The organism is Chryseobacterium sp. C39-AII1 (genome assembly GCF_039672645.1).
GTDB lineage: Bacteria > Bacteroidota > Bacteroidia > Flavobacteriales > Weeksellaceae > Chryseobacterium.
Genome location: NZ_JBDFPQ010000014.1, coordinates 1 through 57671, shown reverse-complemented (window position 1 = coordinate 57671; position 57671 = coordinate 1). Strand labels below are relative to the sequence as shown.

Genomic DNA, 57671 nt, shown 5'->3' with positions numbered 1-57671 from the left:
ATAATCTCCTTTTTTAGCATAAATATCAATCTGCGCCGGAAGGTTTGATCCAGAATTTTTCTCATCAAACATCGTTAAAGGAACCACCTGAGAATATCTTAAATTTCTTTTTTGGTAAGTATTAAAAATTCCTTTACTTAAATATTCACCATCATCAACACCAGTGTAAACATTTTCTCCTTTTTTACCCATCACAATAGCTGTTCCTGTATCTTGGCAAGAAGGTAAAGCGCCTTCCGCAGCCACTGCAGCATTTTGCAATAAATTATAAGCAACGAATCTGTCGTTATCTGTCGCTTCAGGATCGTCGATAATTCTTCTCAAACTTTCAAGGTGCGAAGAACGAAGCATGAAAGAAACATCTGCCATCGCCTCTTCTGCAAGAAGTTCAAGACCTTTCGGATCTACGGTTAAAATTTCTCTGTCTCCCAATTTTTCAACTTTCACATACTCTGAAGTCAATTTCTTATACACCGTATCATCTTTCGTGATCGGATACGGATCCTGATATCTAAATTCCATTCTACTTTTAATTTTTTCGATGCAAAAATACGGCTTACGCAAAAAAACATGAGCAAAATCAGTGATTTAGATTGATATTTATAATGATTATAAATTGCGAGAGTTTTCATTATTGAGTAACTTTAACAATTGAGGCTAAGGTTGAGATTAAGGTTAAAATTCCACTTAAACTTAGCCTAAACCTTTAAAATAAATTTCACAATGAATTACAGAATAGAAAAAGACACCATGGGTGAAGTGCAGGTTCCTGCAGATAAGTTTTGGGGAGCACAAACGGAACGTTCAAGAAACAATTTCAAAATCGGTCCGGAAGGTTCTATGCCACACGAAATTATTGAAGCTTTTGCCTATTTAAAAAAAGCGGCAGCATTCACCAACACTGATTTGGGAGTTCTTCCTGCTGAAAAAAGAGATATGATCGCAAAAGTGTGTGATGAAATCTTAGAAGGAAAATTGAACGATCAGTTTCCTTTGGTCATTTGGCAAACAGGTTCGGGAACGCAATCAAACATGAACGTAAATGAAGTTATTGCCAATCGTTCGCACGTAAATTCTGGCGGAAACTTAGGCGACAAAACCGAAGTTCATCCAAATGATGATGTAAATAAATCTCAATCTTCGAATGATACGTATCCAACCGCAATGCACATTGCAGCGTATAAAAAAGTTGTTGAAACAACAATTCCTGCGGTTGAAAAATTAAGAGATACATTAAAAGAAAAATCAGAAGCATTTAAAAATATTGTAAAAATCGGAAGAACGCATTTGATGGATGCAACTCCACTAACTTTAGGGCAGGAGTTTTCAGGATATGTCGCTCAATTGAATTATGGAATTAAAGCGTTGAAAAACACTTTACCTCACCTTTCAGAATTGGCTTTGGGAGGAACTGCGGTTGGAACAGGCTTGAATACTCCGCAAGGTTACGATGTAAAAGTGGCTGAGTATATTTCAAAATTCACGAATCTTCCTTTTGTAACAGCAGAAAATAAATTTGAAGCTTTGGCAGCTCACGACGCGATTGTAGAATCTCACGGCGCTTTAAAGCAATTAGCTGTTTCATTGTACAAAATTGCTCAGGATGTGAGATTATTGGCTTCTGGACCACGTTCAGGAATCGGGGAAATTCATATTCCGGAAAACGAGCCAGGTTCTTCGATTATGCCTGGAAAAGTAAATCCTACCCAAAACGAAGCAATGACGATGGTTTGTGCTCAGGTTTTAGGAAATGACACAACAATTTCTTTTGCGGGAACGCAGGGAAATTATGAACTGAATGTTTTCAAGCCAGTGATGGCGTACAATTTCTTGCAATCTGCTCAATTGATTGCTGATGCATGTATTTCATTTAATGATCATTGTGCGGTTGGAATCGAGCCAAATCATGAAAGAATCAAAGAATTGGTTGACAAATCTTTGATGTTGGTAACGGCTTTGAACACCCATATCGGTTATGAAAATGCAGCAAAAATTGCAAAAACTGCTCACAAAAATGGTACAACATTGAAAGAAGAAGCTATAAATCTTGGACTTTTAACTGCTGAACAATTTGACGAGTGGGTAAAACCTGAAGATATGGTGGGAAGTTTGAAATAATGTAATGGCTGGAAGATGGAGGCTAGAAGTGGTATGAATATAAATATCAAATTCTGCTCCCAATTTTTCAGAGAAAATAAATGAATAAAACCTTAGAGAAATCTGAGGTTTTTGTTTTTTATAATTAATTGAAATACAATTTTTTAAATAAAACTATTTTCGAATTAAATTTTTTCATAAATTAGTGATATAAATACAAATCATTATGAAACAAATTACTATGAAAAATTTAAAGAAAATCAAGAGACAGAATTTAAAAGAAGTTTTAGGAGGACACACTTGCCCCGGAAACCTGATCCATGTACAATGGAATGGCTACCATGCCTGCTGTATTACACCTCCGCCGGGTGGAAATCCCTGTAACGGAACCGCCTGTCTTATTCCTGTAGATATGTGCGACGGCGGATTGAGCTAAAATGTATAAATAGTTGATAAAAGATTTCAAAAAAGAAAGGTCGGAGAAAATTCTCTGACCTTTTATATTTAACTTAATGCTGGTGATGAAACCTGATCTGCAAAATATTGCTCTAAATCTTTCAATGTTTCCGGATTGGTTTGAATATCTTTTACTAATTTTCCTTTATTCACTACAACAATTCGGTTGCAGACTTCCGTTGTATGCGAAAGATCATGACTGGAAATAAGGAAAGTAACACCTTCCTGTTTTGATAATTCTTTAATTAGATTCTTTAATTTAATTTGCGTTGAAGGATCGAGATTGGCAAAAGGTTCATCAAGAATTATAATTTCAGGATTTCCGATTATCGCGCCAACAATACCAACTTTTTTCTGATTTCCTTTTGAAAGATCACGGATATATTTTCCTGAATTTAAAATTTCACCACTGAAAAGATCATGAAATTGTTTTAGAAATTCGTCTACCGAAGCTTTGTTCTGACCTCTCAGCTCACCAATAAAGTAAAAATATTCCTCAGGCGTAAGATAACCGATCAAGAAAGTATCGTCTACAAAAGCTGAAACTTTACTTTTCCAGGCTTCAGATTCATTGACTTTAATTCCGTCAACACTTACGAAACCCGTTGTTGGTTGGATAAGATCGAGCATCAGACTGAAAAGCGTTGTTTTTCCGGCTCCGTTGTTTCCTACCAATCCGAAAGTTTCTCCTTTAGGAATTTCAAGGTTTTCTATATTTAAAACGGTAGCATTTCCGTATGTTTTAGATAAATTTTGTATTGTGATCATGATATTAAGCTTTATTTTTAAATGCGTCTATAGTACTATATTTTTCCACTTTATAGTGTTTTACAATAATGTCGAAAATTTTCTCTCTCAATAAAAACCCTATCAAACCAATAATTGCAATACTTACAACGCCGGCTGTGATTCCGAAGAAATATTTAGCACCGGCAAAAACTGCCATCGGTAAAAGCATTTTAGGAATGAGTAGAAGTAAAGATTTTAAATTGAAACTATTTTTTTGTCCGAATCTTTTTTCTTTAGAATTAAGATCGATCTGCATTTTATTGTAAGCCCCCGACCATAAGGTAAATTGTGAATTAACTCCGATATTATAAATTCCGGCAGCAAGAAATGTTAAATAAATTTCCCATCCGAAATAAGCATAGCACAGCGCCAACACAATGGAAACCGCAGTTACAATATTCATCAGCCACCATTTTGCCTTGATGTATTCTTTATAAGGAACATTCAAAGTCATCATTAAAGGATAATATGAACTGTCAAACGCAGGAACTCTTTGCCCAAATAAAAACTGAAAGCCTCCCGTTACAAAAAGCCCCATAAACATCATCATCGCCGGCGTTTTATAAACCGAGGAAGAAAACATCAGCATTCCGTAGAACAAGAAAAAGAAACTTCCGATTAAAATACCTTTGGTTACTTTATTTCGTCTCAGCATTTTAATATCGTTGTTGATAAACGTCCCGATAACGCCGTACTTATTAAGAAAAGCGATATTTTCCGTTTTACCGACTTCTTTTTTGACTTCTAAACCTTGATCAAGATAAAAATCTTTAAAAATAGAATTAAATGAAATTTTCCATAAACCAGAAAATAAGCTGATTGCGATCACTACAAAATACGGTCTTTCATAGAAATTATAAAAGAAAGTTTCGGCATACGAAAGTACCGGAACGATATTGTAATATCCTAACGCAACAATTCCCGCGATCAGAATTCCAATTCCGATGGCAATATTTTCTTTCTCATTCAGAAGAATATTGATAAAATTATTCAGGTAAAAGAGTAAAGAAACACCTAAAAACCAAGTCAAGATTCCTAAAAAGCTGAAACCATTCCACAAAGCAATGACTGAAAAAGTGATAAAGAAAAGTGAATTCAGCCAGCTGAAAGGAGATAGAAAAGTTTTGATCAACATATAATTAACCAACGTTTTCTTAGAAATATTCATCGTCAGAAAAGGCTTGATATTCTGCGTCGGCAATTGCTGCATCATGTATTTAAAAATAAGATCCGCCAGCCAGACAACAATTAAAAATCGGGAAACGATCTTCAAAGGATCTAAGTTCAGTTCTTTGTGAATATAATAGTAAGCACCAAATGCTCCGCCCACAAGACAAGCCATAAAATAAAGAATTCCCAATAATCTGAAAATCTTCATGGCAAGATTCATCCCCAACGATGAACCACGAAAAAAACTTTTGATCTCTAAACGTAAGAATTTTACAAACATAGCTCAGTTTTAATCATTAGTTATGATTTTGTGAAATATGTTACAGTTTTCTAATGAAAATCTAGTATTTAAACGAAAAAAAGACCTCTAATCCGAAGTCTTTCTATATTTTAATATGAATTTTTATTTTACCCGATAAGCTCTTTCGCTTGTGCCAAAGCAGCTTCGGTAATTTTGCTTCCTGAAAGCAATTGTGCAATTTCGTTCAGCTTTTCAGCATCGCTTAAAGGAACAATATTAGACTGCGTTTTTCCGGCAATATCCTGTTTTACAACCTTATAGTTATTATTCCCTTTTGCAGCAACTTGGGCCAAGTGAGAAATAACAATCAGCTGCATATCTTTAGACATTTCGCGCATCAGATTTCCGATTTCTTCGGCAACTTTCCCTGAAACACCGGTATCAATTTCATCCAAAATTAAAGTTGGAAGATCGTCACTTTCAGCAATAATTTTCTTCACTGCCAACATGACTCTGGATCTTTCACCTCCTGAAATTGCTGTCTGAATCGGTCTTAAAGGAAAACCTGAATTTGCCTGAAATAACAATTGAATATTTTCTTTTCCGAATGAATTGAATTCTTCAGAATGCTGTAATTCAATATCTACTTTTGCTTTTTCAAGACCTAACTGCTTCAATAATTTTTCGGCTTTCGAAATGAAAACAGGGACACTTTTTTTTCTGTTTTGCGCCAGTTTATCAGCTAAAATCTGTAATGACTTTTCTTTTTTAGCAATATTTTCCTGAATTTCAACAATATATTCTTCCAGCTCAGAAGCTCCTTTTTGTTCACCTGATAATTGATCTCTGAGATCTTTCAATTCATTAATATCAGCAACATTATGTTTAATAAACAAACTGTTGAGCTTATTATTAAGTTCCGTTAAAATCAAAAGATTCGCCGGATTGATCTCTATTTTTTCAGACTCGTTTTCAAGCTCCGAAATAATATCTTTCAATTCAACAAAAGACTGTTCCAGCCTTTCATCAAGCTCCACAAAACCATTGGAAACTTCAGCAATTTTTGAAAGCTTATTTTTTGCTTCATGGAAAAAGGATAAAATCCCGATTTCTTCCTGATGAAACCGCGACAAAACCTGACCGATATTTTCTGAGATCATCTCCGCATTTTCCTGAATAGAAAGCTGATTTTGAAGATCTTCATAATCTACATCATCAAGATTCAGTTCAGTTAATTCGTTCAGTAAAAACTGCTTATAATCACTTTCCTTATTGCTTTCAGCAAGTTGAGTCTGCAATTTTTTAAGCTGAGTTTTTAAACTTTGAAATTCTGAAAATTCAAACTGATAATCTTCAATCAACTTTTTATTTTCTGAAAGTCCATCGATTATTTTAAACTGATATTCAGAAGTAAAAAGATTAGACGTTTCAAATTGAGAATGAATATCAATCAGTTGCGAAGAAAGCTCTTTTAAAATATCAAGCGTTACCGGAACATCATTTATAAATGCCCTCGACTTTCCTGAAGGTAAAATTTCTCTACGGATGATGGTTTGGTGTTCATAATCTAAATCATTCTCAATAAAGAATTTTTTGAACTGATTATTTAAAGCAAATTCCGTTTCTACCACGCTTTTCTCTTCCGATTTTGAGATAGATTTTACGTCTGCCCTTTCGCCCAAAATTAGTCTCAGTGCTCCAAGAATAATAGATTTCCCAGCTCCTGTTTCACCGGTAATAACCTGTAAACCATTGTTTAGTGACACTTCAAGAGTATCAATTAATGCAAAATTTTTAATGTAAATTCTCGATAGCATTGATAAGCAAATTACTTTAGGTATTGCAAATATAAAACTTTAGAATCGTAAAAAATTATTTCCATTTACTCCATCTGGAGTCTGTATTTTTTGGAGAGAACAGCATCATCAACTGTTTCAAACTGGCAATATCGATTCCACCGTTGTTGGTAGAATTAAAGATATTAAAAATCTCATCAGCCTTCGTTACGAGAAAAAGATCGAGGAAATAATTCTGTGCAAAAGAGTTTTCATACATTTTCAACTGCATTAAAGCATCGAAAATAACTTTTTTACCTGGTGCTTGATCCTGATTAAATAAATTATCTAAACCTGCTCTATGATATGAATAATATGAAGAACGCAATTGCGCCATATTGGGATTCATAATCTCTCGAATTAATTGAGATCTGTTTCTGGGTTCGTTTACCTGCTTCCAGCCTTCGTAATTGTTTTGAGACTCTCCGTTTTGCGCGATCTGCTGCGCTTTTTGGAACCATTGAGTTCCTCCCATTGATTGGAAACTGTCTGCATCATATCCTAAAATCACATACACATAAAAACTTATTACATCAATAAGGTTTTTACCGGAAAACTGTCTTTCATTAAATATAAGATTCTCATTTTCAATATATTCAAAAGAAAATCTTTGATCCTGAAGATTAAGTAAAGGAGATTCATAATTGGTATTAAAAACCGGACGAACCGCCTGAATAATAATACTTCCCTTAAACCTATTGGCATCTCTTTCTGCAATTACAATTGCGAAATTACACTTTACTTTTTCGAAATTCTGAAGTCTTTTCCCCGTCCAGCTTGTATTATTGATAAAATCTTTGAGACTTTTCTCCAGCGCTTTAAAAGCCTGTGTATTACTACCCTGCACCTGTTGAGAATTCACCTGAACGGTTGCCAGCAATTCCTGAGAAAAACTTGTAGTATATATAAAAAGTAGTAAAAATAAACTTATAATTTTTTTCATTGTCTTATTAAAAATTGAGAACGGAAATTTATTAAAATTATTTTAAAAGTTGAGTTTCAACGAAATCCAAAATATCTTTCGCCACATCACCCTTCGATTTTAAGTCAAACTCTGTTTTCTCTGTTTTGGTGAATATTTTAATTTTATTAGTATCATTCTTGAAACCCGCCCCGCTATCACGAAGAGAATTCAGAACAATCATATCCAAATTTTTCTTTATCAGTTTACCCTTTGCATTTTCCTCTTCATTTTGAGTTTCTAATGCAAAACCTACTAAAAACTGATGCTTTTTATTTTCGCCCATTGTCTTCAGAATGTCCGGATTTTTCACCAATTCAATCGTCAGATTTTCATCATTTTTTTTGATTTTTTCCTTCGCCACTTCTTTCGGAGCATAATCTGCAACGGCAGCACTCGCAATCGCAATATCTACATTTTCATAAAATTCAAATACTTTGTCGAGCATTTCTTTTGCTGAAGTAACCTTATGTAAATCAACGTTTTTACTATGAATTGTTTGAGAACTCGGTCCCGAAACTAAAATTACCTTCGCTCCTCTTTTAGATGCTTCTTCGGCTAGTGAAAAGCCCATTTTTCCGGATGAATGATTTCCTATAAATCTCACAGGATCAATTGCTTCATACGTTGGTCCAGCAGTAATCAAAACCGTTTTTCCTTCAAGGCTTTTATTTTCATTTGAATTAAAAAAATTTTCTATCGCTTTCGCAATCGTTTCCGGCTCAGCCATTCTTCCTTGCCCAACCAACCCACTCGCCAGTTCGCCACTTTCAGCAGGAATAATAAAATGTCCGAAATCTTCAGCCATTTCTAAGTTTTGCTTTGTTGAAGGATGTTGATACATATCCAAATCCATTGCAGGAGCGATGAAAACAGGGCATTTTGCAGACATATACGTAGCAATGACCAAATTATCACACATTCCGTGCGTCATTTTAGCCAATGTATTTGCGGTGCATGGAGCAATAACAATTACATCTGCCCAAAGCGCCAATTCCACATGACTATTCCAGGTTCCGTTATCACTGTAAAAATCTGAGTACACAGGTTTTTTAGATAATGTTGATAAGCTAAGCTTGGTAACGAAGTTTTCAGCATCGGGCGTCATGATCACCTGAACTTCAGCCCCTCTTTTTATAAAATCTCTTATCAGAAAATGAATTTTATAGGCTGCAATACCTCCGGAAACAGCTATGAGAATCTTTTTCCCTGAAACGCTCATGTAGTTTTAATTTTAGAATACTAAATTACTTATTTTTTCTCAGAACGCGGCTTTATAGAACGATAAAGGTCATAAAAGAAACAACTCCTTTATGACCCTCATCTATAAAAAACATATTGTATTTTATTTTCTGTCTTCAGTTTTTCTGAAGTAAACGTCTTCATTCAACCACTCTTCAATTGCGATAGAAGTTGGTTTTGGAAGTTTTTCGTAGTGCTTAGAGATCTCAATTTGCTCTCTGTTTTCGAAAACTTCTTCTAATGTAGAATTGTGAACAGCAAACTCGTCTAGCTTATTGTGAAGCTCAGTACGAATTTCAGCATTAATTTGCTCTGCTCTTTTTCCCATGATAACAATAGCTTCATAGATTGAACCTACTTTATCTTCAATCTTATCCTTATCGTAAGTGATAGTATTTACTTCTGCTTTTGTATCTTTTACACTCATTTTGAGAAATTTAATTTATTTTAAGTTAGCAAATTTACGAATTATCTTTGAATTTTGAAAGTCGCTGCCGGCGGAGGTGTCTGAAGCGCTGCACTATCCCTCTGGATCTGCATTGCCTTCTTCTCAGCATCGATTTGATTTTTCACCTGCTCATCAGATTTTTGCTTTGATGCTAGTAAATCTGCTTCTTTTTTCTGCTTTGCCGTTAATGTTGCAATCCTTTCTTCTGTTTGTTTTTTAACAATAACGAAATTCGCTTTTTCTTTTTCTAATTTTTTTCTTAGATCTAAAGCAGTTTTAGAATATTCTGTATTCGGAAGATCTTTTTCAACCTGTCTTGTGAATGCCAAAGCACTTTCAATACGCTCGTCTTTCAAATCATAAATAGATTTTGCGGCAAGCTGATAACGAGAATCCATAATATATCCATAGATTTTCGGGCGAAGCTTTGTACTTGGGAAATCATTCAATACATTTTCCAACGCTGTGTTTGCAGCTTTATATTCACCCATGTTGAAATATTGCCTTGCATTTTCAAAAGCTTTAAATTCAAGCTTGTAAGACAACTCATCAATCATCGTGTTGATATTCTTAGATCTTTCAGACGCCGGATATTCGTTCAGGAAATTCTGCAATTCATTAATTGCCAATTCTGTACTCGACTGATCCAAATTATAATCCATTGAACCTTCATAGTAGCATAACGCTGATAAATAGGCAGCTTCTTCAGCTCTTGGATCTTTCGGAAAGTTGATCGAAAAGTTTTTAAACTGATGCCCCGCCAATTTATAACTCTTGTCATAATAGTTAGCAGAAGCCGTATTATAGGCAACATTTGGGAAATCATCTGTTCCGGCAACAAGATTCGCAAGTCTGTCGTACAATGCCAAAGCATTTTTCCATTTCTTTTTAGCGAAGTTTTCATTGGCTACTTTCAGGATGTACGCTTTGTCAGCACTTTTCATTGCTTTATCTTGCTGACTAATACATGATGACACTACAGCTACAGCAAAAAGACCTAAAATATATTTTTTCATATAAAAAATTCAACAGTTTTCGGATTATATAACCGATCTATTAATTTGCAAAAATATAACTTTTTTGTCAATAGATTTTTTTTTATGAATATTTAACGTAATTTTAGTCCGCAGCGTATCCCAAAATTGCAAAAACGCTCATTAAAAGATTCATTCTTACTTTTTTTTCGGCTTCTTTGGCATAAGATTCTTCATTTTTGCTCGGAACATACAATTCATAAAAATTCTTATTCCTTATCACAAATAAAGTAGAGCCAATAATGGTTGTTAAAATATCTTCCGGTCTTGGAGTATAAGTAAAAACACCCGATGCCACTCCTTTTTTAATAACATCATCCAGCTTTTTTACAAATAATTGATAGAAATCCAGCAGTTCATCTTTCAGATTTTCGGTATGACGAAGCTCCTGAGTGACAAAACCGTGGAAATAATTATATTTAAATAACTGAGAAACAATATATTTAATAATTTCCTTCATTTGCATTTCCGGTTTCCCGTCTTTTATGGTATCTGCAAATTCAGAAAAATTCTCTCTCGTTTTCAGCACACGGTACTGATAGAGATAAGACATCATTTTTTCCTTCGACCCAAAATAATAAGAGATCATAGCAACATTAATATTTGCTTTCGAACAAATATCCCTCACCGACGTTCCTTCATATCCTTTTTTCGCAATCAGCTCTTCGGCGATGTCTAATATGTGGATTTGTTTTTCTGTAAATTTTTTTCTCATGAAATGTGGCTTTCAGGTAAAGTTAAGAAATTTTTAACACATTTATAAACGTTCGTTTAAGAAATTTACATTAAATCTAAATAAATAGTATTTTTGACCATGGATTTTTTTGATTTTCACCATCATAAGAAAAACATCAGCAACGGAATTTATAATATTAATATTGAAACAGTTCCGCCGGATTTCCCTTATTCCATTGGTATTCATCCGAAAGAAATAGACATTCATCATATTGAAAATCAATTCAATTGGCTTGAATCAAATATCACTAAAAACTGTTTTGCCATTGGAGAATGCGGCTTGGATTCTTTTGCTGAAACAGATCAAAAAACACAGGAAGAAGTATTTTTAAGACAAATAAAATTCGCCAACGAGATCAAAAAACCAATCATTATTCATTGCGTGCGAAAATTTTATGAAGTAATTTCTTTAAAAAAACAGGCAAAACAGCCGATGATTATTCATGGTTTTAATAAAAAACAAAGCATTGCCGACGATTTACTTAAAAATAATTTTTATCTGAGTTTTGGAAAAGCCGTTTTGTATAATTTATCTTTGCAAAATACTTTGAAAATTACTCCTTTAAATAAAATCTTTTTAGAAACCGATAATGACGATTTCAATATCGAAGAATTATATATGAAAGTTTCAGAAATTAAAGAGATTTCCCTGGAAAATTTAAACAAACAAATTGTAGAAAATTTAGAGACGATAAAAAATGGATAAATATTGGTTGGAAAGAACAGAACTTCTCGTAAAAGAAGAAGGTTTGGAAAAGTTGAACAAAGCAACAGTTCTGGTTGTAGGATTGGGCGGAGTTGGCTCTTTTGCTGCTGAATTTTTAGCAAGAGCAGGCATTGGAAACATGACAATCGTAGATGGTGATACCGTAGATATCACCAACATTAACAGACAATTACCCGCTTTACGATCTACTGTTGGAAAGCACAAAGTAGAAGTGGTTGCGGAAAGACTTTTAGATATTAATCCGGATCTTAATTTAACGAAAATCAATGAGTTCCTAAATCCTGAAAGAATGGATGAAGTCTTAGATTCCGCAAAATTCGATTATATTTTGGATTGTATCGACAGCGTGACTCCGAAACTTACTTTAATTATTGCAGCTAAAAGAAGAAAAATAAAAATCGTGAGCTCTATGGGCGCAGGCGGAAAAACTGATCCGAGTAAAGTAATGGTGCGAGACATCAGCAAAACGGAACATTGCCACCTTGCAAGACAGGTAAGAAAAAGGCTGAAAAAAGAGAAAATAGACAGAGGCGTTCGTTGTGTTTTTGCGAATGATATTCAGGATGAAGAAAGCCTAAAAATGACCGACGGAACCAATTATAAAAGATCTTTCTACGGAACGATAAGCTATATGCCAGCGATTTTCGGGTTGTACACTGCTTCGGAAGTGATTAATTATTTATTGAAAAAAGATTAATTTTTTTCTATTACTCTTAAATATGCTTCGTCTTCGCTCTGCATGACATCGCTACAAATTAACTGTTAATAAAAAACACTTAGTATTAGGAATGTCATGGTGAGCGAAGTCGAAGCATCCCTATTAAAATCAAAAAACAAGAAAATTTCCCCTATATTTACAGTCCGTAAATGACAAATTTCAAATATCCCAGAGCCGAAAAACTCAAAAAAAATACCGAGATCTCTTTGCTTTTCGAAAAAGGCAAATGGAAAACGAATGGGAATTTGAGAATTATTGTGCTAAAAGACAAGCCTTCTGCGCCCGTTGAAAGTACTAAGTTTGCGGTTTCTGTTTCTAAAAAATATTTCAAAAAGGCTGTTCACCGAAATCGTATCAAAAGACTTTTGCGTGAATGTTACCGTTTAAACAAAGATCTTTTCAAAGAAGCTTTTGGCGAAAAAACAGCAGCCATGTTATTTTGGGTTTCTCCGGAATTACCTCAGAAATTTCAGGATGTTGAAGCACAATTTATCAAGCTTTGTCAGGCTCAGCATCAGAAAAAACCTTAGTTTCTTTATCTAAAATTAATCTTTTTAATTATTCGTTTTTTGAACCATTAAGAACATTTAAGTGGTTAAACTTAGTTAAGGAAAAATCAAATTGATTTTTCTCTAAATTTGATCTTATCTTAATTTCCTAAACTTCTTAACAGAAATCTTAATGGCTTAATTATAATCCGACCAATTTTGATAATAATTCGAAGAAAGTAAAGTTGGAAAATTTCACCATTAATTGTCCCCAACTTTATTGCTTAGATTTTGTAACTTTAGGGAAAACAATTAATCTGAAAATTAAAATGTTAGACCAAGTTCCCTATTTACCTTATGTCATAAGTGCCTTTATTGGAATCGGATTGGCTGCAGCGACAGGATTTCGAGTATTTCTTCCGATGTTCGCCGTAAGTTTAGCTTCCTTTATGGGCTGGATTCCGATGAATGAACACTTTGAATGGCTTTCCGGACTTCCTACGCTAATCACCACAGGAATTGCAACCATCGTGGAAATTTTAGCCTATTATATTCCTTTTGTGGATCATTTATTAGACACATTATCCGTTCCATTGGCGACTATTGCGGGATCTGTACTTTTTGCCAGCCAGTTTGGTAATCTGGGAACATTTCCTCAATGGGCACTGGCGCTTATCGCCGGAGGAGGAACAGCAGCTACGATCAGTTCGGGGTTTGCGGGAATTCGGGCAGCCTCCACAGCTACAACGGGAGGATTGGGAAATTCAGTCGTCGGAACCACAGAAACTGCAGGCGCAGGAATTATGGCGGTTTTAGCGATGGCTTTGCCCATTTTTGCAGGTATTTGTGCTATTGTTTTGGTAATCTTTATTTTAGTCGCCGGAAGAAAACTCTGGAGAAAATTCAAAAATAGAAAAACGGCAGCGAGCACTCCATAAAAAAATCCCGATTTTAAAAACCGGGACTTCTATTAATTTTTTGTTCTTATATCTTTTACTTCCTGAATTTTAGCTTCAAAATGCTCTTTTTTCTCAGGATGCTTTTTGATTAATATTTCAAACGCTTTAATGGCTTTGGTATACAATTTTTGTTCTGTATATAAATTGGCTAGCGTTTCCGTCATTAGGTGTGAAATATCTCCGGTTTTTTCTTTCACCACATACGAGCTTTCATCTTTTAACTGACTGATTCTCGGGTTATTTTCAATGAAAGTCTCAATCGCTTTAGTCTTAATCTGCGTTTTTTGTTTATCTTCTTCCTCCGGTCTGTCGATTTTCAACCAACTTTGCCAAGTGTTGATAAATCCGGGAACATTGCTATCCAGAATATTAGGCAGTTTCTTTTCTTCAACAACCTTTTTAATCTCTTCCGGTTTTTCTTCCTTAACTTCTTCTTTTATAGGTTCAGTAGGTTTCCAACTTGAAATATCAGAACCAAAGAACGACACATTCATTACAGGAGTTTCTTCTTTAGAATCAGACGATTTCTCTTCTTGTACAGGTTCTTCAGGAGTTTTAAATTCTTCAGCTTTATCCTCAATTAATTCAGGAATATCTTCGACGATGGGTAAAACTTCTTCAGCTTTTACTTCATCTTTAGCCTCATCCACTTTCGGATTTTCAACAATTACAGGGTCTACTTCAGGTACTTCAACCTGTTGATTTTTAGACAATAAAGAATCTGGAACGTGAGATTCAAAACTCATTGGTTTCCATGCAGATTTTACTTCTTCTACTTCTGAAACCGCTTCATTTTCATTAACTGTTTCTTCAATTTGTTCTAAAGGCTGCTCCTTTTCCTCAATAGGTTCAACTATTTCAGCAACTGGTTTTTCTTCTTTTGCCTCTTCAGGTTTAACCTCAAAACTTTGAGTTTCAGCAAAACTTATATCGTGATTTCCAACAGGTTCAGTCTCATTTTCCGTTTCAACAGCGACTGATTTTGTTTCCTTCATTTTCTTTTCAACCTCTTCAATCAAACGACGCATTTCGTCTTCATGTTTATTGATATTTGGTTGAACAATATCTTCCTCTTTTATCGGAGCTTCTGTTCGTTCAGATTCAATCTTAACTTCGGGAAGGAAAGAATCCGTCCCGTGGAAACTTAGTTCAGAATCATCCTCAACAATCGTTTCTTCAGCATGATCTGAAGCAATTTCCTCTTCATGAATAATCGTTTCCGAAGTAAATTGTGTATCTTTTTCTTCTGTTGAATGATCCTCTTCTTCAATAACAGATTCTTCTTCAGTATTTAATTCAGAATCAATTTCAACATTTTCTTTTTCAATTTCTTCCTGAATTTCAATTGTTTCCTGATTTTCAACTTCGGCAATTTCTACAACCTCATTTTCAGGATTTAATGATTCTGTTTCGTAGAAACTTATATTTTCTTCATCATTTACAGTTTCGTTAATTTTCTCTGAAGAAATATGATCTTCATTAATGATGACTTCAGGCTTAAATTCGGCATTTTCGTCAGCAAGTGTTTCATTCATGAAATCTTCTTCGCCTTCAAAAAGAATTCTGTTTCTTTCGCCGTTTACGTACATATAATTTGCATCAACTTCAGATGTCTGAATTTCACAAGATTCCTGATCTTCAACAATTTCAAGATTTTCAGGTTCTGCGATGACAGCTTCCGGCTCAACAGGAATTGATAAATTTTGATTTAAATCTTCCTGATTTAGTTCTATTTGCTGAACTTTATCTTCTCTTTTTAGAGGAAAATTGCTGCTTTTATAAACATATTGGAAGTTATTTTTTACAACTTCCTCCTTTTGTTCTTCAACTTTTTCAACCTTCACAACGACCTCAGGTTTCGGCTTTTCTTTTTGTTGAATTTTACCGTTAATTAACTGATACAGAATCTTTTTATCGGTAGTATAAGCGGCTGTCGTTGAAAGCTCTTTCTGGTAATTTTCTTTATCGAAAAGGTGAACTCCATACAAATGCAGTGCCCTGATATTCTGGATATAGGGAAAAGAATTGATCTCTTCTTTCAAAAGACCTAGATCTTCTGACTGAATGTGCTTCGGGTTCTTTAATAATTCTAAAACTCTGGGATTCATCTTACCAATTGGCTACAATATCGTTAAATATTTTATTAATAATTCTGTCCGTCACAATTTTCACCTGAGATGCCTCAATATCAGATTGCGACAAGCTACTGTTGAAAACGGCTTCGTCTGAATACGTTCTGTCAAAGCTGGAATCTGGGTGTATTTTATTTTCATAATGTACTTTTACCGTGATCGTCAACTTATTCTGAGATTCCTGAACTACCCCACCAACGTTGTTACTCGTTGTTGTAGAGCTGATGGTTGTAGGAGAAATAGAATAATCTGTAATTTCACCTTCAATCAGAATATCAGGATTTTCTTTGGTTCCTTTTAAGGTTGTTCTCTGTAAAAAACGGTTCTGAATATCTGTTGAGAACTGTTGCGCCAACGCCGGATTTACCAACGCTGCATTATTCGGAAATTCATTGATCTGCACAGTTTTTTCATCCGTTAAAGACGAACCTGTAAAACTGTAGCAAGACTGTAAAAATCCTAAACAGATAAACAAAAGCCATGTAAATTTAGGCTGATTTGTTTTAATTTGACTTAATTTAATATTCATTTTTTACTCCGATTTCTTTTATTTCGTCATGCTCAATCTGCTGCATTGCATCCTCAAAAGCAAAATAATTGGCTGTATAATTCAACGGTAAAGTAAATAAAATACCTATTCCGCAGGCTAAAATCCCCAATTGAGAAAGTATTCCTACCACAATTGCAAAACCTAGAATAGACCAAAAGTTGCCTTTCGTCATTACTTTAGACATATTCCAAGCTTTTTTAATGTCTTTTACTCCTCCTAATGAAATAAGAGCCGGAATATAAAATCCTCTGAAAATGACATAAAATAAAGCTATATAAAAAACGATCATACAAACAACGACCATCACCGGACCTACCGCAGAATCATCACCACCAATTCGTGTAAGAAGCGTGATAAAAAATAGTGGAATGAAAAGTAAAAGCATACCACCAAAAATAATCAGCTGCAACATCAAATAAGGCATGAAATCATCAAAATTAAAAATTTCTCCGGGCCCTGTAGTCTGTCCTTTTCTTAGCTTTCGGCAATATTTATATAAATTTCCCATTCCCAGCATTCCGCAAAGCGGAATAAATGCCATAATAAAGCAAAAAATAACAGCCAGCAAAAGATTTCCAAAGTTATTCTTCAGAAATTCAAATCCGTTGCTCAGGTATTCTCCAAATTTAAAATTAATCGGTTTCGCGTTCAGTTCCGTCATTTATGTATTCTTTTAATTATTAGTCTTCTAAGTTATATTGTTTTATTTTTCTGTATAATGTTCTTTGTGAAATTCCTAATTCGTCTGCCGCTTTGTTTCTCCTTCCTTTATGCTTTTCTAAAGCTTTTACAATCAGGTCTTTTTCGTTGTTTTGAAGAGATAAAGATTCAGGCTTATTTTCCTCAATTTCAATATCTTCGATGTCTTCATAGCTTTCTTCCGGCGAAGCCATAATCGTTGAATTTTGAACGACAGGCGTATTATTTCCGTTTTCAAAATACAATAAAGAATTCTGGCTTATAGGCTGTTGCGTTTCAGGAGTATAAATTCTGTTGATCAGATTTTTTTCCTGATTGCTCAAATCTCCCGCTCCGCGATTTTTTATTAATTCCGAAGTTAAGGATTTTAAATCATTTATATCGTTTCGCATGTCGAAGAGAATCTTATACATAATTTCTCTTTCGCTGCCAAAATCGTTTTGTTTTTGTGTGTTTGGCGTATTCACAACCATCGGAAGATGTGTTTCCATGGGAATGTACTCTGCCAGTTTTTCCACCGTTACGTGTCTGTCTCTTTCTACAACCGTCATCTGCTCCACCAGATTTCTCAACTGACGAACATTTCCGGGGAAAGAATAATTTTCAACATAATGAACAGCGCTTGGCTCCAGTTCCAACTCAGGCATTCTGTATTTTTCAGCAAAATCTATCGCAAACTTTCTGAATAACAAATGGATATCTCCTTTTCTCTCTCTCAAAGCCGGCATATCGATTTGAACCGTATTTAAACGATAATACAAATCTTCACGGAATCTTCCGTCATGAATTGCCTTCATCATATTCACATTGGTAGCCGCCACAATTCTCACATTGGTTTTCTGAACCTGAGAAGAACCCACTTTCATAAACTCACCGCTTTCCAAAACCCTTAACAAACGAACCTGCGTCTGCAAAGGAAGTTCACCAACCTCATCAAGGAAAATCGTTCCGCCGTCAGCTACTTCAAAATAACCTTTTCTAGTTGTTGTAGCACCAGTAAAGGCTCCTTTTTCGTGCCCGAATAATTCGGAATCTATCGTTCCCTCAGGAATTGCTCCACAGTTAACGACAATATATGGCTGATGTTTTCTTTTCGATTCTGAATGAATGATTTTTGGAATAAATTCTTTCCCCACACCACTTTCTCCAATGACTAAAACGGAAATATCGGTGGGTGCTACCTGAATAGATTTTTCCAAAGCTCTGTTTAAAGCCGGAAAGTTCCCAATGATACCAAAACGGTTTTTTATATTTTGTAGCTCGTTGCTCATAAGTAAATTTTTAGATTATTGATTTAAATTTAATCTACAATTAATCAATGAATTGCAGATTCGTTTTAGTGATACGATGAACGATATTTCATCCTATTTTTTAAGAATTAAATCTTAAAATCTAAATAATCCTTGTTTCTTATCTTCGAAACTTTATCTTTTAAATATGTGCTTTCAGTAAAATTATAACCTTTGTTTTGTTTTTCAAAATTTAATAATGACAAATCATGTTTTTGCCTTTCGGAATAAGCCAAGCCAATATCTGAATTATTAAATCCTAAATTATGTTGAATTGCAGGAAGAATTTTCCCGACAACTTCAATTGCTTTATCCTTTTGATTTAAAGCCTGATAAGCTGTTTTCTTTTTAGTAAAATAAATTTGAGAATCACTATGCTGAGATTCAAAAAACTGGCTATAAATCTCGCAAATCTTCCTACAGTCTTCATTTTCAATGACTCCGTTGGTTACTTGCGCCGAGATATTGTTATAAATTATTACCAATAAAACACTAAGGCAATATTTTTGAAATTTTTCCATTGTCTTTTTTATAGGTTAATATTGATAATAATTTACTTAATTTTTTATTTTTCGGTTCGATTGTTATTCCGCAATTCTCCCTAAAAGCGTGCCTTGCGTGTTATCATACACAAAAACGTTCACAATGTCACCAATTTTTTGACCTTCTGCCATATCGAAAACACAAACGGCATTCTGAGAGTTTCTACCTTTCCACTGATTTTTATTCTTCTTGGAAATTCCTTCAATTAAAATCTGGTGAACTCTTCCTACATAACCAGCCATTCTTTTTCTTGACAATTCGCCTTGCAAAGCAATAACCTCAGCCAAACGTCTTTGTTTTACGTCTGCCGGAATATTGTCTTCCATTTTCTTGTGAGCAGGCGTTCCCGGTCTTTCTGAATACGCGAACATATAACCGTAGTCATATTCCACTTCTTTCATCAGACTTAAAGTATCCTGATGATCTTCTTCAGATTCGCTGCAGAAACCAACGATCATATCCTGAGAAAATGCAACTTCCGGAACAATTTCTTTAGCTTTTTTAATTAAATCTAAATATTCTTCACGCGTATGTTGTCTGTTCATGGCTTCAAGCATATTATTGCTTCCGCTCTGAACCGGTAAATGAACGTATTTACAAATATTCTCGTGCTTTGCCATCATCTTGAAAACATCAAGACTCATATCCTGAGGGTTTGAAGTTGAGAATCTGATTCTCATTTCCGGAACAGCTTTAGCCACCAAATCAAGCAAGTGAGCAAAATTAACAGCAGTAGCCTTTTGCATTTCAGAAGCTTTGGCGAAATCTTTTTTCGGTCCGCCTCCATACCAAAGGTAAGAATCTACGTTTTGACCCAACAATGTAATTTCTTTATAACCGCTGTTCCAAAGATCTTTACATTCATCCAAAATAGAATGCGGATCGCGGCTTCTTTCTCTACCTCTTGTAAACGGAACCACACAGAACGTACACATATTATCGCAACCTCTAGTGATTGTAACATAAGCAGTTACCCCATTTCCGCCCAAACGAACGGGGTTAATGTCTGCATAAGTCTCTTCTTTGGAAAGAATTACGTTGATAGCATCTCTACCATCTTCAGTTTCTTTCAAAAGATTTGGTAAATCTCTATAAGCATCAGGACCAACTACAAGGTCGACCAATTGTTCTTCCTCTAAAAATTTAGTTTTCAGCCTTTCTGCCATACATCCAAGAACACCCACCGTCATATTCGGTTTTTCTTTCTTTAGATTTTTAAACTGAGAAAGACGCATTCTTACGGTTTGTTCCGCTTTTTCACGGATTGAACAGGTATTTAAAAGGATAAGATCTGCTTCCTCAACCTTCATTGTTGTGTTGTATCCCTGTTCATTAAGGATAGAAGCAACGATTTCGGAATCCGAGAAATTCATTTGACAACCATAGCTTTCTAAAAATAATTTTTTAGAGTTTTCAGGTCTTTCTGCAATTGCAAAAGCCTCTCCTTGCTTGGTTTCGTCTATATATTTTTCTTGCACGATAGTCTTTTTTAAGGTTTAAAGCCTAAAATTTAGGGTTCATTGCATATCACTTTGAACTCAAAATCGTAAACTTTGAACTTATTGAATTTGCAAAGATACAAAATATTGAGACAGAATGGCAGGGCTATCTTTCATAATATGTTACGGAAAAATTCATTGGAAATGAAATTCTCTGTTTGATCGGAATATTCTTATATAATGCGGGCTGCCAAGTTTTTTTTAATCTCGATAGAGTTCTCATAAACGAAATATTAAAACTTCTATCATCAATTTCTGGAAAAATCCTAGCATCTGCAATTTTTCCTTCTTTATTTATATAAAACTCAAGATTAATTTTACCTTGAATTCCAAAATCAGCAAATAAGCTCATAAAATTATCATGAAAATCTTTTTCAAAGACAGATTTCCCTTTCGGATATTTTGCAGAAATCACAAAGTTATACGCGTTATAATTTGCCTTGTAATTACTCATTAAATCTTTAGGACAAATAATAAATTCGGTAATAGAAGCTATTTTATTTTCTTTAACAACAGCTGGTTGCCAATTTTTAAGATTTTTAAGAATATTTAATGATAAATTATATGCACATTTGTTAGCAGTTATATTTGCAGTATCATTATCTTTTATAATCTTTATTCCTGCATCTTTTGTTACAATAATCCGTGGTTGATAGATCTCATTTTCATCACACTCAGTAAAATTATTACTCACAAGATAATCATGAACTTCTTTATAAAAAGTAGCATTACCTCCTTTATAAAAGCTTTGTCCTGATGGATATTCATCTAAAATTTGAGATCTAAACTGTAAACTGGCTATAAAAAAAAATAACAATAATATTTTCTTAATCTCCATGGTCAAAATGATCTGATGTAAAATTGATTTTAATAACTTTTTTAGAAACCACAGCTTTACCATCTTTAAAAGCTGGCTTCCATTTCTTTTTCACTTTTTTGATGGCAAATTTCATATCATCAATGAACATTTCGCTATCTTTTACTTTAGGCAAAACATCAAGATTACTGACTTTTCCGTCTGGATTTACATCAAAAACGAAAACAAATCGCCCATTCACTGCATATTTTTGCAGATCGATATAGGCATGAACCATTTTGAGAAATTCATTCGCGAAAGCAGAATCCCCACCAGGAAATTCTGCCGTTTGCGAATTTATATTTTCTTTTTGAATTTGATTTTTAGATTGAGTTTCCTGAGAATATCCTTTAAAACCGATAAAGAATAAAAGTAAGGTTATTATAGTTTTTTTCATAAATTTTTACATATCAGCTGACATGGAAGAGAAATTCATCCTCAGCTTCATTTCAGATTTTATCGGTTGGCCGTTACACGTTGCCGGAGACCAGTTTTTCTTGATTCTTCTCACAACATATTGCATATCATCAAAGAAAACTTCACTGTTCAATACTTTTGGATCGCCCGTTACATCAATCACTTTTCCTGTTGCATCAATCGTTAGTGTAAAAGTAAAATCACCCGTTAATGTATAAAAATCTGAGTTGAGATAAGTATACATATATTTTCTTAGAACCTCTTTATAAGCAGCCGCTCCGCCTTCATAAGCAGCCGGTTTAAAATCTGTACAGTTTTTTGCTGCAATCTGCAAAAAAGGCTCTTTAATATCTATTTTTAAAAGGTTCTTGTTGTTTTCTACGATAAAAGATTCATCCCTGTCTTCCAAATCTGTCTGCGCAAATGCAAAATTTGCTACAAAAAGTCCTATAAATAATGCTATTGCTTTCATAGTATAATTTTTTCAATCGATAGTTTATCAGGAGCCAAAATTACGCCAAAAAAAAGAAAGAAACTCCACTTAAAAGCGAAGTTTCCTGTAAAATATTTTTATGATAAATTGACTCTATTAAGCTGCCTGAGCCTTACTTCCCGTTTCTTTCAACATCAATGAAACAATGATTGCTAAAACAATTCCACAAATCCAAAATAAAATGGAATGCTGAAAATGTAAATCTCCTGCAGAATCTCCTAAACTTTTCCCAAACCATCGGCTAAAAACCGGGCTCAGTAAAGTCGTAACGCCAAATGTGATGAAATTGATCGCTCCCGTTGCACTTCCTTTTACAAAATCAGGATTCGCTTCTTTAATAACAGAATAAGGAATCATCGCCGCTCCGGATCCAAGACCAAGAATAAACATACTGATCTTCGCAGGATATAATTCCGGAAGATAGATTAACTGTAATAAGCTTAAGATCATCACCACAGCTCCAGCAACCAAAACTGGTTTTCTGCGACCTATTTTATCAGTAATAAAACCTAATAACGGACAACCAAACACCCAACCAAACGCGACCATCGCACTTGTAATCGCGGCATCATGAAAGACGAACTGCTTATCTTTTTCAAAAAAAGCAACCGCCCAGGTCATTGCAAATATCGTTGTTGGCGCAAACAAAAGCCCGGAGATAATTCCGCAAAGCCATGATTGAGGATTCTTAAAAACAATTTTATAAGGCTCCAGATAACCCATAGGTTTTGCTCCTGTTTCTGTAGACTCTTCCGCTTTTTTCTCTTTGGGAATGACGAAAAACAATCCGAAAGCAGTGATAATGGTGGCAATTCCTGACCAAAGCCAGAAAGTATCAATATTTACCCCTTCTTCTACCCAAGGTCCAACCACAAATTGTCCGGCCGTTCCGCCCAGCATTCCGATACATTGTGTAAAACCAATTGCTGTAGCCAATGACTTTGAAGAAAAACCTTTACTTGCAAGATACACACATCCCGGAAAAGCAAAAGCACAACCCGCGCCCTGTAATAATCTTCCGGAAACTCCGGCAACCTGACTTGAAATTAAAAATAACAAACACCCAATTCCTAAAATCAGCGTTCCTACAAAAAGTGATCTTTTGCCACCAAATTTGTCTAACGCAATTCCCGCAATCAAACTGCAGGTAGAATAGGTGTAATAATAGGTTCCGACCATGCTGATCAGTTTCAGTTCGGTCGTATTAAAATTATTGACCAGTTCAGGAATCATTACCGCCGGTGCCGATCGGATCACATAATCTAAAAAATAGAAAACAAGCCCGAAAACCCAAGCGATAACGTAGAATTTCTTCAAAGATGCATTCATTATAGCAAATCTTTAATATGTTTATAGTTTGTTTTTACTGTATCTAATGCTTCTTCCATTTTTCCGCCAAGCATTAATTGCGCCATAGATTTCGTCATTCCCAATACCTGATCGAATTCAATTTTCGGAGGTAAAGCCAAAGCGTTTGGATTCGTGAAAATATTTAACAAATAAGGTCCGTTATGCTCCAAACATTCTTTAATTGAACTTTCAACATCATCAGGATGGTGAACATTTTTTCCGGTATACCCCATTGCCTGTGCGATCATGGCAAAATCAGGATTAATCATGTCGGTTTCATTATCGGGCATTCCGCCTACTTCCATTTCTAATTTTACCATTCCCAATGCTCTGTTGTTGAAAACAATCAGCTTTACAGGTAATTTATACTGAAAAATGGTTGCCATATCGCCTAACAACATCGACAATCCACCGTCGCCGCACATCGCAATCACCTGTCGGTCGGGATGTGCCAACGAAGCTCCAATTGCCATCGGCATTGCATTCGCCATCGATCCGTGATTGAATGATCCCAGCATTTTACGATCTCCGGTTCCGGTAATATATCTCGCGCCCCAAACACAACACATCCCCGTATCCACCGTGAAAATGGCATTATTTTTAGCCAACTGATCTAAAGTATGCGCTACAAATTCCGGCTGAATGGCATTTTCCGTTCCTCGGTCTTTCACATAAATCAATTGGTTTTCTTTTACTTTTTCATAAAATTCCAATTGCTGGTTTAGGAAATTAATATCAGTTTTTTCTTTTAGCAAAGGTAATAATGCCTTAATCGTTTCTTTCACATCACCCGCAAGACCCAATTCCAACTTAGCCCTTCTGCCTAAACGTTCCGGACTCTCATCGATCTGGACAATTTTGTTTTTAACAGGCATGAATTTCTCGTACGGGAAATCGGTTCCTAACAATAAAAGCAAATCTGCTTCGTGCATCGCATGATACGCTGAAGGAAGCCCAAGAAGCCCTGTTAAACCTACTTCATTTGGATTATTTGGCTGAATCGCCATTTTTCCTCTGAAAGAATATCCTACCGGCGCTTTTAAATATTTTGAAAGTTCCACAACTTCAGCATTAGAATGTTCAGCTCCAATTCCGCAGTAGATGGTTACTTTTTTACTTTCATTAATTAAATCGGCCAATTGATTCAATTCATCATCAGAAGGACGAATAACCGGATTGGTTTTAAAGATTTTATTGGAAGTCGAAGCTTCTTCAGCGTTCAGTTCCGAAACATCGCCCGGAAGCCCGATTACCGCAACCCCTTTTTTAGAAATCGCATGCTGAATGGCTGTCTGAACGGTTCTCTGAACCTGCTCAGGTCTTGTAATCATTTGGTTATAATGACTGCAATCGTCGAATAATTTAATGGTATTTGTTTCCTGAAAATAATCCATTCCCATTTCTTCACTCGGAATTGTGGAAGCAATCACCAACATCGGAACATGCGAACGATGCGCTTCATACACCCCGTTGATCAAATGCACGTGCCCCGGCCCGCAACTTCCTGCACAAACCGCAAAACCATCGAGTTCCGCTTCTGCCGCCGCTGCATACGCTCCTACTTCTTCATGTCTTACATGAATCCATTCAATACTGCTTTTTTTAACGGCAATATTCAGATGATTCAAACTATCTCCTGTAACTGCATAAATTCTTTTCACATTTGCGTTCTCGAGCATCTCAACTATTTGCTCAGCTATGTTTTTAGCCATAATTAATATTTTTGGTGGTTAATGTATTCGAAAAAAAACGGATGTGAATATGGATTGAAAAGCATTCTATTCTTGTTTTAAAATAAATGCCTATCAAATGTAAGGAATAATAAATATTTTAAAGATTCTTAGTCATTAAAATTTAATTAAGAACACAAAAAACTCCGCAATTTCTTGCAGAGTTTTTGTTATTTATTTTACAACTTCGATCTGATTTCTCAATAAATCTTCGAATTCGTCTCTTTTTCTGATCAGGTGCGCTTTTCCGTCTAAGAAAAGAACCTCAGCAGGCTTTAATCTTGAATTGAAGTTTGAACTCATCTCAAAACCATAAGCTCCCGCATTACGGAATACCAAGATATCGCCTTCTCTTACTTCATTCAGCTTTCTATCCCAGGCGAAAGTATCTGTTTCACAAATATTTCCGACTACGGTATAAATTCTCTCTGCTCCTTTTGGATTAGATAAATTTTCTATTTGGTGATAAGAATCGTAGAACATCGGACGAATCAGGTGATTGAATCCTGAATTTACGCCAACGAAAACTGTCGCTGTAGTTTGCTTGATTACATTAGCTTTAACTAAAAGATAGCCGCTTTTACCCACTAAGAATTTCCCCGGTTCAAACCAAAGTTCGAATTTTTTACCTGTAGATTTTGAAAATTCAGCGATTACTTTTTCTACTTTTTTACCCAATGTTTTCACATCTGTTTCTTCTTCGCTGTCTTGATAAGGAATTTTGAAACCGCTTCCCATATCCAGATATTTCAGGTTTGGGAAATGTTCAGACAATTCAAGCATAATATCCAAAGCCTGCAGGAACACTTCAGGGTCTTTAATCTCGCTACCGGTGTGCATATGAAGACCTTCCACATTCAAGTTAGTAGATTTCATCACTCTTTCGATATGACGAACTTGGTGAATAGAAATCCCGAATTTGCTATCGATGTGCCCCGTTGAGATTTTGTAATTTCCTCCTGCAAAAATATGCGGGTTGATTCTTACTAAAATCGGGTATGTATTTCCATATTTATTTCCGAATTGCTCAAGAATAGAGATATTATCAATATTAATGTGTACTCCGAAAGTCATTGCTTCTTCAATCTCAGCAAGATCCACACAATTCGGGGTGAATAATATTTTTTCTTTTGAGAAACCTGCCTTAAGCCCAAGTTTCACTTCGTTTATCGATACACAATCCAAAGAAGCACCTAAGTTCTTGACATACTTAAGGATATTAATGTTTGTCAATGCCTTCGCTGCATAGAAGAACTTTGTGTGTTTTAAAAAAGAAGATGTAAGTTTTTCGTATTGCTCTTTTATAGATTCAGCATCATAAACATACACCGGTGTGCCAAATTCGTTGGCAATCTTTAATAATTCATTTGAATTCATAATTTCATATTAGCATAAAAAAAGGCAGATTCTTCGAAAAGAGTCCGCCACAATATTATTATTTTTATGCAAGGCAACTCTTTTAAATATTCCAAACCTTAGAGAACCTTACAGCTCCCTTTTTTCCGGTTTTATTTTGTTTAAAATCTTGCATTGCTTTTTCTATTTTCTCTGCAAAAATACTAATTCTTTTTCATTTTCAGAAAACTGATTTACAAAGTGTTTGTTTTTCAGCAAGATCAGGAATTCTGTTTTGGAAGCAACCAAGAAATGATCCCAATCGCGATTAATATCAACAAAAATACAGAAATAGATAGCGGATTGGCAAAATTTACCGTCCAGCCCCATCCGAATCTTTTGGGCGGAAATAGTCTTTTATCTTCTTTATTGTAATAAAAAAGTCCGAATTTCCAGTGTTCTGAATCTTTATCAAAGGGATTCATGCTGTATTTATATTAAATTATTTTGGCAAAGGCAATGTTTCAAAATCGCCGCGAAGCAAAGCCAATTGTAATTCGTTATTTAGGTCTGCAGATGATAAAGGCAAATCTATTTTCAGCTTCGCCAATTTGCTTAATGTTTGAATCTGAGTAAACAGCTCATAAAATCCGTAAGAAATCACTTTACCGTTTTCGATGATCATAAATAGCTTCTCGCCTAATTTTCGACCTTGCCCTAGCCAAAGTTCGTTTCTTTTTTTGAAATCGATCTTCTTTTTGAACACCTCAACATCGTGATATTCTTCAATCCCATTAATAAACTGAACCGCTTTTGAACCTTGTGTGAAAGACCTGAACTTCAGAAGAGGCTTTTCCGTTTTATTCAGTGTATTTTTCTCAACAACATATTTATTGTTTCGGCAAAATAATCCGAATGGTAGCGTGTCCCTTTTTTTAAGTCCTTTTGAATTTAAAATAAGTTTCGCAATAATATCCGTTCCGGTAAGTTCAAAATTAATTTGCTCAACACCCTGCTGAATATCTTCCCATTTTTTTGATTTGGAATTAAAAACTTTCTTCGAAAATTTATTAATATCCTGAACATGATCTGAAAAAATGATTCTCCCAGCCTCGTCCTGAAAATAAACAAAACCTTTTTCGTTTGGTAAATCCTGAGTTAGCTGCTTGATCTTATTGATATACGTTTTGGCATTGGATTCCTCATGCTGTTTCTGAATGATCTCATTTTCCGTATCTTTTGATATGAGAAGTTTAAACAATTCTAATGTCGCACGCGCATCTCCGTCTGCACGGTGATGATTGGTTAAAGGGATTCCCAGCGATTTCACCAACTTTCCTAGAGAATAACTTACCTCATCAGGAATCAGTTTTTTGGCTAAAGGAATGGTATCTAATGTATTGATTTTAAATTCGTACCCCAACCTGGTAAAAGACTGACGGAGCATCCTGTAATCGAAATCGATATTATGACCGACCAACGTAGTATTAGCCGTAATTTCTACAACTCTTTTAGCTATTTCGTGAAATTTCGGAGCCGTTTTCACCATTTTCGGAGTAATATTGGTTAATTTCTGCACAAAAGGTGTGATATCGCTTTCCGGATTAACAAGCGAAATAAACTGATCAACAATTTTTTGCCCATCATATCTGTAGATAGCAATATCAATAATACTTTCTTTTCTGTAACCCGCGCCGTTACTCTCTATATCAATTATGGAATACAACTTTACTTAATTAAAATCTAATGATAAATGTAGGCATAAATTCATAAAATTCCTCGTTTCTTCAAAATTTTGCCCGTTACTTTTCAGTCTATACTGAGTTTAAAATAATATAAAACCCTTCAAAAACAGGAAAATGCTGTATAACCATCTCCAACAAATGATTTTGTTTTCAAACAGTTACACAGCACCCCTCATTATTTGAAATCGAAAATGATAAGTCAAAAACCTTACCATTCCGACTCTAACGAATATATAAAAATTATTTAAAATTTCTATCGCTTTCTTCCACCCAGCCCAAGCATTCCTAAAATTGCTTTTGCCCCTTCGCGCATCAGCGTGCTGGTAAACGTTCTTCCTGCTTTACTCTGTAAAACCTGCTCCAACATTCCCGGCTCTTCTTTTACGGGTTTTGTTTTTTGAGTCGGAGCTGCATTCTGAGCGGCCTGCTCCATTCTGTTGACCAAGATTTCGTAAGCCGATTCGTTATCCACTACTTTTTCATATTTGGCAACCAAGGCAGATTTACTGGTTAATTCAGAGATTTCAGCATCATTCAACACATCCATTCTGGATTCCGGTGAAATTAAATACGTATGAACCAGCGGAGTAGGAATTCCCTTTTCATCCAAAGCTGTGACAAAAGCCTCCCCAATTCCTAAATTTTGAATTAAAGTAGAAGCATCATAAAACTCCGTTGTCGGATAATTTTCGACTGCTTTGGTAATCTCTTTTTTATCTTTCGCGGTAAAACCTCTCAGCGCATGCTGAATCTTCAAACCTAATTGAGAAAGCACTCCTTCCGGCACATCTCCCGGAACCTGCGTGATAAAATAAATACCGATTCCTTTGGAACGAATCAGTTTTACCATGGTTTCAATTTGGGAAAGTAGAGCTTTGGAAGATTCATCAAAGATCAAATGCGCTTCATCAATGAAAAGAACCAGTTTGGGTCTTCCGCTGTCACCTTCTTCAGGGAAAGTCATATAAATTTCAGCAAAAAGAGACAACATAAATGTAGAGAACAATTGAGGTTTACTTTGAATATCCGCCACCCGCAAAATATTCACCACACCTTTTCCGTCTCTGGTTTTCAAGAGATCGTGAACATCAAAACTTAATTCTCCAAAGAAACTTGCCGCGCCCTGTTGTTCCAACGCAACGATAGATCTCAGAATAGCTCCCAAGGAAGCCGAAGAAATGGAACCATAATTTCCTGCCAAGTCTGCTTTTCCTTGGGCATTTTCAGTAACATATTGAAGAACTTTCTTCAGATCATTCAGATCAATTAAAGGCAGCCCTTTATCATCACAATATTTAAAAACAATAGACATGATACTTTGCTGGGTATCATTCAATTCTAAAATTTTACTCAATAAAACAGGTCCGAATTCGGTAACAGTTGCTCTCAGTTTCACACCTCTTTCGCCGGAAATTGTCATCAATTCTACCGGGAAAGCCTGTGGTTCGTAAGGAAGCTGTGTTTTAGAATATCTTTCTTCAATTAAAGCATTTTTCTGTCCGGCTTCCGCAATTCCAGAGAAATCTCCTTTGATATCCAACACCAAAGACGGAATTCCCTGATGAGAAAGCTGTTCGGCAAAAACCTGCAACGTTTTGGTCTTCCCAGTTCCTGTGGCTCCGGCAATCAATCCGTGGCGGTTGATGGTTTTTAAAGGAATGGTAACATTCACCTCAGGGACAACTTCCCCATCCAGCATTGCCTTTCCTAATATAATATGATCTCCTTTCGGAGTGTATTTAGCATTTAATTCTTCAATAAATTTTGCTTTATCTGCCATTTGATTTTTTTTAGACATCTAAAGATAAAAGTTTTTGTAAGATATTTTATTCTGAGAAATAATATTCTTTTGTGAATATCTACACTATTATTTTTATCTTTCAAACATGATAAAAAACAGTCTACTAATTTAGTATGCTTTTCGACTGTTCTTTTTATTTGAATTAAAGCAATTTAAACCCGATCAACAAAGTAAAATTGATATAAACTATTAGGCAGATTTAACATTTGATACACAATTCATCTAATACTTCGTATCTTTAACTAAATTTTTAAAATAAAGCCAATGAAAGTTGAACAAATATATACGGGCTGTCTGGCTCAGGGCGCCTATTATATTGTATCAGAAAATGAAGCTGCAATTATAGATCCTTTGAGAGAGGTAAAACCTTATCTGGATCGTCTGGAAAAAGACAATGTAACTTTAAAATATATCTTCGAAACACATTTTCATGCAGATTTTGTTTCGGGGCATTTGGATTTAAGCAAAAAAACGGGAGCTCCTGTGGTTTACGGACCAACGGCACAACCGGAATTCGAAGCAACAATTGCTGAAGATGAGCAAATTTTTGAAATCGGAAAAGTAAAAATAAAAGCACTTCACACGCCTGGTCATACGATGGAAAGTACAACTTACCTTCTTATTGACGAAAACGGTGTTGAAACCGCTATTTTCACAGGTGACACTTTATTTTTGGGAGATGTGGGAAGACCCGATCTTGCCCAAAAAGCAGGAAGTGTAACGCAGGAAGACCTTGCAGGAATTTTATACGAAAGCTTACACAGCAAAATCATGCCGTTGGACGACAGCATTACGGTGTATCCGGCTCATGGCGCGGGTTCTGCTTGTGGAAAAAATATGCAGAAAGAGACGGTTGATCTATTAGGCAATCAAAAAAGAACGAATTATGCTCTTAATCAACCAGATAAAGAATCGTTTGTGAGAGAAGTTCTTGACGGACTTACCGCTCCGCCAAAATATTTCGGAATGAATGTAGCCATGAATAAAGGCGGCTACGAAAGTCTTGATATTGTGATGGACAAAGGTTTGACACCTGTGGATGTTAATGATTTTGAAGCGTATGCAGAAGAAACCGGTGCTTTGATTCTTGACACGAGAAGTCCGGTGGAATTTCACAAAGGATTTGTTCCTAATTCAGTAAACATCGGCTTGAAAGGTGATTTCGCACCATGGGTCGGAACGTTGATCGTAGATGTAAAACACCCTTTATTATTAATCGTAGACGAAGGAACTGAAGAAGAAGCGATTACTAGACTGAGCAGAGTTGGTTTTGATAATGTAGTTGGCTATTTAAACGGAGGTTTTGAAGCTTGGAAAAATGCAGGAAAGGAAACCGATGAAGTAAAAAGAATTTCTCCGGCTGAATTTGCAGAGCAATTTAACGAAACTTCAAAAGTAGTTGATGTTCGTAAAATTTCAGAATATTCGGCGGAACATATTGATAACGCTTACAATAAGCCTTTAGATTTAATCAGCGATTGGGTAAAAACGATTGATGATTCTGAACATTTCTTCTTGCATTGTGCAGGCGGTTACCGAAGTATGATTGCGGCAAGTATTCTTAACTCACACGGAATCAGAAATTTTACTGAAATTGAAGGTGGTTTCAACGGAATCAAAAAAACAGAAAAATTCCCAACAACGGATTTTGTTTGTCAGTCTAAAGTGATCTAAAATGAAGATGAAGAAAGGTATATTTTTTGGAATTATCCTTACAACATTTACAATAACAGCTTGTAAAACAGCCAGTCATTCTGAAGCTTCAAAAGCGAACATAAGAGAAGTTATGAACAGCTCAGATGTAACGTTGGTAGATGTAAGAATTCCGGAACAATATGCAGAAGGAACCGCAAAAAATGCCATCAACATCCCTTTGGCTGAAATTCAGAATAATGCTGAACAATTGAAAGGCAAAAAAGTAGTTGTTTTTTGCAACAAAGGAATTCAGGCAGATCAAGCGGTAGAAATATTAAAGAAAAACGGCGTTGACGTATATGACGGCACAAGCTGGAAAAACGTAAAAGCCATTCAGGATGAGCAATCATCAAAATAAATAAAAAACCAAACTATGTCACAAAAATTTCAGGAAATTATAGATTCGGAAAGACCTGTATTAATCGACTTTTTTGCAACTTGGTGTCAGCCTTGCAAAGTTCAGTCTTCGGTTTTAACGACGGTAAAAGAGAAAGTAGGCGAAACAGCCAGAATTATAAAAGTAGATATCGATCAGTATCCTGCCATTGCCTCACAATATGGCGTGCGCAGTGTTCCGACATTAGCAGTTTTCAAAAAAGGAGAATTACTTTACAAAGAAAGCGGCGTGCACGATGTGAACAGATTGACACAACTTTTAGAACAATATGCTTAAAAAGGTTGAGGTTAAGATTTAGGCTGATATTTTTACAACCTTAATCTTAACCTCAATTTTTTTTATAATTGAATTGAAAAAGCATCCCTATCATTCAAAAACTGAAAATGTTTTCTGAAATCTTTCAATTGCTCTACATCCAGATCTGCAATAATGAGATTTCCTTTCTTTTCAGAAATCTCAGATCCGTCAGCAGAAAAACAATGCGAACTTTCCTGATAAAAAAGATTATTTCCATCAGTCCCAATTCTGTTCAAACCAAAAACAAAAGACAAATTCTCGATTGCCCTTGCTTTCAGCAAATGTTCCCAAGCTCCAACCCTTTTCTCTGGCCAGTTGGCTACATATAAAATAGCATCATAATCATCATTATTTCTGGCAAAAACAGGAAAACGAAGATCATAGCAAACCTGTAATAAGATTCTGAATCCCTCATAATTCACAATCACCCTTTCTCTTCCCGGCGTATACACTTTATCTTCTCCGGAAAAGGAAAACAAATGCCTTTTATCATAGAAATCAACCTGAGAATCGGGTTGTACAAAATACATTCTGTTATAAAAATTGCCTTCTTCTTCCACGGGCGCACTTCCGCAAAAAGCTGCATTTTTTCCTTTTGCCATTTTCTTTAAAAACTCCAGAGATTCCTGATTTCTGTCTGAAACCTCCGCGGCATCCATACAAAAACCTGTTGAAAACATTTCCGGAAGCAGAAAAAGGTCAGCTTCCTCATTTTGCAACTCCTTTTCAATCTCTTCAAAATTTGCCGATTTATTTTTCCAGATAATATCTAAATTCAGTCCTGTGATTTTCATAAACTTTATTAAAAAACTTCTATAAAAATACGATTTTCAAATAATTTCGGTTCTATTTTTGATACGAATCTTTTTTATTAATAACACTAAAAAGGTAAAATTTATGAAGAAATTGTTTTTTATGCTGATGATGGTCTTTCTGGGAACAGCCGCCAATGCACAAGCCTGGACGGGTAAAGGAGATCAGAAGATTAATCTGGGGCTTAGTGCGTGGGGTTACGGAACTGGAATTGCCGCAACCTATGATTATGGTTTGAACAAGCTGATATCTGTGGGAGCTGGTGCGAATGCTTATTTTGATAATTATAAAGATAATGATAAAGACAACCGAGTTTTCATTTTCGGAAGACTGAATTTTCACCTTCAGGATGCTTTAGACCTTCCATCTAAATGGGACATTTATCCCGGAGTTGATGTCGGAATTTTAGGAAGAGACTTCGGAATCGGGGCTCACATTGGCGCCAAATACTTTTTCACGGAGAAATTCGGAGTTTTTGCAGAAGTCGGCAACAATGGCAGTCTTGGCGTTTCGTTCAATTTGTAGAAAAACACCTTATTATATGACAAAGCTTCTCATTTCGAGGAGCTTTTTTATTTGGCATAGTTTTGATAATTGTTACCTTTGCAAATTAAACATAAAAAGCATTAATGGAAATAGCAATTAAACTGTTTCAATTTATATTGAGCATTTCTATCTTAGTCATCTTACACGAGCTCGGGCATTTCTTACCCGCAAAATACTTTAAAACCAAAGTAGAAAAATTTTACCTTTTCTTCGATCCTTGGTTTTCAATCGCTAAAAAGAAAATTGGTGAAACCGAATACGGTATCGGATGGCTTCCTTTCGGAGGTTATGTAAAAATTGCCGGAATGGTAGACGAAAGTATGGATACCGAGCAGTTGAAGCAGCCTGCACAGCCTTGGGAATTCAGAGCGAAACCGGCTTGGCAGAGATTAATCATTATGCTTGGTGGCGTTACGGTAAACTTTTTCCTAGCTTGGTTAATTTATACTTGCCTTTCTTTATTCAACGGAGAAATGTATACCGATCTCACCAAATTCGAAAACGGAATTGGCGTAACAGAAGCGGGTAGAAAAATGGGGTTCCAAAGTGGAGATAAAATCATCAATATCGACGGAAAACCTGCAGAAAGATTAGAAAATGCTTCTATTAATATTCTTTTAGGCGACAATGTAACAGTTCTTAGAAACGGAAAAGAAGTAACTTTCCCGGTAAACAAAGATGGTGTTGCTGATGTTTTAAAGCAAAAAGAAGCTAAAATGTATATCACGCCAAGAATGCCAATGATTATTGATACATTGGTAAGCCCTACAGCGAAAGCTTCAGGATTGGCAAAAGGTGATAAAGTAGTTTCAATTAATGGCAAGCAGACTCCTTTCTTTGATGAAGTGAGCGATGTTTTATTGGAAAATAAAGGTAAAGCAGTAAGCATAGATATTCTGAGAAACGGTAAGCCTGAAACGGTTTCTGCAACAGTAGATAAAAACGGAAAACTAGGAGTTGGTGTAGATCAAAAAGCACTGGCAAACGTTGTTACAGATAAAAAATATTCTTTCGGAGAATCTATTCCTAGAGGGTTTACAAGAACAATTGAAGCTTTAACGATGCAGGTAAAGCAGTTCAAAATTATGTTCAACTCTAAAGTTCAGGGGTATAAAAACGTTGGTGGACCAATTGCTATTGTTAAAAACATGCCGGTTGACAGAGATGCAGACGGTGGTTATGCGATCAATTGGGTTGCTTTCTGGAGTTTCACAGCAATGTTCTCTGTTTGGTTAGCATTTTTGAACTTAATTCCGATTCCTGGCTTGGATGGTGGACACGTAATTTTCACTTTATATGAAATGATCGTTGGAAAACCTGTACCTCAAAAAGTATTGGAAAACGCACAGATGATCGGGGTTATCTTCCTGTTAGGCTTGATGTTACTGATCTTCGGAAGCGACATCTTTAAGGTCTTCACCGGAAAATTATAATTATTTTTAAAATTTTTATTGAAAATATTTGTAGGGTATAAATATTCGTCCTATATTTGCACCACTTAAAACAAAGAACATTCCTCCTTAGCTCAGTTGGTTAGAGCATCTGACTGTTAATCAGAGGGTCGCTGGTTCGAGCCCAGCAGGAGGAGCAAAAAAGACTTACAAAAATGTAGGTCTTTTTTTATGTTTATATTTGTGAATTTTATTAAAATACTTAAAACCCATTAGTATTTTTCATCCATATAAACTAGCTCATGAAAAGACTATACATTTCATTATTTACTGCCTTTGCGATCACACAGCTTTCTGCGCAGGAAAAATCATATTTTTTATCAACACCTTCATTAAGTCCGGACGGAAAAGTTGCCTATTTCGCTTACGATGGAGATACCTGGAAAGCAGATTCTAACGGAGGAAACGCTTCAAGAATCACAGCGATGGAAGGCGAAGAGATCAATCCACGAATTTCTCCTGATGGAAAATGGCTGGCGTTCAGCTCTAATCAATATGGCAACTATGATGTTTATCTGATGCCTGCTGAAGGAGGAACGATCAAGCAGCTGACTTTCCATACCGGAAAAGATGAAATGGAAAATTGGAGCTGGGACAGCAAAACGATTTATTTTACTTCGAGCAGAAATAATAATTTCGGAAGTTTTAAAACTACAATTGAAGGAAAAACTCCGGAAAAGCTTTTTAACAATTACTTTAATAATACGAATGGATTAGCAGAAACGCCTTCTGGAGAATATCTTTTCACAAGTTCTATGGAAAGCGCCAATCAGGTTCATCGTAAGCGTTATAAAGGCGAAAATAATCCTGATATTTTAGGCTTCAATCCAAAGAACAATTCTTTTAAACAATACACCAATTACGAAGGAAAAGACTTTAACCCAAGTGTAGATAAAAATGGCGTTATTTATTTTATTTCGGATGAAAATAATGGCGAATACAATCTTTACAAACTTGAAAATGGTCAAAAAACTGCATTAACAAAGTTTGACACTTCAATAAAGAAACCTTTTGTTGCAGCCAATGGCTCTAAAGTTATTTTTGAAAAAGATTATCAGCTATATGTTTATGATGTCGCTTCAAAAAGCACAAAAGCTCTTGCTATTAATTTAAACACGAATAAGACATTAGAAAAAGAGCAAAGTTTCAATGTAGAAAATAATATTTCGTATTACGATGTTTCTGCCGATGGCAAAAAAATGGCGTACGTGAGTCGCGGGGTTCTATTTGTTTCGGATGTGGAAGGTAAATTTTCACAACAGATTTCTGATGGAAAAGAACGCGTTATAGAAGTAAAATGGCTGAAAGATAACCGCACGCTACTTTTCAGCCAAACCGATAAAGGCTATCAAAACTGGTTCAGCATTGCTGCAGACGGAAAAGGGCAACAGAAACAACTGACCAGTGATTTGCGCAATAACCGCAACATCAGCCTTAACAGCGATTTGTCAAAAGCAGTTTATTTAAGTGGTCGTGATGAAGTGAGATTAATGGATCTTAAAAATTTCAATTCGACAACGATTGTGAAAGATGAAATCTGGGCATTCCAAAACTCAAAACCTTCTTTTTCACCGAATAACGAATATGTTTTATTTTCAGCAAAAAGAAATTTCGAGCTTGATATTTTCATTTATAATATTAAAAAAGGTGAAACTACTAACCTTACGAACACCGGAGTTTCTGAAGAAGATCCTTACTGGTCGCCGAACGGGAAATACATTTATTTTACAAGTGACAGAACAAGCCCTTCTTATCCTTTAGGCTTGCAGAAATCTAACATCTATCGTATGGCGCTGGATTGGTTTGACACACCTTACAAATCTGAAAAATTCGACCAACTTTTCAAGGAAGAAGACAAAAAAGAAACGAAAGATTCTGAAAAAACGAAGGAGAAAAAAGAGAAAAACGACAAGGAAAAGGATGAAAGCAAAGATAAAGACGGGGATAAAAAAGATGAAAAGGAGAAAGAGAAAGAACCTGTCGTTAAGGAAATCAAGGTAAATCCTGAATATACGTTGGAGCGAATCGAACTGGTGACCGATCGATATGGTTATCAGGATGATCCGGCAGTTTTCCTGGATGATAAAAAGGAGATTTTACTGTTTAATTCTAATCAGGATAATGGTAAAAGACAGTTGTTTAAAAAAGTTTTCACTGATTTTGAACCCGCCAAGTCTGAAAAAGTTTTCGACAAAGCCGCTTACAACATCACGAAAAATGCTAAAAATCTGTTCGCTTTAATCGAAGGAAATGTTTATAAAACAGCAATTTCAGCTTTAAAACCTCAAAAAATAAATATTCAGTATACATTCAACAAAGATCTGGCTTCAGAATTTACACAAATGTATGATGAAACGTGGACGGGTGTTGAGGAAAATTTCTATGATGAAAAATTCCACGACATCAACTGGAAAGCTAAAAGAGAGCAATATGCGAAATATCTTCCGTATGTTCACAACAGAAATGATCTTAGAATTCTGCTGAATGATCTTTTAGGCGAATTAAATTCTTCACACGTCGGATTTTCTTCCACAGGAAAAGAAGAAAGCACTTATCTGAATTATTTCACCAACGAAACGGGAATTATCTTTAAAAAAGATCAGCCTTACACCGTAGAAAGTATCGTAAGAAAATCTCCCGCTTTCCGTACCGGAGTTGATATAAAATCTGGAGACGAACTGGTTTCTGTAAATGGAAAAACCATTGACAAAAATGAAAATATTGAAACCTATTTTACCACGCCTAAAAAGCAGGAAGAGCTTATTTTAACCTTCAATCGTAATGGTAAAAATATAACGACAAAAGTTCATCCGATTTCAAATGTGGAATTAAAAAGTCTGTTGTATGATGACTGGATCTTCAATAATCGTGAGCGAGTTAACAAACTAAGTAATAACAGAATCGCTTATTCTTACATGAAAAATATGTCGACCGAGGAGCTTGACCGTTTTCTTTTAGACATGGTAGAGCAGGAAAACAGAAAAGACGCCGTTATCCTCGACCTTCGATACAATACAGGTGGAAACGTGCATGATAAAGTCTTGAATTTCCTTTCTCAAAGACCGTACCTGCAATGGAAATACCGTGAAGGTAAAATGACAACGCAGCCAAATTTTGCTCCATCAGGAAAACCTATTGTTTTGTTAATCAACGAAGCGTCTTTAAGTGATGCCGAAATGACTGCAGCAGGATTTAAAGCTTTGAAATTAGGAAAAATCATTGGTCAGGATACTTACCGCTGGATTATCTTCACTTCTGGAAAAAGCTTGGTAGACGGATCTTTTTACAGACTTCCATCTTGGGGAACTTACACCCTGGACGGTCAGAATCTTGAAAAAACAGGAGTGAAACCGGATATTTATATCAAAAATACGTTTATGGATCGCCAGCAGAATAATGACCCACAATTGGAGCGCGCTGTTCAGGAAATTCTTAAAGATTTAAAGAAATAAAAAATTTAAAATATCTGAAACTGAAATAGCAATATTCTTTTTACTGTTATTTCAGTTGAGATAAAAAGCAGAAACTTCTAAGCAATACAACATTTTTTCTAAGCTAAACATTTCAATTTTGGAGTAATAATTGAGAAGAATTCAGATTTAATTAAAAAAAACGTAAAATATTTGTGATTGAAATTCAACACATTTAGTGAAAAATCATCATGAATAAAGGATAAAACTTGCTTGATATAAATATTCATATTATATTTGCATCACCTTAAAAGAAGGAAATTCCTCCTTAGCTCAGTTGGTTAGAGCATCTGACTGTTAATCAGAGGGTCGCTGGTTCGAGCCCAGCAGGAGGAGCAAAAAGACTTACAGAAATGTAGGTCTTTTTTTATGCTTCAAAATTTACTTTTCCCTTTACATACTATAAAATCTGTTATTTCGTTTTAAAACAGAATTATATCCGTAAAAAGTTACTCCTTAACAGATTTACAATTACAGCATCACTAAAAATGTTGAAGTTATTTTTGCTATTTTTGTTGTTTTGTTCCTAATTACAAAAAAAGCGTAAAAATTATTAACCCTTTGAAAGAAACAGCATGCTTTTTGTTTATGCTAAATGCTAGGAAAAATACAAATGTTTATTAACAATATAAAATACTATCCCCTTTTCTTTATTATACTTTTATCTGATTTCGTCTGCGCCCAAAATTCGGCTAGCGGAAGAATTATTGATGAAAAAACCACTAAGCCTATCACAGGCGTAGATATTTTTATCAACGACAGTAATAAGGCTGCTTTAACTACAAATTCCGGGAATTTCAGTGTTCAGTCAGACAGTATTATTTATAAGCTTAAATTTTTAAAGAAAAACTATTCGCTGCAAAGCATTGATATTACTTCAGAAAATAACTCTAATATTTTTGTAAAACTTTCCGCTGAAAAAGTGGGAGATATTCAGGAAGTTGTAATTCATAACGAAAAGCCAAAGTATAAAAATAAAAAAGAAAATCCGGCTTATGCCATCATGCAGGAAGTCTGGAAAAGAAAAAGGAACAATGGTTTAGAAAAATTCAACACATATACCTACAAAGAATACGAGAAAATTCAGTTTGATGCCAATAATCTGGATAGTACTTTCATGAAGAAAAAGATCTTCAATAAAATGGATTTTATCTTCGATTATGCAGATTCTACCGCCAGCGGAAAAATGGGACTTCCTATATTTTTAAATGAATCTATCTACGAAAATTACGGAGAAAACAGACCCGATAAAAAAAACAAAAAGCTTCTTGTAGCTCAGAAAACTTCAGGATTCCAAGATAATCAAGTGATTACGGTAACGGCAAAAAACCTTTATCGTGATATTAATATTTATGATAATACTTTAAATTATTTTGACATTGGCTTCCCAAGCCCCGTGGGAACAGACGGCTTCAGTACGTATGATTATAATTTAACCGATACCATCAGCGTTCATGGCGAAAGAGCCTACAGAATTAGATATCAGCCGAAAAGAACAGAGGTTTTGGCTTTTCAGGGCTATCTTTATATCGATACAGACAGCTATGCCGTATTGGGAGCAACTTTAAAATCTACTCAAAAGATTAATGTTAATTTCATCAACAGTATTTCTACCGAGTTGGAATATGACAATCCTGATGATGAAACTTTCTTACCTAAAAAATTCGTTACCGCAATTGAGTTAACGCCTTTTGCCAAGAAAAAAACATCCAAAAGCATCATTGCAAGGCGGTCTGTAGATTATTACGAATATGATTTTAATAAACCTTTGGATAATAAAGTTTTCGTTCGAAGAGAAGAAGAATATGATGATAAGTTTGTAGATAAAGACGATGCTTACTGGGCAAAAGCTAGACCCGATTCTTTATCTAAAACCGAGCAAGGAGTGTATGAAATGCTTGACAAGCTAAAACAGACGCCAAAATTCAACCGAATTGTAAAGCTTTACGAAACATTAGGCTCAAGATATTACAATATTACCAAAGGCATCGACATCGGTCCTATTTTCTCTGTTTACGGCTTTAATGAAGTGGAAGGCAGCAGAATAAGACTGGGTGCAAGAACATATTTTACTCAAAACGATCCATGGAGGGTTCAGTTTTATGGAGCGTACGGATTTAGAGATCAGCAGTTTAAATATGGCGTGGAAGGAAAATACATGTTCAATAGACTCAACAGATTCATGATTGGAGTAGGAAGCAGAAGAGATATTTTACAGCTCGGAACGCAGCTTACAGATGACGACGGAATTATGTCTAGATCATTTGCCTCTTCTACTGTTTTTGCGAGAGGAGACAACACTTCTTTAAGTTCAGTAAATTCAACCAATGTATTTGCTTCTATTGAGCCTTGGAAAAACTTCCAGGTAAGAGTAGACGGAACCATGCAGAGTATTAAATCAGCAAATCCAGGCGGTTTCAACCTGATGTACTACAGAAACGGAGAATTAAGACAAACGGTGAACGATTCTCATGTTACTGTTAGCTTAATCGCAAGACCGGGCGCTAAATTCTCACAAACCGGAGTCGACAGATACGAACACGGAACTTTGGCTCCGACTATTGTTTTAAAATATACGAGAGGTATTGAAGGTTTATTCAATGCTGATTTCAATTATAATAAATTACAGTTTTTATTCTACAAACCAGTTTTGGTGGGAAGTTTAGGAAAATTGATGATTAACTTTGAAGCAGGAAAAAATTTCGATACCGTACCATTAGCAATACAAAATGTAATTCCCGGAAATCAATCTTATGGTTTGGTTCCCAATACTTTTTCACAGCTTAATTATTACGAATTTGTAGCGGACACGTACACCACGCTACATCTTGAACATCATTTTAATGGAAAGATTTTATCCTACATTCCATTAATTAAAAAATTGAAATTCAGAGAAGTAGCTTTCATCAGAGGCGCTTACGGAACATTAAGCGATGGCGCAAGAGCGATGAATGTTGATGGATTAAGATATTCTGCACCAAGTGATCATGTATATTTTGAATATGGTTTCGGAATAGAGAACATCGGGATTGGAAATCTTAGAATTTTCCGCGTCGATTTCAACTGGCGAGGAAATTATCTCGACAGACCAGATATTTCAAAATTTGGCGTAAAAGCCGGCTTCCAAGTTGGGTTTTAAAATATAAATCTCCTTCAGATTGAAGGAGATTTTTTTATTTTCAGTAGAGAGATTAAGATTCTACAGGATAACCTTTACAGCTATTGCAGTGCGCCACAATATACACCACATTACAAGAAGGTCTTTCGCCTTCAGGAAGTTTACAGTAAATATCACAAGGCAAACAATCTTTTACCGGAAGAGCACCTCCCATTACACTTTTAAGTTCTTCTCTTTTAAATTTCTTTACATTTTTCATATGAATTAATTTTTAATTGGATGTTCTATAAATGTAAGAATATTTTTCATCGGAGAAACAAAAAAAATCCTCAACAAAAATGCTGAGGATTTTAATTTTTATGAAACGCTTAAATGATTATGCGTTTGCTTCTACAGATACAAAAGATCTGTTGTTTGCTTTCTTTCTGAAAACTACTTTACCGTCTACTAGAGCAAACAAAGTGTGATCTTTACCGATTCCCACGTTTTCACCTGGGTGGTGCTGAGTACCTCTTTGTCTAACAATAATATTTCCAGCAATAGCTTCCTGACCACCGAAAATCTTCACACCTAATCTTTTAGAGTGAGATTCTCTACCGTTTTTGGAACTACCAACTCCTTTCTTATGTGCCATTTTATTCTAAGGTTTTTTGGTTTAAATTATTCTGCGCTTTCAGCGTCAGCTTTTTTAGTTGTCTTTTTAGCAGGTTTTTCTGCTTTTTTAGCTCCATCAAATCCTGTAATACCAGTAATTTGAATTTGAGTTAAAGATTGTCTGTGACCATTTTTTACTTGGTAACCTTTTCTTCTTTTCTTTTTGAAAACGATTACTTTATCAGCTTTTACGTGGTCTAGGATCTCTGCTTCTACAGTGATTCCGCTTACAGCTGGGGCGCCTACAGTGATTGCACCGTTTACAGTAAGAAGTACTTTATCGAAAGATACTTTACCTCCTTTGTCTCCTGCTAAACGGTTTACAAACAACTTCTGGTCTTGCTCAACTTTGTATTGAAGCCCTGCTATTTCTACAATTGCAAACATTGTTTATAAATTTTTAGTTATTTCGAGGTGCAAATATAAGAATTAAATTCTAATTTGCTTACAATCAAACGCATTATTTTTTAAATAAAATTTTTCTTTATGTCTCGAATAATTTTTCACTATAAAGTGATGAGACTTATCATAATATTTTATACCTTCGTTTTCACCAAAATATTTTATATGAAAAGAAACTTTAATTTCCGCGCTTTAGCGGGAGCATTTGCTGTTTTGACATTGGCAGCATGTAACAATGATAATGTAGAAGACACGGTAGTACCTGAGGCTCAGGTAGAAAATTTAAAGCTGGATCAGCCCAATGAATTGGAAAAAGTATGTTATTATGTAGATCAGTACTGGAACTCGTCTGCCGTACTTACCACCACTCTGCAAACCACAGCAGATACCAATTTCATGAATGCACAGATGACAAAAATTGCGAGTTTGTGGGGAAGAAGCAATCCTACATTAAGGTTTGTAAATGATCCTTCCAATTACAACTCTACTTACAATGCCATCTCCTACTCTACAGGAAAAATTTATTACGGATATGCCATTTATTATGATGCAAAATCCAAAGGAGGAGACATTGTAAATGCCATGATTTTGGCACATGAGTACGGTCATCAGTTGCAGTACATCTTCGGATTGCCTTCTGTAAGTGAATCTACTGCAAGACCAAATGAACTGGAAGCAGACGGTTTCGCAGGATATTATCTGAGAAGACCGAATGGCTATAACCAAACATCATTTGCACAGATTGCTGCAGCGTATGAGTTTGCTCAAAGCATCGGAGACTATCAGACAACAAGCGCCGGGCATCACGGAACTCCGCCACAAAGAAGATCTGCGGTACGTTTGGGATTCCTTTTGGGACAGTATGATCTTACGGCTTCAGCTTTTGATTATAATTTCTTTTATTATTATCAAGGCGTGCTGAACGGAACGTATAAAATGGCAAAAAACACTCAATATCCTGAACTTGATGCTTATATGAGCCAGTATATGGATGAGTTAAGAAAAATTCAGTCAGGAGAAATTTCTGCTGAAGAGTTTAAAGATTTGAAATAACATTCATTTTTAGCATATTTTTAAAAAAGAGGCAAGATTTTCCTGCCTCTTTTTGCTTTTTAAAACAGATGATAAAATTCCGCAAAGTTTATTTACTTTTGACACATTATAATATTGATGATGAACAGAGATCTCTACATAGATTTTGCAAAAGGACTGGCAACGCTTTCCATAATATTTATCCATACCGCTTTTTGGTCGGGGCAATTTTATATTCCTGCGGAAATAAGAGTTTTTTCTTTGGTTTTTGATGTTGCTTTATTTTATGCACTAAGCGGAATCACATCGGGTTCTAATATTGAGAAAACTTTTTACAGATTATTAAAATTGCAGATCACGTACATGATTTTCGTGACATTGTTGTTCTTTTTAGATTACTTTTTTAAAGTTTTCGGACTCAGTTTTTTTTCTTTGGAATGGCTACAGAAATTTTATTCAACATTCGGATCAAAATATGCCACCACAAGCATTTCTGCAGTTCCACAATGGCAAAATCTCGGAAATTGGTATCTTCATCAATACACAAATGCAGATACTTTTCCGGTCGTGATGGGAAGTTTCTGGTATTTAAAAGTCTATTTTATTTTAACGGTCTTCGGAGTTTTAATTTTAAGATTTTTTCCAAAACACATTTATTGGTTTATCGGAATTTGTATTGCTTTAACCTTACTATTCAATATTTTCCCGTGGATTTATCCAACAGGGCAAGTCGGTTACGTTGCATTTTACATGGCGATTTTCCTGATTGCGAATAGAATGAAAGGAAAAAAGATTCCAACGAAAATTATTCCCGTATTATATGGAATCGTTGCGGCAGCTTTAATCTGGATGTTTTGGTATTATGGAAGCGAAATCTTCTTTAAGATCAATAAAAATAAATTTCCGCCGAAGATACCTTATATTATATGGACGCTCTTTTCTTTAGTTACGCTTTTTGTTTTTTACAACAGGTTAAAAATTTCAAAGGAAAGTTTCGTCACTCACATCGGGAAAAACGCAATATTTTTCTATTTCGCTCAGGGAATCAGTTCATCTTTGGTTTATTTCTTAGTTGTACCAATGAAAGAAAATATGCCTTGGTGGGTTTTGATGATTTTAATTTATATCATAAATATCATTTTAGCCTTCATTATTTCCTCAGGATTAAAGAAAATTGATTCTTTTGGATGGAATATTCTGGAAATTTTAAGAAAGAAAACTGCATCTTAAAATCCATCATTTTTTTGACGCAAAGTTTTAATTCAAAATAAAACATAGTCGAGTGAGCAAAGAAGAATCAACAAGTTGATTTGATGAAGCGTATTTTCAAGCTTCGCGAAACAAATTTATTTGTCTTTGATTTCCAAAAATCAGCACCGTGAAATAGAATCTTTGCGTTTAAAAACAAAAAACATCATTCCTCAAAATAAATGAACAATGGTTTTACCACTATAATTATCAATTTGAAATAAAATCATACGTCTTATCGCAATTTATTTTAATTTTACAGAAATTTTTAAACTATGTTTAAGTTGAAACTTCCTACCGATCCAAGGTGGGCAAATATTGCAGAAGGAAACCTAGAAGAAATTTTGACGGATCACGCCTGGTGCGAACAAAAAGCCGCGACAAATGCGATCGGCTTAATTACCATGCTACCCGAATATCCGGAAATCGTGACCGAACTTTTATTGATTGCTCAGGAAGAATTGGAGCATTTTCAGCAGGTTCATGAGATTATCAAGAAGAGAGGTTACACTTTTGGACGTACCAGAAAAGACGATTACGTCAACGAATTGGTAAATTTCATCCAAAAGGGTGGAAACAGAGATGATCTTATCGTTGATAAAATGCTTTTTGCGGCGATGATTGAAGCCAGAAGTTGTGAAAGATTTAAAGTTTTAACGGAAAATATTAAAGACGAAGAACTGAAAACATTTTACAGAGAATTAATGATTTCCGAGGCCAATCATTACACGACTTTCATTGGTTTTGCAAGGCAGTTGGGTGACGAAGAAAAAGTAAATGCACGCTGGGAAGAATGGTTGGAATATGAAGCTAAAATCATTCAGTCGTATGGAAAAGGAGAATCTATTCACGGTTAAATTTTTTTAAACATTAAGTAATTAAGATTTTAAAACTCTAAATTTAATTCGCTTAAAAAATTAATTTATTGATTCTTAATTATTAACAGTGATATTTTTTAACTTCTTAATGTTAAAAAGAAACAAACAAAGTTTATTTAGATTAAGAAAATTAAGATAAGATTTTATCCTTTTGCGGTAAATAATTAAAAAAATAACAGATAAAATCGCAGTGAAAAAACTGACTTTTGAAAATATTGCCAATTTCTTTCTGAAAAATTTCTTTCAGGGATTGGTGATTATTGGGCCAATCGGGCTTACCATTTTTGTCATTTATTATGTTGTTACGTCTATCGACAACATTATCCCTTCTGTGGCAAAGGAAATTCCGGGGTTGGTTTTTATTTCTACGATTTTAATAACGGCAATTTTAGGCTTTTTAGGCAATAAATTCGTGGTGGGAAAATTCTTTTTCGATTCTATGGATCGTTTGCTGGAGAAAACGCCTGGTGTAAAACATATTTACACTCCAACGAAAGACGTAATGTCTTCATTTGTTGGAGATAAGAAAAAATTCAACGACCCGGTTTGGGTAAAGACGAACGAAAATCCGGAGATCTGGAGAATTGGATTTTTAACTCAGAAAGAAATGGCAGATGTTGATAAACACAATTATGTTGCGGTTTATCTTCCTCATTCTTATGCAATTTCGGGTTGGGTAATTGTAACTGAAGAAAAAAACATCAAACCTGTAGTGGGAATGACGGCGGCTTCTGCAATGAAATTTGCGGTGAGCGGCGGTGTAGCAGGCTTCCATTCAGACGATAATATTTTTAAAGCTCCTGAATAGTTATTCTTTGCATGATTTTATTCACCGCAAAAGATACAAAAGATGATAAAGTATTTTAGTTAAATCAAAAGTTCATAAAGCAAATTCAAAATAGTTTTGTTTCTGTAATCTTTTGAAAAACTATTTTACAATTAAGATCTTTTGAAACTTTTGTGGTTAAAAAATTCTTGTCATGCATTAATTATTGCTTTAAAATATTTTGATGAATTTGAATTTATTTCAAATAAAATTTTCGTTACAAACAATCTAATAGATATATCATGAATTTACCGTACGCGGAACCTTTCCGTATTAAAATGGTGGAAGAAATCCGCCAATCAACAAGAGAAGAAAGAGAAGAATGGCTAAAACAAGCTAACTATAATTTATTTAATCTAAAATCTTCACAAGTTTTCATCGACCTTTTAACGGATTCTGGAACCGGAGCAATGTCTGACAGACAATGGGGCGCTTTGATGATGGGTGATGAAAGTTATGCAGGATCTCGTTCATTCGAGCAATTGCAAAATACTGTTGAGAAAATCACAGGTTTCAAATATTTATTACCAACTCACCAAGGTAGAGCTGCTGAAAACGTATTATTTTCAGTTTTGGTAAAAGAAGGAGATGTAGTTCCGGGGAATTCTCACTTCGATACAACAAAAGGTCACATCGAATTTAGAAAAGCTCACGCAATCGACTGTACAATCGATGAAGCTTTTGATATTAACGATCTTCACCCTTTCAAAGGAAACATCAACCTAGAAAAATTAGAAGAAATTTATAAAAGTCATCCGAAAGAAAGCATTCCTTTTTGTTTGATTACGATTACTTGTAACTCTTCAGGAGGACAGCCTGTTTCTTTGGAAAACATGAAGGCGGTAAGAGAATTATCTAATAAATACGGAGTTCCTGTATTTTTTGATTCTGCAAGATTCGCTGAAAACGCTTATTTCATTAAGAAAAGAGAAGCCGGACAGGAAAACAGAAGCATTAAAGATATCTGTAAAGAAATTTTCTCGTACGGAGACGGAATGACGATGAGTTCTAAAAAAGACGGACTGGTAAACATCGGAGGTTTCATCGCTTTGAATAACGAAGAAGTTTTCAGAAAAGCATCTAATTTCACGATTATCTACGAAGGTTTCATCACATACGGAGGTATGGCGGGAAGAGACATGGCTGCTTTGGCGGTTGGTCTGGATGAAGCGACTGAATTTGCTTATCTGGAAAGCAGAATTTCCCAGGTTGAATATCTGGGTCACAAATTAATCGAATACGGAATTCCGGTTCAGAAACCAATTGGAGGGCACGCTGTATTCATCGATTCTCTAAATTTCTTACCCAATGTTGACCGTTCAGAATTCCCTGCACAGACGTTAGGTCTTGAGATTTATAAAGAAGCGGGAATCAGAACTGTAGAAATCGGAACTTTGTTGGCAGACAGAGATCCTGAAACAAGAGAAAACCGTTATCCTAAGTTGGAATTGGTACGTTTGGCGATTCCAAGAAGAACGTATACCAACAACCACATGGATTATATTGCAGCAGCAATCAAAAACGTTTACGAAAGACGTGAAGAGATTGCAAAAGGCTACAAAATCACATGGGAACCGGATTTGTTAAGACACTTCACCGTTCAGTTGGAAGAAGCATAAAACTTAAAATAATAAGAGGATTCAAATTAATTTTTGGATTCTTTTTTATTTGAAGCTATTTGACTACGTCGAATTGTACTTTTATTGTTTTTTTAGGAGCAATTTCCCGCTTTCACTACTCGCTTTTTCTGTTTTAGGCTCGGCGGCTTCGCCGCCGAGCCTAAAACAGAAAAGAGCTCAAAAAGGCCGTTCAATCTGGGCTATGGTTCCAGTTGGTCGTTAAAAATTCAGAAAAATATCCTATTCGTTTGTCATCCTGAAAGGATCTCGCCGCGAATCTTTCCATTATTTTTCTAATACTCTACGTAATAACAAACTGTGTTAAAATAACTTTTTCGAAAGTTTAAATTATTTTGTAAATCAATTCCATTCAATTTAAAATTTAAACGAAACTATGCTTTACATTTAATCATTATGTAATTTATCAAACAAAAGTGATTTGTATTGATGATTTAAAAACAAAATTTAATATTTTTGATTAAATCACCAATTTAAAACTTGACGAAAATATGAAAATTAAATACCTAAGCATTGTATTTTTAGGCACAACTTCCGTTTTATATTCACAACAAATCAATGATACAATTTCGAAAGAAGCTAAAATTGAGGAAGTTGCCATCACTGGAAGCCGAAACAAGAAAAGAACCGTTGTCGACACACCCGTCCCGATTGACGTAATTGATATCAAACAGGTTAGTCAATCGACAGGACAAGTTGAAGTCAATCAGCTTTTGCAGTTTGCAGCGCCTTCTTTTAATTCCAACAAACAATCCGGTTCGGATGGAGCCGATGCGGTTGATCCAGCAACTTTGAGAGGTCTAGGACCAGATCAAACCTTGCTTTTACTTAACGGAAAAAGATATCATCAATCTTCATTAATCAATCTTTTCGGGACAAAAGGCCGCGGAAATACAGGTTCAGATATGAACACGATTCCCATCGGGGCCATAAAAAGAGTTGAAGTTTTGCGCGACGGAGCCTCCGCACAATATGGTTCCGATGCGATTGCAGGAGTTATCAACGTGATTTTAAATGACCGCGATCATGGTTTTGAAGGAAACGCTTTTTATGGAGTTAATCTTTTTAAAAGTCCGGGAGATAAAGATGTTGTTTCAGATCGAAAAATAGACGGAAATACTTTTGATTTTTATGGAAATTATGGAACAAAAATAGGTTCAAAAGGAGGTTTCGGAAATTTTACCGCAGAATTTGTTAATAAAGAATATGCGATTCGAAATGCCAATCCAGAAAAATATGATGCACCAAGACAAAGATTTGGAGATGCAAAATCTCAGAATTTTTATTTCTTCGGAAATATCGAAGTTCCGTTGTCAGACAATTTAAAATTTTATTCACGACAAGGGTTTTCTCAAAGAAAAACAGATGCTTATGCATGGACGAGAAGCGCAGACGCAGATGGAAATATTCCTGAAGTTTATCCGAATGGTTTTAATCCCATTGAAGGAACAAGCATCACCGATTTTACATTTGATAATGGTTTAAAATTCAAAGTGGCAGATTGGGATGTTGACTTTTACAACGCTTTTGGAAGCAACAGATTTACATATCAAATTGATAATACAATTAACGTGACTTTGGGAGTGAATTCACCGACGAGTTTCAATGCGGGAGGACATTCTTTGTTGCAAAATACGACTGGTTTTAATGCTTCAAAACAATTTAGCGTTTTAGAAGGTTTAAATATCGCTTTCGGATCAGAATTTAGATATGAAAAATTTGATATCATTAAAGGAGAAGAAGCTTCATACGCTATGTACGACGTAAACGGAAATATTGTGACTGCAAGTACAGATCAAAGTTTATTGGTTACCAATCCTTTAACAGGAGATGTAAGACCGGGAGGTTCGCAGGGCTTTCCGGGATATTCTCAGGAAATTAGTAAAAGTAGAAATAATTTTGCCGCCTATGTTGATACTGAATTAGATATCACAAAAAACTGGATGATAAGCATCGCCGGAAGATTCGAAAATTATAACGATTTTGGAAGTACATTGAACGGAAAATTTGCAACAAGATATAAAATAACTCCTCAATTGGCTTTTCGAGGGTCATTTTCTACAGGTTTCAGAGCGCCTTCTTTAGCTCAGAAATATTATAGCTTACAATTTACAAATTTCCAGGGAGGAGATTTGGTGACGATTCAGTTGGCTTCGAATGACAGCGATTTGGCCAGAAGAGTCGGAATTTCTCAATTGAAACAGGAAACTTCTGTCAACGGAAGTGCCGGATTTACTTTTAATACAGGAAAATTCACAGCAAGTGTCGATGGATATTATATTAAAGTGAAAGACAGAATCGTTTTAACAGGGAATTTTGCAAGAACAGATCTTCCTACAGATGTACAAGCGGATTACCCTTTCATCGATCAGGCGCAGTTTTTTGCGAATGCGATTGATACACAAACTAAAGGTATCGATGTGATTTTAAGCTATAATCAAGATATTGGGAAAGGAAAGCTGACTGCCACTTTAGCAGGAAATTACAACGATATGGAAATCACAAAAGTTAATACTTCCGACAGACTGAAAGGAAGTGAGGAAATTTACTTAAGTCCGAGAGAAAGAGCTTTTATTTTAGCTTCTGCACCGAAAACAAAGATTAATTTAAATCTGAATTATAAAATCAATAAATTCAATGCTAATCTACAGTTGGTAAGATTCGATAAAGTCACTTTGATCGGTTATAGCGGCGCGGACGATTATCAGATTTATAATCCGAAAGTAACGACTGACCTTTCTTTTGGGTATGAATTTTCGAAAAATATTACGTTAACAATTGGAAGTAAAAATTTATTCAACAGATATCCAACTTTACAAAAAACTGCCGTTTCAGATGGAAATACGGAAGCCGGAGGAATTTTTGATCCCGTACAAATGGGATTTGCGGGGAGACAGGCTTTTGCTAGATTTAATTTTAGATTTTAAGAGTTCTAAGATTTTTTGACGCAAAGGTTTTATTTTCCATTAAATAATATTTCAAAGTTTGTCATCCTGAAAGGATCAAAATATAGTATTAGAGAGTAGAATTAAAATCGTGTTTAGATCCTTAAAGGATGACAAACGTGATGGTTATTTCCAGATATAATATGCTTAAAAAGCGGTTCGGGCTCAAAACTTCGTTTTGAGCCCGAACCTAAATATATAAAAGACTATTTCTTTGAAATTTTATACAATTTTCCGCTGTCAGTTACAGCATACAGACTACCATCACTTCCATTCAAAACATCACGGAATCTTTCTTTTTGATCTTCCAAAAGACGTTCTTCTCCGACCACTTTATTATCTTTCATTACAATTCGGTTGATGTGTTCTCCACTCAAACAACCGATCATTAAATTTCCTTTCCATTCATCGATATTTCCTGTGTAAAATGTAACGCCACTTGGTGAAATTACAGGATCCCAATAATAAACAGGCTGTTCTGTTCCTGCTTTCTGCGTTGTCCCGTTATTGATTTTATCTCCGGAATACTCAATTCCATACGTTACATCTCCCCAACCGTAATTTTTTCCGGCTTGAATTAAATTAATTTCATCACCGCCTCTCGGTCCCATTTCAACATCCCAAAGATTACCGTTTGGATCGATTGCTAAACCTTGTGGATTTCTGATTCCGTAAGCATAAATTTCAGGTTTAAATCCGGCTTTTCCAATGAATGGATTTCCTGGAGCAGGTTGTCCATCTTTGGTAATTTTTAAAATTTTACCTAAATAATTATCTGTCTTTTGAGCATAAACTCTCGTCTGTTTGTCTGATCTTTCGCCTGTACTCACAAATAAATTTCCATCTTTATCAAAAGCTAATCTGCTTCCGTAATGTTTGTCACCATCGTAAGTGGGAGTCGCTCTGAAAATTACTTTTACATCAGTAATATTTTTTAAATCAGATGAAAGTTTTCCCTTCGCAACGGCTGTATGATTTCCTTTTTCATAAGGTTCAGAAAAACTGAAATAAATGATATTATTCGTCTTAAAATCAGGATCTAAAGCCACATCCAACATTCCACCTTGGCCTTTTGAATCTACTTTTGGGAAACCTTCGATGTTTAAAGCTTGTTTTCCATCCGCAGAAACCACATTCATGTGACCTCGTTTATCCGTAATTAAAAATCTCCCATCTGGCAAATTAATAATTCCCCAAGGTTTTCCCAGATCTTTATTTAAAACTTCAACTTGGTATGGCGTTGTTGTTTTTACCGCTTTTATTCTTGTCTGTCCTGCAAAAGCCGGTTTGTATTCCGGAGAATTGGGTTTTTCGGTTTCTACACTGCCATCTTTCGCCACTTGGGCAGTGGCATTATTCTTTTGACATGATGAAAGAATTAGAAATAAACTGAAAGCTGAAATATAAAATGTATTGAATTTCATAGAAGTACAATTTGGTGGTTTTAGAATTGAATGGAAAAATAATGCCATAAAATTTGTAGATTTAAATTTTTATTCTACATTTGTAGAAACAAATAACAAAACGTAGAGCATGAAAGAAATAAAACTCACTGATTCTGAAAAAATGGTCATGGAAATTATCTGGGAAAAAGAAAAAGTTTTCATGAAAGATATTTTGGAATCTTATCCTGAGCCCAAACCTGCCACCACAACTATTGCAACACTTCTGAAAAGAATGCAGAATAAAGATCTGGTAGGTTATAAATTGTATGGAAATTCCCGCGAATATTTTGCAAAAATAGCCAAAGGGGAATATTTTAAGGAAGAAATGACTTCTATGATAGACCGTTTTTTCAACAGCTCGGTAGCACAGTTTGCCTCATTTTTCACATCGAATGCAAAATTGTCTCAAAAGCAACTGAAAGAACTTCGTGAAATTATTGATGAACAGATAAAAGAATAAGCCATGATTTTAATTTTTATTAAAATAATTCTATGCTCTTCTTTATTAATTGCATTGTATTATTTGCTTCTGGAGAAAGAAAAAATGTATCGGTTTAATCGCTTTTTTCTCATTTCATCATTGATATTCGCCTGTATTGCGCCCTTTATTTCTATTCAGACAGAAAACCCGAAACCCATCAGCAGATCCAGGATTATTGTTGAAAATGCCACGCAACAGGTTTTAGATTTAAGCCAAAAAGAAGAAAACTTCAATTGGATTAATTTAATTGTGGCTATTTATGGAATCGTGACTTTATTTCTCTTGACCAAAGCAATTTATTCTATTTTCAGAATTAAAAAAATTAAAGGAAAGAAAATAGTCTATCAAAATCACAACGTGGTAGTTACGGAAAATCAACTTTCGCCTTTTACATTTTGGAAAACGATTTATTTAGGCAAAAATTATCTGATTAACAATACTATAGACTCAAGAGTTTTCCTGCATGAAAAGAGCCATTTAGAACAAAAACACAGCTTCGACCTTCTTTTTATCGAATTTTTAAAGATTGTGATGTGGTTCAATCCGGCTTTATATTTTTATAAAAAAGCAATCATTACCAATCATGAATTTTTAGCTGATGAAGCCGTTTTAATGAACGATTTTAATGTAAAAGAATATCAGGAACTGATTCTTGATGAAATAATTTCAGGACAAAACTATAACCTTACGCATACATTTAATTTTAACAACACCAAAAAACGATTTATTATGATGAACAGAAAAAAATCTAAATTAACGGAATTCAAAAAACTGATTAGTATTCCGATGTTAATCGTGGCTTTCGGATTATTTGTGCAAAGAACATATGCTAATGATATGCAGCCTACTCATGAATCCTTTACTCAAAAAACGAAGCCTGAAAAAACACAACAGCCAACGATATTTCAGCAAATTGTTGACGACACTCAAGAATTGCTTGAAGACAAGAAGGTAACAAATACAAATGATGAAAAAATGATTGCAGATACTATTCGTCCGAAAAGTAAAAGTTCTTCACAAGAAACTATTCTGCCTAAGCAGGAAATTGCCACTGCAAATACGGAGAATATCATCAATCCGGTTTATCCTGGAGGAATGAATCAGCTAAGATCTAAAGTTGCCAATACTTTTGATAGTTCAAAACTCGGATCTAGCAAAGCAACCCTTAGAACAGACATTGAATATGTTATTAACGAAGAGGGAACCGTAGAACATTTAATGGTAACAGGAGATAATGAAATCTTCAATAACGAAGCAAAAGCAGCCTTTATAAAGGCAAATGAAGGCATCAAATGGCAGCCCGCAACAAAAGACGGTGTTGCGGTGCGCTATACCTTAAGACTTCCTTTAACCATGACCTTTCAATAGTTTTTATGAATAAATTTAACAAGAGTCCGATTCAGGACTCTTTTTTATTTCATAAATTTGATATATGAATTTTAAACTTCAATCAGAATATCAACCCACCGGCGACCAGCCGCAAGCCATAAAAAAACTTACCGAAGGAATAGAAATTGGTGAGAAATACCAGACTTTATTGGGGGTAACGGGTTCCGGAAAAACCTTTACCGTTGCCAATGTGGTTCAGAATGTTCAGCGCCCGACGTTGGTTTTGGCTCATAATAAAACCTTGGCAGCACAGCTTTTCATGGAGTTTAAAGAATTTTTTCCTGAAAATGCGGTTGAATATTTTGTAAGTTACTACGATTATTATCAGCCCGAAGCCTATATTGCCACTACGGGAACTTATATTGAAAAAGACCTGAGCATTAATGAAGAAGTAGAAAAACTACGTCTTTCTGCCACGGCAAGTTTGCTTTCCGGAAGAAGAGATGTATTGATTGTTGCCTCAGTTTCATGCATTTATGGTATCGGAAACCCGACAGAATTTCACAAATCATTAATTTCACTTGCTATTGGTGAAAAAGTAACTAGAACCGCTCTTCTTCATTCATTGGTAAGCGCACTGTATTCCAGAACACTAAGCGAGTTTCAACGAGGAACATTTCGTGTAAAGGGTGATGTTATTGATGTTTTCCCAGCCTATGCTGATAACGCGATACGAGTTCAGTTTTTTGGTGATGAGATCGAAAAAATACAAAGCTTCGATCCGGTTTCGGGAAATGTGACCGATAATTTTGATCAGATTCAGATTTATCCTGCCAACCTTTTCGTAACCTCAAAAGATACCTTAAATGGCGCCATCAGAGAAATTCAGGATGATATGGTAAAGCAGGTAGATTTTTTCAGTTCCATAGAAAAACCACTGGAAGCCAAAAGATTACAGGAAAGAACCGAACTCGATCTTGAAATGATCAAAGAATTGGGCTACTGCTCTGGAATTGAGAATTATTCACGATATCTCGACGGTAGATTACCCGGAACAAGACCTTTCTGCCTGCTCGATTATTTTCCGAAAGATTTTTTAATGGTTATTGATGAAAGCCACGTTACTGTTCCGCAGGTTCATGCGATGTATGGCGGCGACAGAAGCAGAAAAGAAGCGTTGGTAGAATATGGTTTCCGACTTCCTGCTGCAATGGATAACAGACCATTGAAATTCAATGAGTTTGAAAACATTCAAAATCAGGTTATTTATGTTTCGGCCACCCCGGCAGATTATGAAATGGAGAAAACAGGCGGTGATTATGTAGAACAAATCATTCGACCCACAGGACTTTTAGATCCTATTATTGAAGTTCGTCCATCATTAAATCAAATTGATGATCTGATGGAAGAAATTCAGAAAAGAGCTGATATTGATGAAAGGGTTTTAGTTACGACCTTGACTAAAAAAATGGCCGAAGAACTCACCAAATATTTCACAAAATTCGGAATCCGAACGAGATATATTCACTCAGATGTTGAAACCTTGGAGCGTATTCAAATCATGCAGGATCTACGTGTAGGATTATTTGATGTTTTAATTGGAGTAAATTTATTGAGAGAAGGGTTGGATTTACCTGAAGTTTCTTTGGTTGCGATTCTTGATGCCGACAAGGAAGGAATGCTAAGAAGCAGAAGATCAATGATTCAGACGGTTGGTCGTGCGGCAAGAAACATCAACGGAAAGGCAATTTTATATGCCGATAAGATCACCAAATCGATGCAGGCAACGCTTGACGAAACGGAATACCGTAGAGCCAAACAGATGAAATATAATGAAGACCACGGAAAAGTTCCTACTGCTTTAAATAAAAAGATTTCAGAAAACTTAGTCGGAAGAAGTAAAGATTTTCCTGATGAAAAATATACTCAAAAACAAATTTTACAGAAAGTTGCCGAAACAAAAGCTACGTATGCCACGGAAGACATTGAAAAAATGATTGTTGAAAAACAAAAAGAAATGGAAACTGCTGCAAAAAATTTAGATTTCATTAAAGCAGCTAAGCTGAGGGATGAAATTGCTGCCCTGAAAAGTTAAATTTGAATCAAAATAAACAATAATTGAAATGAAAAGAGTAACGGGCATCGGGGGAATTTTCTTTAAATGTAAAGATCCAAAAGCCTTAAAAGAATGGTATAAAACTCATCTGGGAATTGATATAAACGAATACGGAGCAACATTCGGCTGGAAGGAAGTTGCAGACTCGAATCCTAAAGGTTCTTTGACGTGGAGCCCTTCTCCTGAAACAACGAAATATTTTGAACCTTCTACAAGAGAATTTATGATCAATTATACAGTTGATAATCTGGAAGCTTTGGTTGAAGAGCTGAAGAAAGAAGGTGTTACAATTTTAGATGAAATAGCAACTTATGATTTCGGAAAATTTATTCATATTCTGGATTTGGAAGGGAATAAAGTTGAGCTTTGGGAACCGAAGTAATTGGAATTATTTGATATAAATATAGTTTCGGCGGCACCAAAGGTAGTCTTGGTCGGAAGATTTTTTCTTTCGACTTTTTCTTTTCTGCATGGATTTATTTTTATATTTATAGGTGATATTCCATCATTATGTCAGTTTTTAAAGACCATAAAATTTCCCTCAAAAATATT

At 35.2% G+C, this 57671-nt stretch carries 52 protein-coding genes and 2 tRNA genes (1 of these 54 running past the window's edge); 25 read left to right on the top strand and 29 right to left on the bottom strand.

Annotated elements, in window-relative coordinates; translation table 11 throughout:
• Positions 1 to 522, bottom strand: partial view of a fumarate hydratase gene (locus ABEG63_RS17690; RefSeq protein ID WP_346586566.1) — the beginning only. 1086 nt of this gene lie to the left of the window's left edge; 522 of the gene's 1608 nt are visible here — the first part of the coding sequence; its start codon is at positions 520 to 522; its stop codon lies off the left edge, out of view.
• Positions 523 to 723: 201 nt separating this feature from the next.
• On the opposite strand from ABEG63_RS17690, the gene fumC reads away from it, so the two are divergent.
• Positions 724 to 2118, top strand: a complete 1395-nt coding sequence (fumC, locus tag ABEG63_RS17685) for a class II fumarate hydratase (RefSeq protein ID WP_346586564.1) — start codon at positions 724 to 726, stop codon at positions 2116 to 2118.
• Between the two features lie 220 nt (positions 2119 to 2338).
• Positions 2339 to 2533 (top strand): hypothetical protein, encoded by a 195-nt coding sequence (locus ABEG63_RS17680; protein ID WP_267404743.1) that lies wholly within the window; start codon positions 2339 to 2341, stop codon positions 2531 to 2533.
• Positions 2534 to 2601: 68 nt separating this feature from the next.
• Here the strand turns inward: ABEG63_RS17680 and ABEG63_RS17675 are convergent, their stop codons facing one another.
• The 8 genes from ABEG63_RS17675 to ABEG63_RS17640 form a co-directional block, all read right to left on the bottom strand.
• Positions 2602 to 3321 carry an ABC transporter ATP-binding protein gene (locus tag ABEG63_RS17675; RefSeq protein WP_312390394.1) on the bottom strand — a complete coding sequence of 240 codons (720 nt, stop codon included), beginning with the start codon at positions 3319 to 3321 and terminating at the stop codon, positions 2602 to 2604.
• 4 nt (positions 3322 to 3325) lie between these two features.
• Positions 3326 to 4792, bottom strand: coding sequence for a DUF5687 family protein (locus tag ABEG63_RS17670; RefSeq protein ID WP_346586562.1), 1467 nt, complete (start codon positions 4790 to 4792; stop codon positions 3326 to 3328).
• A gap of 128 nt (positions 4793 to 4920) precedes the next feature.
• A complete protein-coding gene (locus tag ABEG63_RS17665) occupies positions 4921 to 6570 on the bottom strand; it encodes a DNA repair protein RecN (protein ID WP_346586560.1) in 1650 nt (549 codons plus the stop codon).
• Positions 6571 to 6625: 55 nt separating this feature from the next.
• Positions 6626 to 7531 (bottom strand): DUF4835 family protein, encoded by a 906-nt coding sequence (locus tag ABEG63_RS17660; RefSeq protein WP_267404754.1) that lies wholly within the window; start codon positions 7529 to 7531, stop codon positions 6626 to 6628.
• A 37-nt stretch (positions 7532 to 7568) separates the two neighbouring features.
• Positions 7569 to 8771 (bottom strand): bifunctional phosphopantothenoylcysteine decarboxylase/phosphopantothenate--cysteine ligase CoaBC, encoded by a 1203-nt coding sequence (gene coaBC, locus ABEG63_RS17655; protein WP_346586558.1) that lies wholly within the window; start codon positions 8769 to 8771, stop codon positions 7569 to 7571.
• 123 nt (positions 8772 to 8894) lie between these two features.
• Positions 8895 to 9218: a DNA-directed RNA polymerase subunit omega gene (locus ABEG63_RS17650; protein WP_047424579.1), complete on the bottom strand. Its 324-nt coding sequence runs from the start codon at positions 9216 to 9218 to the stop codon at positions 8895 to 8897.
• Positions 9219 to 9259: 41 nt separating this feature from the next.
• A complete protein-coding gene (gene bamD, locus ABEG63_RS17645; RefSeq protein WP_346586555.1) occupies positions 9260 to 10255 on the bottom strand; it encodes an outer membrane protein assembly factor BamD in 996 nt (331 codons plus the stop codon).
• 103 nt (positions 10256 to 10358) lie between these two features.
• The gene (locus ABEG63_RS17640; protein ID WP_267404763.1) at positions 10359 to 10988 is read right to left on the bottom strand and encodes a TetR family transcriptional regulator; all 630 of its coding nucleotides are present in this window, start codon (positions 10986 to 10988) and stop codon (positions 10359 to 10361) included.
• Positions 10989 to 11087: 99 nt separating this feature from the next.
• Here ABEG63_RS17640 and ABEG63_RS17635 point away from each other — a divergent pair, with 99 nt between their 5' ends.
• The 4 genes from ABEG63_RS17635 to ABEG63_RS17620 all read left to right on the top strand — a co-directional run bounded on the left by ABEG63_RS17635 (position 11088) and on the right by ABEG63_RS17620 (position 13879).
• Positions 11088 to 11714: a TatD family hydrolase gene (locus tag ABEG63_RS17635; protein WP_346586553.1), complete on the top strand. Its 627-nt coding sequence runs from the start codon at positions 11088 to 11090 to the stop codon at positions 11712 to 11714.
• A complete protein-coding gene (locus tag ABEG63_RS17630) occupies positions 11707 to 12432 on the top strand; it encodes a tRNA threonylcarbamoyladenosine dehydratase (protein WP_312390406.1) in 726 nt (241 codons plus the stop codon). Before ABEG63_RS17635 ends, ABEG63_RS17630 begins: the two co-directional genes overlap by 8 nt.
• Before the next feature lie 170 nt (positions 12433 to 12602).
• Entirely contained in the window at positions 12603 to 12983 is a 381-nt protein-coding gene (rnpA, locus tag ABEG63_RS17625; protein ID WP_346586551.1) for a ribonuclease P protein component, read from the top strand.
• Positions 12984 to 13270: 287 nt separating this feature from the next.
• Positions 13271 to 13879 (top strand): DUF4126 domain-containing protein, encoded by a 609-nt coding sequence (locus ABEG63_RS17620; protein ID WP_346586550.1) that lies wholly within the window; start codon positions 13271 to 13273, stop codon positions 13877 to 13879.
• Positions 13880 to 13911: 32 nt separating this feature from the next.
• Here ABEG63_RS17620 and ABEG63_RS17615 read toward each other — a convergent pair whose 3' ends face one another.
• The 15 genes from ABEG63_RS17615 to ABEG63_RS17545 form a co-directional block, all read right to left on the bottom strand.
• The gene (locus ABEG63_RS17615; RefSeq protein WP_346586548.1) at positions 13912 to 16008 is read right to left on the bottom strand and encodes a hypothetical protein; all 2097 of its coding nucleotides are present in this window, start codon (positions 16006 to 16008) and stop codon (positions 13912 to 13914) included.
• A gap of 1 nt (position 16009) precedes the next feature.
• Complete coding sequence (lptE, locus tag ABEG63_RS17610; protein WP_267404771.1) at positions 16010 to 16561, bottom strand: LPS assembly lipoprotein LptE; 552 nt, start codon at positions 16559 to 16561, stop codon at positions 16010 to 16012.
• Positions 16551 to 17243, bottom strand: coding sequence for a hypothetical protein (locus ABEG63_RS17605; protein ID WP_346586546.1), 693 nt, complete (start codon positions 17241 to 17243; stop codon positions 16551 to 16553). The genes lptE and ABEG63_RS17605 overlap by 11 nt, the downstream gene beginning before the upstream one ends.
• A 19-nt stretch (positions 17244 to 17262) precedes the next feature.
• Positions 17263 to 18552: a sigma-54 dependent transcriptional regulator gene (locus ABEG63_RS17600; protein ID WP_267404776.1), complete on the bottom strand. Its 1290-nt coding sequence runs from the start codon at positions 18550 to 18552 to the stop codon at positions 17263 to 17265.
• A gap of 107 nt (positions 18553 to 18659) precedes the next feature.
• Complete coding sequence (locus ABEG63_RS17595; protein WP_346586544.1) at positions 18660 to 19091, bottom strand: hypothetical protein; 432 nt, start codon at positions 19089 to 19091, stop codon at positions 18660 to 18662.
• A 63-nt stretch (positions 19092 to 19154) separates the two neighbouring features.
• Positions 19155 to 20591, bottom strand: a complete 1437-nt coding sequence (gene miaB, locus ABEG63_RS17590) for a tRNA (N6-isopentenyl adenosine(37)-C2)-methylthiotransferase MiaB (protein ID WP_267404782.1) — start codon at positions 20589 to 20591, stop codon at positions 19155 to 19157.
• 127 nt (positions 20592 to 20718) lie between these two features.
• Positions 20719 to 21450 carry an energy transducer TonB gene (locus ABEG63_RS17585; RefSeq protein ID WP_346586542.1) on the bottom strand — a complete coding sequence of 244 codons (732 nt, stop codon included), beginning with the start codon at positions 21448 to 21450 and terminating at the stop codon, positions 20719 to 20721.
• Complete coding sequence (locus ABEG63_RS17580) at positions 21440 to 21865, bottom strand: energy transducer TonB (protein ID WP_346586540.1); 426 nt, start codon at positions 21863 to 21865, stop codon at positions 21440 to 21442. Before ABEG63_RS17580 ends, ABEG63_RS17585 begins: the two co-directional genes overlap by 11 nt.
• 6 nt (positions 21866 to 21871) lie before the next feature.
• Positions 21872 to 22357 (bottom strand): hypothetical protein, encoded by a 486-nt coding sequence (locus tag ABEG63_RS17575; RefSeq protein ID WP_346586538.1) that lies wholly within the window; start codon positions 22355 to 22357, stop codon positions 21872 to 21874.
• Between the two features lie 117 nt (positions 22358 to 22474).
• Positions 22475 to 23707 carry an MFS transporter gene (locus ABEG63_RS17570; protein ID WP_346586536.1) on the bottom strand — a complete coding sequence of 411 codons (1233 nt, stop codon included), beginning with the start codon at positions 23705 to 23707 and terminating at the stop codon, positions 22475 to 22477.
• Positions 23707 to 25440 (bottom strand): thiamine pyrophosphate-dependent enzyme, encoded by a 1734-nt coding sequence (locus ABEG63_RS17565; RefSeq protein WP_346586534.1) that lies wholly within the window; start codon positions 25438 to 25440, stop codon positions 23707 to 23709. Before ABEG63_RS17565 ends, ABEG63_RS17570 begins: the two co-directional genes overlap by 1 nt.
• A gap of 192 nt (positions 25441 to 25632) precedes the next feature.
• Positions 25633 to 26835 carry a diaminopimelate decarboxylase gene (gene lysA, locus ABEG63_RS17560; RefSeq protein WP_267404795.1) on the bottom strand — a complete coding sequence of 401 codons (1203 nt, stop codon included), beginning with the start codon at positions 26833 to 26835 and terminating at the stop codon, positions 25633 to 25635.
• 239 nt (positions 26836 to 27074) lie between these two features.
• Positions 27075 to 27278: a DUF5808 domain-containing protein gene (locus ABEG63_RS17555; protein WP_267404798.1), complete on the bottom strand. Its 204-nt coding sequence runs from the start codon at positions 27276 to 27278 to the stop codon at positions 27075 to 27077.
• 17 nt (positions 27279 to 27295) lie between these two features.
• A complete protein-coding gene (locus ABEG63_RS17550) occupies positions 27296 to 28519 on the bottom strand; it encodes a 3'-5' exonuclease (protein ID WP_312390430.1) in 1224 nt (407 codons plus the stop codon).
• 272 nt (positions 28520 to 28791) lie between these two features.
• Positions 28792 to 30318: a helicase HerA-like domain-containing protein gene (locus ABEG63_RS17545; protein ID WP_346586531.1), complete on the bottom strand. Its 1527-nt coding sequence runs from the start codon at positions 30316 to 30318 to the stop codon at positions 28792 to 28794.
• A gap of 285 nt (positions 30319 to 30603) precedes the next feature.
• Here ABEG63_RS17545 and ABEG63_RS17540 point away from each other — a divergent pair, with 285 nt between their 5' ends.
• The 3 genes from ABEG63_RS17540 to trxA are packed head-to-tail and all read left to right on the top strand — an operon-like array spanning position 30604 to position 32707.
• Positions 30604 to 32013 carry an MBL fold metallo-hydrolase gene (locus tag ABEG63_RS17540; RefSeq protein WP_346586529.1) on the top strand — a complete coding sequence of 470 codons (1410 nt, stop codon included), beginning with the start codon at positions 30604 to 30606 and terminating at the stop codon, positions 32011 to 32013.
• A gap of 7 nt (positions 32014 to 32020) precedes the next feature.
• Entirely contained in the window at positions 32021 to 32392 is a 372-nt protein-coding gene (locus ABEG63_RS17535; RefSeq protein WP_346586527.1) for a rhodanese-like domain-containing protein, read from the top strand.
• 15 nt (positions 32393 to 32407) lie between these two features.
• Positions 32408 to 32707 carry a thioredoxin gene (gene trxA / locus ABEG63_RS17530; protein ID WP_346586525.1) on the top strand — a complete coding sequence of 100 codons (300 nt, stop codon included), beginning with the start codon at positions 32408 to 32410 and terminating at the stop codon, positions 32705 to 32707.
• A gap of 62 nt (positions 32708 to 32769) precedes the next feature.
• On the opposite strand, the gene ABEG63_RS17525 is transcribed toward trxA, so the two are convergent.
• Positions 32770 to 33522 carry a nitrilase-related carbon-nitrogen hydrolase gene (locus ABEG63_RS17525; RefSeq protein WP_346586523.1) on the bottom strand — a complete coding sequence of 251 codons (753 nt, stop codon included), beginning with the start codon at positions 33520 to 33522 and terminating at the stop codon, positions 32770 to 32772.
• A 103-nt stretch (positions 33523 to 33625) separates the two neighbouring features.
• Here ABEG63_RS17525 and ABEG63_RS17520 point away from each other — a divergent pair, with 103 nt between their 5' ends.
• The 6 genes from ABEG63_RS17520 to ABEG63_RS17495 all read left to right on the top strand — a co-directional run bounded on the left by ABEG63_RS17520 (position 33626) and on the right by ABEG63_RS17495 (position 42147).
• On the top strand, positions 33626 to 34066 hold the full coding sequence (locus ABEG63_RS17520; RefSeq protein WP_346586521.1) for a DUF6646 family protein: 441 nt from the start codon (positions 33626 to 33628) through the stop codon (positions 34064 to 34066).
• A 104-nt stretch (positions 34067 to 34170) separates the two neighbouring features.
• On the top strand, positions 34171 to 35520 hold the full coding sequence (gene rseP, locus ABEG63_RS17515) for an RIP metalloprotease RseP (RefSeq protein WP_346586520.1): 1350 nt from the start codon (positions 34171 to 34173) through the stop codon (positions 35518 to 35520).
• A gap of 81 nt (positions 35521 to 35601) precedes the next feature.
• Positions 35602 to 35675, top strand: a tRNA-Asn gene (locus ABEG63_RS17510).
• Positions 35676 to 35780: 105 nt separating this feature from the next.
• Complete coding sequence (locus tag ABEG63_RS17505; RefSeq protein ID WP_346586519.1) at positions 35781 to 38990, top strand: S41 family peptidase; 3210 nt, start codon at positions 35781 to 35783, stop codon at positions 38988 to 38990.
• Between the two features lie 280 nt (positions 38991 to 39270).
• A tRNA-Asn gene (locus ABEG63_RS17500) sits at positions 39271 to 39344 on the top strand.
• 277 nt (positions 39345 to 39621) lie between these two features.
• On the top strand, positions 39622 to 42147 hold the full coding sequence (locus tag ABEG63_RS17495; protein ID WP_346586517.1) for a DUF5686 family protein: 2526 nt from the start codon (positions 39622 to 39624) through the stop codon (positions 42145 to 42147).
• 52 nt (positions 42148 to 42199) lie between these two features.
• On the opposite strand, the gene ABEG63_RS17490 is transcribed toward ABEG63_RS17495, so the two are convergent.
• The 3 genes from ABEG63_RS17490 to rplU all read right to left on the bottom strand — a co-directional run bounded on the left by ABEG63_RS17490 (position 42200) and on the right by rplU (position 43167).
• Entirely contained in the window at positions 42200 to 42385 is a 186-nt protein-coding gene (locus ABEG63_RS17490; RefSeq protein WP_346586515.1) for a hypothetical protein, read from the bottom strand.
• A gap of 117 nt (positions 42386 to 42502) precedes the next feature.
• Positions 42503 to 42760, bottom strand: coding sequence for a 50S ribosomal protein L27 (gene rpmA / locus ABEG63_RS17485; protein WP_165135550.1), 258 nt, complete (start codon positions 42758 to 42760; stop codon positions 42503 to 42505).
• A 26-nt stretch (positions 42761 to 42786) separates the two neighbouring features.
• Positions 42787 to 43167, bottom strand: coding sequence for a 50S ribosomal protein L21 (gene rplU, locus ABEG63_RS17480; protein ID WP_267404823.1), 381 nt, complete (start codon positions 43165 to 43167; stop codon positions 42787 to 42789).
• Between the two features lie 180 nt (positions 43168 to 43347).
• On the opposite strand from rplU, the gene ABEG63_RS17475 reads away from it, so the two are divergent.
• The 6 genes from ABEG63_RS17475 (at position 43348) to ABEG63_RS17450 (ending at position 51730) form a co-directional block, all read left to right on the top strand.
• Complete coding sequence (locus tag ABEG63_RS17475) at positions 43348 to 44235, top strand: metalloprotease (protein WP_346586512.1); 888 nt, start codon at positions 43348 to 43350, stop codon at positions 44233 to 44235.
• Positions 44236 to 44355: 120 nt separating this feature from the next.
• A complete protein-coding gene (locus tag ABEG63_RS17470) occupies positions 44356 to 45444 on the top strand; it encodes an acyltransferase family protein (RefSeq protein ID WP_346586598.1) in 1089 nt (362 codons plus the stop codon).
• A 293-nt stretch (positions 45445 to 45737) separates the two neighbouring features.
• Entirely contained in the window at positions 45738 to 46319 is a 582-nt protein-coding gene (locus ABEG63_RS17465; protein ID WP_267404830.1) for a tRNA-(ms[2]io[6]A)-hydroxylase, read from the top strand.
• A gap of 211 nt (positions 46320 to 46530) precedes the next feature.
• Positions 46531 to 47148: a DUF502 domain-containing protein gene (locus ABEG63_RS17460; RefSeq protein ID WP_267404833.1), complete on the top strand. Its 618-nt coding sequence runs from the start codon at positions 46531 to 46533 to the stop codon at positions 47146 to 47148.
• Positions 47149 to 47408: 260 nt separating this feature from the next.
• Positions 47409 to 48785 (top strand): tryptophanase, encoded by a 1377-nt coding sequence (locus ABEG63_RS17455; RefSeq protein ID WP_346586510.1) that lies wholly within the window; start codon positions 47409 to 47411, stop codon positions 48783 to 48785.
• 509 nt (positions 48786 to 49294) lie between these two features.
• Positions 49295 to 51730: a TonB-dependent receptor gene (locus tag ABEG63_RS17450; protein ID WP_346586508.1), complete on the top strand. Its 2436-nt coding sequence runs from the start codon at positions 49295 to 49297 to the stop codon at positions 51728 to 51730.
• A gap of 224 nt (positions 51731 to 51954) precedes the next feature.
• Here ABEG63_RS17450 and ABEG63_RS17445 read toward each other — a convergent pair whose 3' ends face one another.
• Complete coding sequence (locus ABEG63_RS17445) at positions 51955 to 53172, bottom strand: PQQ-dependent sugar dehydrogenase (protein WP_346586506.1); 1218 nt, start codon at positions 53170 to 53172, stop codon at positions 51955 to 51957.
• Between the two features lie 109 nt (positions 53173 to 53281).
• Here ABEG63_RS17445 and ABEG63_RS17440 point away from each other — a divergent pair, with 109 nt between their 5' ends.
• From ABEG63_RS17440 to ABEG63_RS17425, 4 genes are all read left to right on the top strand, one after another.
• On the top strand, positions 53282 to 53653 hold the full coding sequence (locus ABEG63_RS17440; protein WP_346586504.1) for a BlaI/MecI/CopY family transcriptional regulator: 372 nt from the start codon (positions 53282 to 53284) through the stop codon (positions 53651 to 53653).
• Positions 53654 to 53656: 3 nt separating this feature from the next.
• Positions 53657 to 55042 carry a M56 family metallopeptidase gene (locus ABEG63_RS17435; protein WP_346586502.1) on the top strand — a complete coding sequence of 462 codons (1386 nt, stop codon included), beginning with the start codon at positions 53657 to 53659 and terminating at the stop codon, positions 55040 to 55042.
• Positions 55043 to 55106: 64 nt separating this feature from the next.
• Entirely contained in the window at positions 55107 to 57098 is a 1992-nt protein-coding gene (gene uvrB / locus ABEG63_RS17430) for an excinuclease ABC subunit UvrB (RefSeq protein ID WP_346586501.1), read from the top strand.
• 28 nt (positions 57099 to 57126) lie between these two features.
• Positions 57127 to 57501 carry a VOC family protein gene (locus tag ABEG63_RS17425; RefSeq protein ID WP_346586500.1) on the top strand — a complete coding sequence of 125 codons (375 nt, stop codon included), beginning with the start codon at positions 57127 to 57129 and terminating at the stop codon, positions 57499 to 57501.
• Positions 57502 to 57671 lie beyond the last annotated feature (170 nt).

Bases quoted from the DNA above. Each gene is read 5' to 3' on its own strand.
- fumC (WP_346586564.1), top strand. From the start codon at position 724: ATGAATTACAGAATAGAAAAAGACACCATGGGTGAAGTGCAGGTTCCT.
- ABEG63_RS17680 (WP_267404743.1), top strand. From the start codon at position 2,339: ATGAAAAATTTAAAGAAAATCAAGAGACAGAATTTAAAAGAAGTTTTA.
- ABEG63_RS17675 (WP_312390394.1), bottom strand. From the start codon at position 3,321: ATGATCACAATACAAAATTTATCTAAAACATACGGAAATGCTACCGTT.
- ABEG63_RS17670 (WP_346586562.1), bottom strand. From the start codon at position 4,792: ATGTTTGTAAAATTCTTACGTTTAGAGATCAAAAGTTTTTTTCGTGGT.
- ABEG63_RS17665 (WP_346586560.1), bottom strand. From the start codon at position 6,570: ATGCTATCGAGAATTTACATTAAAAATTTTGCATTAATTGATACTCTT.
- ABEG63_RS17660 (WP_267404754.1), bottom strand. From the start codon at position 7,531: ATGAAAAAAATTATAAGTTTATTTTTACTACTTTTTATATATACTACA.
- coaBC (WP_346586558.1), bottom strand. From the start codon at position 8,771: ATGAGCGTTTCAGGGAAAAAGATTCTCATAGCTGTTTCCGGAGGTATT.
- ABEG63_RS17650 (WP_047424579.1), bottom strand. From the start codon at position 9,218: ATGAGTGTAAAAGATACAAAAGCAGAAGTAAATACTATCACTTACGAT.
- bamD (WP_346586555.1), bottom strand. From the start codon at position 10,255: ATGAAAAAATATATTTTAGGTCTTTTTGCTGTAGCTGTAGTGTCATCA.
- ABEG63_RS17640 (WP_267404763.1), bottom strand. From the start codon at position 10,988: ATGAGAAAAAAATTTACAGAAAAACAAATCCACATATTAGACATCGCC.
- ABEG63_RS17635 (WP_346586553.1), top strand. From the start codon at position 11,088: ATGGATTTTTTTGATTTTCACCATCATAAGAAAAACATCAGCAACGGA.
- ABEG63_RS17630 (WP_312390406.1), top strand. From the start codon at position 11,707: ATGGATAAATATTGGTTGGAAAGAACAGAACTTCTCGTAAAAGAAGAA.
- rnpA (WP_346586551.1), top strand. From the start codon at position 12,603: ATGACAAATTTCAAATATCCCAGAGCCGAAAAACTCAAAAAAAATACC.
- ABEG63_RS17620 (WP_346586550.1), top strand. From the start codon at position 13,271: ATGTTAGACCAAGTTCCCTATTTACCTTATGTCATAAGTGCCTTTATT.
- ABEG63_RS17615 (WP_346586548.1), bottom strand. From the start codon at position 16,008: ATGAATCCCAGAGTTTTAGAATTATTAAAGAACCCGAAGCACATTCAG.
- lptE (WP_267404771.1), bottom strand. From the start codon at position 16,561: ATGAATATTAAATTAAGTCAAATTAAAACAAATCAGCCTAAATTTACA.
- ABEG63_RS17605 (WP_346586546.1), bottom strand. From the start codon at position 17,243: ATGACGGAACTGAACGCGAAACCGATTAATTTTAAATTTGGAGAATAC.
- ABEG63_RS17600 (WP_267404776.1), bottom strand. From the start codon at position 18,552: ATGAGCAACGAGCTACAAAATATAAAAAACCGTTTTGGTATCATTGGG.
- ABEG63_RS17595 (WP_346586544.1), bottom strand. From the start codon at position 19,091: ATGGAAAAATTTCAAAAATATTGCCTTAGTGTTTTATTGGTAATAATT.
- ABEG63_RS17585 (WP_346586542.1), bottom strand. From the start codon at position 21,450: ATGGAGATTAAGAAAATATTATTGTTATTTTTTTTTATAGCCAGTTTA.
- ABEG63_RS17580 (WP_346586540.1), bottom strand. From the start codon at position 21,865: ATGAAAAAAACTATAATAACCTTACTTTTATTCTTTATCGGTTTTAAA.
- ABEG63_RS17575 (WP_346586538.1), bottom strand. From the start codon at position 22,357: ATGAAAGCAATAGCATTATTTATAGGACTTTTTGTAGCAAATTTTGCA.
- ABEG63_RS17570 (WP_346586536.1), bottom strand. From the start codon at position 23,707: ATGAATGCATCTTTGAAGAAATTCTACGTTATCGCTTGGGTTTTCGGG.
- ABEG63_RS17565 (WP_346586534.1), bottom strand. From the start codon at position 25,440: ATGGCTAAAAACATAGCTGAGCAAATAGTTGAGATGCTCGAGAACGCA.
- lysA (WP_267404795.1), bottom strand. From the start codon at position 26,835: ATGAATTCAAATGAATTATTAAAGATTGCCAACGAATTTGGCACACCG.
- ABEG63_RS17555 (WP_267404798.1), bottom strand. From the start codon at position 27,278: ATGAATCCCTTTGATAAAGATTCAGAACACTGGAAATTCGGACTTTTT.
- ABEG63_RS17545 (WP_346586531.1), bottom strand. From the start codon at position 30,318: ATGGCAGATAAAGCAAAATTTATTGAAGAATTAAATGCTAAATACACT.
- ABEG63_RS17540 (WP_346586529.1), top strand. From the start codon at position 30,604: ATGAAAGTTGAACAAATATATACGGGCTGTCTGGCTCAGGGCGCCTAT.
- ABEG63_RS17535 (WP_346586527.1), top strand. From the start codon at position 32,021: ATGAAGAAAGGTATATTTTTTGGAATTATCCTTACAACATTTACAATA.
- trxA (WP_346586525.1), top strand. From the start codon at position 32,408: ATGTCACAAAAATTTCAGGAAATTATAGATTCGGAAAGACCTGTATTA.
- ABEG63_RS17525 (WP_346586523.1), bottom strand. From the start codon at position 33,522: ATGAAAATCACAGGACTGAATTTAGATATTATCTGGAAAAATAAATCG.
- ABEG63_RS17520 (WP_346586521.1), top strand. From the start codon at position 33,626: ATGAAGAAATTGTTTTTTATGCTGATGATGGTCTTTCTGGGAACAGCC.
- rseP (WP_346586520.1), top strand. From the start codon at position 34,171: ATGGAAATAGCAATTAAACTGTTTCAATTTATATTGAGCATTTCTATC.
- ABEG63_RS17505 (WP_346586519.1), top strand. From the start codon at position 35,781: ATGAAAAGACTATACATTTCATTATTTACTGCCTTTGCGATCACACAG.
- ABEG63_RS17495 (WP_346586517.1), top strand. From the start codon at position 39,622: ATGTTTATTAACAATATAAAATACTATCCCCTTTTCTTTATTATACTT.
- ABEG63_RS17490 (WP_346586515.1), bottom strand. From the start codon at position 42,385: ATGAAAAATGTAAAGAAATTTAAAAGAGAAGAACTTAAAAGTGTAATG.
- rpmA (WP_165135550.1), bottom strand. From the start codon at position 42,760: ATGGCACATAAGAAAGGAGTTGGTAGTTCCAAAAACGGTAGAGAATCT.
- rplU (WP_267404823.1), bottom strand. From the start codon at position 43,167: ATGTTTGCAATTGTAGAAATAGCAGGGCTTCAATACAAAGTTGAGCAA.
- ABEG63_RS17475 (WP_346586512.1), top strand. From the start codon at position 43,348: ATGAAAAGAAACTTTAATTTCCGCGCTTTAGCGGGAGCATTTGCTGTT.
- ABEG63_RS17470 (WP_346586598.1), top strand. From the start codon at position 44,356: ATGAACAGAGATCTCTACATAGATTTTGCAAAAGGACTGGCAACGCTT.
- ABEG63_RS17465 (WP_267404830.1), top strand. From the start codon at position 45,738: ATGTTTAAGTTGAAACTTCCTACCGATCCAAGGTGGGCAAATATTGCA.
- ABEG63_RS17455 (WP_346586510.1), top strand. From the start codon at position 47,409: ATGAATTTACCGTACGCGGAACCTTTCCGTATTAAAATGGTGGAAGAA.
- ABEG63_RS17450 (WP_346586508.1), top strand. From the start codon at position 49,295: ATGAAAATTAAATACCTAAGCATTGTATTTTTAGGCACAACTTCCGTT.
- ABEG63_RS17445 (WP_346586506.1), bottom strand. From the start codon at position 53,172: ATGAAATTCAATACATTTTATATTTCAGCTTTCAGTTTATTTCTAATT.
- ABEG63_RS17440 (WP_346586504.1), top strand. From the start codon at position 53,282: ATGAAAGAAATAAAACTCACTGATTCTGAAAAAATGGTCATGGAAATT.
- ABEG63_RS17435 (WP_346586502.1), top strand. From the start codon at position 53,657: ATGATTTTAATTTTTATTAAAATAATTCTATGCTCTTCTTTATTAATT.
- uvrB (WP_346586501.1), top strand. From the start codon at position 55,107: ATGAATTTTAAACTTCAATCAGAATATCAACCCACCGGCGACCAGCCG.
- ABEG63_RS17425 (WP_346586500.1), top strand. From the start codon at position 57,127: ATGAAAAGAGTAACGGGCATCGGGGGAATTTTCTTTAAATGTAAAGAT.